Below are 53,974 nucleotides of genomic sequence, written 5' to 3'. Positions count from 1 at the left end.
CCAGCGCCGAAGATGCCCCTGAAGTCATCAGGCAACTGACCCGTGTCGCCCGCCAAGGGCTGATTACCCGTCGCTGAGGCCCGCAGCGCCATGGCTCATGGCGCTGCGGCTCAAAGATACTCAATCGCCACGATGTACACACATTGCTCGCCAGTAGGTGTCTGGACCCGAACTTCGGCGTCCAGTGCCTTGCCGATCAACGCGCGGGCCAGCGGTGAGTCGATGCTGATCAGGCCCTGTTTCAAATCCAGTTCGTCCGGCCCGACGATGCGATAGCGTGACTCTTTGCCGTCCTCGTCTTCAATGGTGACCCAGGCACCGAAATAGACTTTGTTCGGATCGCTGGGCTTCTCGCTGACGACCTTGAGGGCTTCCAGGCGTTTGGTGAGAAAACGCACACGGCTGTCGATTTCGCGCAGCATCTTTTTGCCGTAGGTGTATTCGGCGTTTTCCGAGCGATCGCCCTGTGCCGCGGCTTCGCTGACAGACTGCGTCACTTGCGGTCGCCGTACGTGCCAGAGCTCATGAAACTCGGCGCGCATCCGCGCTTCACCCTCGGGGGTGATCAGCGCGGTGCCTGCGGTGCGGGGAGGGCGATAACGGCTCATGGTGATTTCTTTGAAGAGTGAAGGGCTGAGTCTATCAACCCTCGCGCAGGACTGTCAGGGGGCTGGCATTCAAGGCGCGGCGGGTGCCAAATACACCGGCGCCACCAATCAATACCGCACCGATCAGCGGCAGTACCAGCAGCCATGGATGCGGATGCCAGGGCAGGTCGAACGCGTAGCGGTACAACACCAGGCTCACGACTTCCGAACCCAGCGCGGCCAGTAAACCGCTGACGGCACCGAGCAAACCGAACTCGATCCGCCGCGCCTTGACCAGCAATTGCCGCTCCGCCCCCAGCGCTCGCAACAGCGCCCCCTGGCGGATGCGTTCATCCAGCGTTGCCTGCAAGCCGGAAAACAGCACCGCCATCCCCGCCGCCAATACAAACAACAGCACATATTCCACCGCCAGGGTGACCTGGGCGAGGATGCTGCGCAGCTGCGCCAACAAGGCTTCGACTTGCAAAATGGTGACCGCCGGAAAACTGCGGGACAGATCGACGATCTGTTGGTCATGGCCCGGCGCCAGATAGAAACTGGTCAGGTAAGTCGCCGGCAGGTCCTTCAAGGTACCGGGCTGGAAAATCATGAAGAAGTTCGGCTGGAAATTGTCCCAGTTGATCTCCCGCAGACTGGTGACTTTCGCCTCGCGATTGACCCCGCCCACGGTAAAGACCATGTGATCACCGAGCTTGAGTTTCAGGCTTTCGGCGACTTTGCCCTCCACCGACACACCGGGAATGTCGTCTGGCGGTTGCTCAGGCCACCAGTTGCCGGCGGTGATCCTGTTACCCGCCGGCAGGTCGGCGGCCCAGGTCAGGCTCAGGTCGCGCTGGACCGCACGATCACCGGCCGAATCCTTGCTGACGATTTGCTGCACCGGTTCGCCGTTGATGCTGATCAGCCGACCCGGCACCACCGGGTACAACGGTGCCGATTGCGCCGACACTGAGATCAGGCGATCGGTAAACGCCTGCTTGTCCGCGGGCAGGATGTTCAGGGCAAAATAGTTCGGTGCATTTTTCGGCAGCTGGTTCTGCCAGGTGTCCAGCAGTTCGCCGCGCAGCAAGGCGATCAATGCCATCGACAGCAGGATCAGGCCGAATGCCAGGGATTGTCCCGCGGCTGCCAGCGGATGACGGAGCAACTGGCCGAGACCGAGGCGCCACGGCAGGGAGGCCCGGGCGAGCAGGCGCCGCAGGCTTTTCAACAGCAGCAACAGCAAGCCGCCCAGTACGAGTGCCGCAATCACGCCACCGCCGAGCAGGGCAAAGGTCAACACCAGGTCCAGGCTCAGGCGCCACATGATCAACCCGAGGGCGCCCAGCGCTGCGCCGTAGACCATCCAGGTACTGGAAGGAATCGGCAGCAGGTCGCGGCGCAACACGCGCAACGGTGGAACCCTGCCCAGCGCCGCCAGCGGCGGCAAGGCAAAACCGGCCAGCGCCACCAGCCCGGTGCCGATCCCGGCGATGGCTGGAAACAGGCCGCCCGGTGGTACATCGCTCGGCAGCAAGTCGTGCAGCAAGGCAAACAGCCCCAGTTGTGCCAGCCAACCGATAAAGGCACCGCTGATACTGGCGAGCAGTCCGAGGACGGTCAGTTGCAGGCTGAACAACACCATGGTTTCCCGACGGGACAAGCCCAGGCAACGCAACAATGCACTGGCATCGAAGCGGCGAGTGGCGAATCGTGTCGCCGACAGCGCCACCGCCACACCGGCCAGCAACACGGCCACCAGACTGGCCATGTTCAAGTAACGTTCAGCCTTGCCCAGGGCACCGCCGATCTGCCGGTTGCCATCGCGGGCATCCTGGATGCGTTGGTTGGCGGCGAGGCCGGGTTTGATCAGTTGGCGATAGGTTTCCAGCGCCTGGGCCTTGCCGCGCCAGAGCTCCCGGTAACTGACCCGGCTGCCGGGCTGCACTACGCCAGTGGCGGCGAGGTCGTCGAGGTTGATCAGTACCCGTGGCGTCAGGCTGTAGAAATTGCCGGCGCGGTCGGGTTCGTAGGTCAATACCCGTGCCAGTGTCAGTGTTTTCATGCCGACATCGATGCTGTCGCCCATCTTCAGATCGAGCGCGGTCAGCAACCGGGCTTCAACCCAGGCTTCACCGGGTTTTGGCCCGCCACCGGACGCCTCCGGGGCGAAAGGGGCAGGGGCGCTCTTCAGTTCGCCGCGCAACGGGTAGGCGTCATCGGCAGCCTTGATGCTGGACAACTGGATCCCGTTGTCGGTGGCGATGACGCTGGAGAACTCCACCACCTGCGCATGTTCGAGACCCAGCTCGGTGCCGCTTTTTATCTGTTCGGGGCGCGCCGGCGAGCTGCCTTCGAGCAGCAGGTCTGCACCCAGGAACTCGGTGGCGCGCAGCATCATGGCACCGTTGAGGCGGGCACCGAAGTAACCGATGGCGGTGCTTGCCGCCACGGCCACCAGCAAGGCGAAGAACAACACGCGCAGCTCACCGGCGCGAGCGTCACGCAGCAACTGGCGGATGGCGAGACTGAACAGGCGCAACAGCGGCAGGCGTGCCATCAAGGCTCCAGTGGGGCGACCAGCAGGCCGGCTTCAAGGCGGATCAGGCGCCGGCAGCGATGCGCCAGGCGTTCATCGTGAGTCACCAGCACCAGGGTCGTGCCGCGCTCCTTGTTGAGTTCGAACAACAGGTCGCTGATGCGCTCGCCGGTGTGACTGTCGAGGTTGCCGGTGGGCTCGTCGGCGAACAGCACGTCGGGTTCGGCGGCAAATGCCCGGGCAATCGCCACGCGCTGCTGTTCGCCGCCGGAGAGCTGACGTGGCGAGTGGGTCAGGCGCTGGCCAAGGCCGACCCGTTGCAGCAGCTCGGTGGCGCGACCACGGGCATCTTTGCGGCCATCGAGCTCCAGGGGCAGCATGACGTTTTCCAGCGCATTGAGGCTATCGAGCAGTTGAAACGACTGGAAGACAAATCCCACGTGCTCGGCGCGGATGCGAGCACGCTGGTCTTCGTCGAGGTTGCTCAGGCCCTGCCCGGCGAGGGTGACTTCGCCGCTGCTCGGCAGGTCGAGGCCGGCGAGCAGGCCCAGAAGGGTGGATTTGCCGGAGCCGGATGCGCCGACGATGGCCAGGCTGTCGCCCTTGTTCAGTTCCAGGCTGAGTTCGTGCAGGATGGTCAGTTCACCTTCCGCGCTGGGAACCACTTTGCTAAGGTTCTTCGCGGTGAGAATGCTTGCGCCCATGGAGAATCCGATGCGTGTGTGGTTTTTGAGTGCTGGCCTGGCCTTGATGTGCATGGCCCAGAACGCAGCGGCGGGTACTGTCCTGATCGTTGGCGATAGTATCAGCGCCGGTTTCGGACTGGATACCCGGCTGGGGTGGGTGTCGTTGCTCGAACAACGGCTCAAGCGCGAAGGTTTTGACGATACGGTGGTCAATGCATCCATCAGCGGGGACACCAGTGCCGGAGGCCAGGCGCGGCTGCCGGCGCTGCTTGCAGAGCATAAGCCGGAGCTGGTCATCCTCGAACTGGGCGGCAATGACGGGCTGCGCGGATTGCTGCCAACGCAATTGCAACAAAATCTTGCCTCGATGATCGACAGTTCCCGCGCCAGCGGTGCCAAGGTGCTGTTGCTTGGCATGCAGTTGCCTCCCAACTATGGCGCGCGCTACACCAAGGCTTTCGCCGAGGCCTACAGCAACGTTGCCGAAGAAAAGAAAATTCCCCTGGTGCCGTTTTTCCTCGACGGTGTAGGCGGTCATCCCGACCTGATGCAGGCCGACGGCATCCACCCGGCGGCCGGGGCTCAGGACAAGTTGCTGGAAAATGTCTGGCCTACGCTAAAACCGCTGTTATGACACTTTTCTACGCGCAGGCTTTCGGCTAAGGTGGCGCCCCCGATTTGGAGCCCCCGATGCCGCGTCCTGCCTGGTCCCTGTTTGCCTACCAACTGATCGAGCCTGACGAACAGCTGGATCTGTTCGCCTGCCAGGAAGTGCGGGTACACCTGGTGACCCGTCAGCTGGAGCTGGGCGGTTCGGCTGACCGGACTTTGTGCGGCAGCCTGTTGCCGGCGCAGCCACGTTGGTCGAGTGTCGATCGCAAGGTCTTCCAGGACCAGCGCCTGTGCTCGTTGTGCCGGGCCATTCTCGAATCGCAAAAGCGCGGTACCTCGCCGATCTGGCCTGAACTGCGATTCGAGCTGTAGGAGCTGCCGCAGGCTGCGATCTTTTCCCTGCATGGCACGCTCTATCGGTGAGCTCCCCGAAATAACAGACGGCGGTGTACAATCCGATTCTTATACCTCTGTTGATCATGCGAAGGATTTTCCGGATGTTGCCGCGCTTTCCTGCCGTCACCCGCTGCCTGTCTCTTGCCGCCCTGTGTGTGGCCGGTCCCGTTGCTGCATTGGAGTTTCCCCTGCCTCCGCCCGGTGAAGACATCATCGGCCAGGTGCAGGTGATCAAGGCCAAGTACGAAGATACTTTCGCCGACCTGGGCACCGCCTACGATCTTGGCTACTCGGAAATGGTTGCGGCTAACCCGGGCGTCGATGCCTGGTTGCCGGGCGCCGGCACCGAAATCGTGTTGCCGACCCGCTTCATCCTGCCGCCGGGCCCGCGTGAAGGCATCGTCATCAACCTCGCCGAGTACCGCCTCTACTACTACCCGAAAGGCAAGAACGTGGTGTACACCTTCCCGCTGGGTATCGGCCGTGAAGGTTGGGGGTCGCCGATTGCCCACACCAGCATCACTGCCAAGACGCCAAACCCGACCTGGACGCCTCCAGCGTCGATCAAGGCCGAGCACGCCGCCGATGGTGATCCGCTGCCAAACGTAGTACCGGCAGGCCCGGATAACCCGCTGGGGCCGTTCAAGTTCACCCTGGGCACCCCGGGCTACCTGATCCATGGTTCGAACAAGAAGTTCGGCATCGGCATGCGCACCAGCCACGGCTGCTTCCGCATGTTCAACAACAACGTGCTGGAAATGGCCGGCATGGTGCCGGTGGGTACGTCGGTTCGTATCATCAATGACCCGTACAAGTTCGGGGTGAGTGGCGGCAAGGTCTACCTGGAAGCGCACACGCCGCTGGACGACAAGGGCAACCCGTCGGTGGTCGACAAGCACACCGCGGTGATCAACGCGATGCTCAAGCGTGAAGACATCACCAACAACTTGCGCATGAACTGGGATGTGGTGCGTGACGTCGTTGCTGCCGAAGACGGCTTGCCGGTGGAGATCGCCGTGCCGAACAACTCGGCGCCGATGGTCACGAGTGCACCGATCGACCCGCTGCAGTAACGCTTGAAGAGAACCCGCCGATGCTGGCTGCATCGGCGGGTTTTTTTACGCCTGCACGAAACGGCGGGCAATAAAAAAGCCGACCCAATAATGGGTCGGCTTGATAACAATCCCGAAGGACTATTACTTGCGGCTAGCTTTGTCCAGCATGCGCAGAGCACGCTCGTTAGCTTCGTCAGCAGTCTGTTGTGCTTTTTGAGCAGCAGCCAGAGCTTCATCAGCTTTACGGTAAGCTTCGTCTGCACGAGCCTGGGAGCGAGCTGCTGCGTCTTCAGTAGCGGTCAGACGTGCTTCGGTTTCTTTCGATGCGCTGCTGCAACCGGTAGCCAGAACTGCGGCCAGAGCCAGAGCAGAGAATTTCAGAACGTTGTTCATCGTGTTCCCCTTCAAGGACTTTCAATTAAGTGGCTGTCTCCTCAGATTGAGGAAATAGCCGGCGTACATACTACCCATTACTTGTCGTAAGTAAACTGACGTAAAGCAAGAAGCAAAAAAAATTGTAGGCTTTGATTCTTTTTCGAGCAACTTTTAACTGCACTGTTTAAAAAATATTCAGCTGGGAGGCCCGAGATGAGCGAGCCGACCAGGAAAAGTTCCCCTGTGCCCGCAGCTCTTTTTCCGGTCTTGGCTAAAGTGTGTCTAGATGGATTCGTCTACACTTTTGTTCGGATTTTGCGCGACGCCTCTCATATCTTTCTCCATGTTGCGGTGACTTTAACAACGGGCGTTCGTCTCAAGTCTCAACATCCGGCAATGTTCAGGCGTTCGACCCTGGGAGACCACTGGTCGAGCCGTCCCTGCGTGATCCCGGGGCAGCACCCGCCAACCAGCATGATGACGAGCGCACCTTGAGCATTTCTGCCAATGGTGCCTACTATTTGTACGTGCTCGGTTGCGCGAGATCGGTGTAGCTCTTCTCGGTGTCCATTCGGGCACGGGGTGGCGTAGATGTTCCTTCGCCGGAAAAACATCGGTAAGGTAGGGGTCGGAATTCAAGACCCGCGAGGAGTAGTGATGAGCGAGGCGTTGTCCATCCACCATGACCAGGCTGGTCATCAGTTCGAGACCAATGTGGACGGTCATCGTGCCTACCTGACTTATATGGATCTGGGGAAACAGACCCTGGATATCTATCGCACATTTGTGCCCAACGCATTGCGCGGCCGTGGCATTGCCGCGGCACTGACCGAGAAGGCGCTGGAGTACGCCGAGGAAATGGGCTACACGGTCATCCCATCGTGTTCCTACGTCGAGCGCTACATGGAGCGTCACCAGCGGCATGCGGCCAAGCTGAGCCAGTGACTTTCAGCAAAACGAACACATAAAAAAACGCCGGGCACTGCCCGGCGTTTTTTTGTCTGCGCTTTTTTACATGACGCGCCGATCAGGTGCGATCACGTTTAGGCAGCACATCCTTGAGCTTGGCATGCATGCTGCGCAAGGTGTTCTCGGTCGCGGTCCAGTCGATGCAGGCATCGGTGATCGACACGCCGTATTGCAAGTCGGCGAGGTCTTTCGGGATGGCCTGGCAGCCCCAGTTCAGGTGGCTTTCGACCATCAGGCCGATGATCGACTGGTTGCCTTCGAGGATCTGGTTGGCGACGTTTTCCATCACCAGCGGTTGCAGGGCCGGATCCTTGTTGGAGTTGGCGTGGCTGCAATCGACCATGATGTTCGGCTTGATTTTGGCCTTGTTCAGCGCCTGCTCGCACAGGGCGACGCTGACCGAATCGTAGTTTGGCTTGCCGTTGCCGCCGCGCAGCACCACGTGGCCGTAGGCATTGCCCTTGGTGGTCACGATCGACACGCCACCTTCCTGGTTGATACCCAGGAAACGGTGCGGGCTGGAAACCGATTGCAGGGCGTTGATGGCCACGGTCAGGCCGCCGTCGGTGCCGTTCTTGAAGCCGACGGCCGAGGACAGGCCGGAAGCCATTTCACGGTGAGTCTGGGATTCGGTGGTGCGCGCGCCGATGGCCGACCAGCTGATCAGGTCCTGCAAATACTGCGGGGAGATCGGGTCGAGGGCTTCGGTGGCGGTTGGCAGGCCCATTTCGGCCAGGTCCAGCAGCAATTGACGACCGATATGCAAACCGTCCTGGATCTTGAACGAGTCATCCAGGTACGGATCGTTGATCAAGCCTTTCCAGCCGACGGTGGTGCGTGGCTTCTCGAAATACACGCGCATGACCAGATACAGGGTATCGGACACTTCCGCGGCAAGCGCCTTCAGGCGCTCGGCGTATTCGTGGGCCGCCTTGATGTCGTGGATCGAGCAAGGCCCGATGACCACGAACAGACGGTGGTCGGTGCCATCCAGAATGTTGCGAATGACTTCGCGGCCCTTGGTGACGGTGCGCAGGGCGGCGTCGCTCAGGGGGATGTCACGCTTGAGCTGATCGGGGGTGATCAGCGTCTCGTTGGAGGCGACGTTTAGGTCGTTGATCGGTAAATCAGCCATCGTTTACTCGTCAGGTCACGGGTGCCGGCCGCCAGCGAACCCGCGCGGCGGAGCACAGCAAATTAAGCGCGTCGGGGAGCCGAACCTTAGCGCGTTACACTGTGGCTCGACAATGGGCATGCGCCGCTTTAGCGGGCATTCTCGATGAATTCCCGGCCTTTGGGCGCGTCCTAATCCTGCATTGACTGTGCAAATGCCCGATGGACCCTGTCGTGGGAGAACTCGTCGGCATGCTCCTGAACCCATTCGAGGGCCAGGGCCTGAATCTCCTGCAGGTCTTCGTGAGCGTCGTGCTGGCGGCAATAACGCTCTATCTGACACACCTGCTCGCCCATCCGCGCACTGAACAGCGTCTGTTCGTCGAGAAAGGCAATACCTACCAGATAGCCGTGCTTGCGTCGCAGGCACCAGGCTACATAGCCCAGAATGCGCATGTCGGGATTAAGGGTCGGCATGCGCACTTCAAGCGCTGTGCCGTAGCGCCACGCGCGGTGATAATTGCAAGCCATGCCCCCGAGGCTGCTAGTGTGCAACTGGTGCCGCGAAATACACTCAGGTTTGAACAACGTTAATTCAACGGGCACATCGTCAGGATGAGGAATGAATCGTCCCATGAACACGGACTCCATGTGTCGGCCATCTGACATTGTTTCCCCCAGTATAGTGGTCGAATTGGAGCTGACCGATTTCGACGCCGACCAACGGCTGCTGACGATGAACGGTGTATCACTGGTTATTTTCACCAGCGTCGGTTGCTCAAGCTGCCGTTTTGCCCGTGAACAGTTGCCGGCGCTCGATTTGGCCGTCGATCGACTGTGCTGGATCGATGCCGGGAACAATGGCGGGGTGGTCGAGCGTTATCAGGTCTTTCATTTGCCAGCGCTGTTTGTGGTGCGCGACGGTGAGTTCTTTGGGGCGTTGCATGCGCGCCTGACCGGCACCGAACTCAATCGGGCGATACGTCAGGCGTTGAGTCGAACAGCAGAGGAGTTGCCATGATGGGGGCAGTTGCCAAACCGACGGTCGGTATTATCGGGACCGGTGCAATCGGTGGTTTCTACGGGGTGATGCTGGCGCGTGCCGGCTTCGATGTGCATTTTCTGTTGCGTAGCGAATTTTCCGCGGTGGCAGAACGCGGATTGCAACTTCACAGCGCCGTTCATGGCGCGCTGACGTTGAACCCGGTGCAGGCCTATTCGTCGGTCGAAGACATGCCGCCCTGTGACTGGTTGCTGGTGGGGGCGAAAACCACCAGCAACGCAGACCTGGCGCCAGCCATCCTTCAGGCCGCGGCGCCGAATGCCAAGGTATTGCTGCTGCAAAACGGCCTGGACGTCGAGGACAGCCTGCGTGAACTGCTGCCCGACTCGCTGCATGTGCTGGGCGGGCTCTGCTACATCTGCGTCCATCGCGAGGGGCCTGGCATCGTCACCCATCAGGCGCTGGGTGCCGTGCATGTGGGCTACCACAGCGGTCCCGCCGTCGATGGGGCGGCACGCGCCGCAATTGTCGAGGAAGGCGTCGGGATGTTCCGTGCCGCCGGCATCGACTCCCAGGCCATGGCGAACCTGCACCAGGCGCGCTGGCAAAAACTGGTCTGGAATATCCCTTACAACGGTCTGTCGGTGTTGTTGGGGGCGAGCACCACGCCGTTGATGGCCGATACCGATACCCGCGAGCTGATCAAGGCACTGATGGCCGAAGTGGTGCAGGGGGCGATCGCCTGTGGTCATGAGGTGCCGGCGGGTTATGCCGAGCATTTGTTCAGGGTGACCGAGAAAATGCCCGACTACTGGCCGAGCATGTACCACGATTATCTGCACAAGCGACCGCTGGAGCTGGACGCCATTTACGCCCGGCCGCTGGCCGCCGCCAAGGCGGCGGGGTGTGAGATGCCGCGCATCGAGGCCCTGTATCGCAGTCTGGGTTTTATCGATCGACGCAACCGGTAAGTCGATCAACCTGAGGGGGAAGGGCATGGCAAAGACTATCGACGACAAGCTGGTGCTGGCGATTTCGTCGCGCGCACTGTTTGACCTGAGTGAAAGCCACAAGGTGTACCTGTCGAGTGGCGTCGAGGCTTACCGGCAGTATCAGATCGAGCATGAAGACGAAATTCTCGAACCCGGTGATGCCTTCCCTCTGGTGCAGAAACTCCTCAACCTCAATGCCAGCCTCGGCCGTGCCCGTGTCGAGGTGATCCTGGTGTCGCGTAACAGCGCCGACACCGGCCTGCGGGTGTTCAATTCGATCCATCACTATGGACTGGCCATTTCCCGCGCGGCGTTTGTCGGCGGGCGCAGTCCCTATCCGTACCTCAAGGCTTTTGGCTGCGACCTGTTTCTTTCCACCCATGCCGAAGACGTGCGCAGTGCACTGGACGCGGGTTTTGCCGCGGCGACCATCCTGTCGGGAGGCGCCAGCCGCGCCGCCAGCGATGAATTGCGCATTGCTTTCGACGGCGATGCGGTGCTGTTTTCCGACGAGTCGGAGCGCGTGTACCAGGCCGGTGGTCTGGAAGCGTTTCAGGCCAGCGAACGCGAGGCGGCCCGGCAACCGTTGCGCGGTGGGCCATTCAAGGGTTTCCTGGCGGCCCTCAATCTGTTGCAGCGCGAGTTCCCGGATGGCGCCTGCCCGATCCGCACGGCGCTGGTGACGGCCCGCTCGGCACCGGCCCACGAACGGGTGATCCGCACCTTGCGCGAATGGGACATCCGGCTGGATGAGTCGCTGTTTCTCGGTGGCCTGACCAAATCGGCGTTTCTCGAAGCCTTCGCCGCCGATGTGTTTTTCGATGATCAGGCCGGTCACTGCGAGTTGGCCCGGGAAGTCGTCGCCACCGGTCATGTGCCCCATGGCATAAGCAACGAACAAAAGGTTTAAGCCCGCCGATCAACGTGTTGCGCAGGACGTCGTACTCCTCAAGGCACTGCTAAGCTGAATCAATCTCCGCCATGTTGGCATTCGAGGAGGTCATATGATTCGCTCGATACTCTATGCCACTGACCTCGGTCTGTACGCCCCTTTGGTGATGCAGCATGCCTTGGCATTGGCCCGGACATTTAATGCCAACCTGTACGTGGTGCACGCGGTTGAACCCATGGGGCTGTTCGCCGAGTCGGTGCTGCAGAGCTATCTCGATGAGCAGGCGTTGAACGAGTTCCACAATCAGGGGTTGAACACCGTCATTGCCAGTATCGAGCAGCGGGTGCTCGACAGTTTTCGTGAAGAACTGGGGGGAGAGGGCGAGCACGATCTGGAGCGGATCCAGGCGGTGCGGGTGCTGCAGGGCGATCCGTCGCAGGTGATTCTCGACCAGGCGCAGAAACTCTCCGTGGATTTGCTGATCGTAGGTAGTCATAGCCATGGTGCTGGTGCGGAAACGCCATTGGGCCGGACCGCCGCGCGTGTGTTGCAACTGTCTCAGGTGCCGGTTTACCTGGTGCCGCTGGTGCAGCGTCGTCGCCAGGGGGATCGCTAGAACACGAATAGTGGCATTCTGATAAAAAGTTCTAGATTTATTCTTCAAACCATTAATATAGTTATATACCGTCGCTGATGCCCGTGGCGTCTATCTGCTTTGAGGGATTCATATGAAGCTTCAACAATTGCGCTACATCTGGGAAGTGGCGCACCACGACCTCAACGTTTCCGCTACAGCCCAAAGCCTTTACACCTCGCAACCGGGCATCAGTAAACAGATCCGACTGCTGGAAGACGAATTAGGCGTCGAGGTGTTCGCCCGCAGCGGCAAGCACCTGACCCGCGTCACCCCGGCCGGCGAACGCATCATCACCACCGCCGGTGAAATCCTGCGCAAGGTTGAAAGCATCAAGCAGATCGCCCAGGAATTCTCCAACGAGAAGAAAGGCACCCTGTCGATCGCCACCACCCATACCCAGGCGCGTTATGCGTTGCCACCGGTGATCAGCAATTTCATCAAGCAGTACCCGGACGTTGCCCTGCACATGCACCAGGGCTCGCCGATGCAGATCGCCGAAATGGCGGCTGACGGCACGGTGGATTTCGCCATCGCCACTGAAGCGCTGGAACTGTTCGGCGACCTGGTGATGATGCCGTGCTATCGCTGGAACCGCTGCGTGGTCGTGCCTCAGGGGCACCCGCTGACCAAACTGTCGAAGCTGACCCTCGAGGCCCTGGCCGAATACCCGATCGTGACCTATGTATTCGGTTTTACCGGCCGCTCGAAACTCGACGAAGCCTTCAGCCATCGTGGCCTGACGCCAAAAGTGGTGTTTACCGCGGCCGACGCCGACGTGATCAAGACTTACGTGCGCCTGGGCCTGGGCGTGGGCATCGTGGCGAAAATGGCGGTCGATACCAAACTGGACAACGACCTGGTGGTGCTCGATGCCAGCGAGCTGTTCGAGTCCAGCGTGACCAAGATCGGCTTCCGTCGCGGTACTTTCCTGCGTGGCTTCATGTGCGACTTCATCGAGAAGTTCGCCCCGCACCTGACCCGCGAAGTCATGGCCAAGGCTATCCAGTGCCACAACAAGCAGGAACTGGAAGAGCTGTTCGACGGTGTCGAACTGCCGGTGCATTAAGTTTTCTTAAACAACCTCGGTGACAGCAAACTGTTGCCGAGCGCCCGCCACCAGAATCTCCACCTCATCGCCTTCGAACTTGCCCAGCAGGCCTTTGCCCAGCGGTGAGCGCGGGGTGATGACGGTAATGGTTTGCCCCACCAGATCGACCTTCAGGCCCGCCGCATCCGGTGCCAGGAACAGCCACTGTTCACGGCCCTTTTCGTCTTCCAGGCCGAGCAGCGCGCCGACTTCAATACCACGCCGTTCGTCATAAGGACGCGGGACCAGGTTTTGGCAAAGCGCCAGAGACTGACGGATCTCTTCGACCCGCCTGGCTTGCCCGGCAGCCAGGTAGGACGCCTCCAGACCCAGCGTGTCGTACTTGTTTTCGGCGATGTTTTCTTCGTGGGTCGCGGTTTCGTAGGCGGTTTGCGCAGCGCGTTCGGCGATGTCGAGGTCGATGCGCAGCTTATCGAGAATCAGTTGGTGGACACTTTGTTTATTCATGATCAATCGCAGAATTGCAGGACGTTGGCGCGACTTTTTTCGCTTGGGGCGGTCTGGTCCTGTTGCAACCAGAACTGGCATTTTGCGTTCGACAGATTGCGATTGCTACTGCGTGCCTGATCGAGTCGCTGCGCCTGTTCGTTCTTGCGCAGGTTTTCTTCGTATTGCTCGAAGATCGGGCTCTGTGGAGGAATATCCGGTACCGGTTGCGTCGCCACGGGCGGTTTGGCCAGTTGCTCTATCGTCGCCGCGACCGGCGCCAATTGTTCGTTGAAGAACAGGCGAGCGACGAGCCAGCAGGTCAGCGCGATGGCGATGAAACCCAGCCACAAACCGAAGGCGATGCTGCCGGTCAGTTGCACGACATTGAGCTGGATCGGCAATGGACGGCGCGGATTGGGACGGTAGGGCATGGCTGCCTCCTGGCAGTGGGTCGCGGGTTGTTGGCGATTGTCGCACGAAGAATAATCGTCGTCGGCTCTTCTGCGCGGGGTAATTTATGCGCAGAATCGCTGCCTTTGCCAACGGGAGCCTGGAATGCCTGAAAAGAAAACCCGCTGGGATATTTTTTGCACCGTGGTCGACAACTTCGGCGACATCGGCGTGACCTGGCGCCTGTCCCGGCAACTGGTTGCCGAGCATGGGATAGCGGTGCGGTTGTGGGTCGATGACCTGCGTGCCTTCGAGCGCATGTGCCCGGAGATCGATATCCACACCTCGCAGCAATGGCAGCAGGGTGTGGAGGTGCGTCACTGGGCGAGCGACTGGCAGCCTGTCGAAGCGGCGGATGTGGTGATCGCCGCGTTCGCCTGCCAATTGCCGGGCGCCTACATGGACGCCATGGCCGAGCGGGAAAAAACACCGCTGTGGATGAATCTCGATTACCTGAGTGCCGAGGGTTGGGTGGTCGGCTGCCACGGCTTGCCGTCGGTGAAGTACAGGCATGTGCAGAAGTTCTTCTTTTTTCCGGGGTTCCAGAAAGGCACGGGCGGCTTGTTGCGTGAAAGCGGATTGCTCGAACGGCGACGGACGTTTCAGCAAAGTCCTGAAATGCAGCGCGAGTTCCTGCAAGGTCTTGGGATAAATCCTGCGCAGGGTGCGCAATTGATCTCGCTGTTTGCCTACGAAAATACCGGGCTGGCCAGTTGGCTGGACGCGATGGCGGGCGACACGATGCCCACTCATCTGTTGGTGCCGGAAGGGCGGATTCTCGGCGATGTCGAGCGTTGGCTTGGCGTGGATGGACTGAAGGCCGGTGCGCTGCATGTGTGCGATGCGTTGACCGTGCAAGTGTTGCCGTTCGTCCGACAGGACCAGTATGACCATTTACTGTGGTGCTGCGATTTCAATGCGGTACGTGGCGAAGATTCCTTTGTCCGTGCCCAATGGGCGGGGCGGCCATTGCTCTGGCACATCTATCAACAAGAGGAAGACGTCCACCTGGATAAACTGGAAGCCTTCCTCGCGTTGTATGTGAACGGTCTGTCGGAGACCGCTCGCGAGGCGATCAGCGGTCTTTGGCGGGCGTGGAATGCCGGTGACAATATGGCAGGCCACTGGCAATCGACCCGCAAACACTGGCCGGAACTGCAAAAACACGCCGAGACATGGTGTCTGGAACAGGCCTCGCAGGCTGATCTTGCGGCAGCGCTGGTACAGTTTTATGTAAATTGGATATGATACGCGGCCTAGATTTTTGTAAATCCCATCCAAATTCGGATATTCGCAATGAAAACTGGTAAAGAACTCAAACCCGGTACAGTGATCCGTATCGACAACGACCCTTGGCTGGTTCAGAAAGCTGAATTCACCAAGTCCGGTCGTAACAGCGCGATCATGAAGACCAAGCTGAAAAACCTGCTGACCGGCTACAAGACCGAAACCGTTTACGGTGCGGACGACAAGCTGGATGACGTGATCCTGGATCGCAAAGAAGCGACCCTGTCCTTCATCAGCGGTGACTCCTACACGTTCATGGACACCACCGACTACACCATGTACGAGCTGAACGCCGAAGACATCGAAGCCGTTCTGCCGTTCGTTGAAGAAGGCATGACCGACGTTTGCGAAGCCGTATTCTTCGAAGGCCGTCTGGTTTCCGTAGAACTGCCGACCACCATCGTGCGTCAGGTTGCCTACACCGAAGGTTCCGCTCGCGGCGACACTTCCGGCAAGGTGATGAAGCCTGCCAAACTGAAGAACGGTACCGAGCTGTCGGTTGCTGACTTCATCAATATCGACGACATGATCGAGATTGATACCCGCGAAGGCGGTTCCTACAAAGGCCGTGCCAAATAAGCACTGCTTCAGGAATGAAAAAGCCCGACCAGTGAGTCGGGCTTTTTTGTGCCTGTCAGAAACACCCCAATCCCCTGTAGGAGCGAGCCTGCTCGCGATGGTCGTTAACGATAACGTGGGCTATCTGAATGCCTGCGTTGTCTGGGCGCCCATCGCGAGCAGGCTCGCTCCTACAGGGGGGAGTGTTATTTCTTCAGGTGTTGCTTGAGTTCTTCAGATGCCTGCAGCATCGCCGAACGCACCGCCGGCACCTGACTCACCACGTTGAGCAAACCGTAGTCGTGGATCATGCCGTTGTAGCGAACCGAGGTCACCGGTACGCCGGCTTCGTCCAGTTTGCGGGCGTAGGCTTCACCCTCATCGCGCAGCACGTCGGCTCCAGCGGTTTGCACCAGCGCGGGTGGCAGGCCCTTGAGTTGCGCAGGGGTTGCCCGCAATGGCGAGGCGTAGATCTCGTTACGCTGCCTGGCGTCGGTGGTGTAGTTGTCCCAGAACCACTTCATCATGTTGCGGGTGAGGAAGTGCCCTTCGGCATACTGGTTATAGGAACCGGTGTCGAAGTTGGCATCGGTCACCGGCCACAGCAGTACCTGGAACTTGATTGCCGGGGTGCCTTTGTCTTTTGCCATCAATGCGACCACGGCCGCCATGTTGCCGCCGACACTGTTGCCGGCCACGGCCAGACGCTTGCCGTCGACGTTGATCTCTTTACCGTGTTCGGCCACCCATTGGGTCGCGGCATAAGCCTGATTGATCGCCACCGGATAATGCGCTTCCGGCGACGGTGTGTAGTTGACGAAAACCGCTGCCGCCCCCGAACCCACCACCAGGTCGCGAACCAGCCGCTCGTGGGTCGGGAAGTCTCCCAGTACCCAGCCGCCGCCATGGAAGAACATGAACACCGGCAGCTCGCCTTTGACCCCGGCCGGCCTGACGATGGTCAGGCTCAGCGGTTGGCCGTCGACCTGGATGGTCTTCTCGCTGATATCGGCTTTTGGCAGCGTCAGCTTCACCCCCGACTGCGCGCCCACCAGCACGGCGCGGGCATCTTTGGGCGTCATCTGCTCCATCGGCTTGCCGGTGCCGGCGTTCAACACATCGAGAAACGCCTGGGTGTTGTGTTCAACGTCGCCGGCGAATGCACTGTGGACGGATAGGGCGAGAAGGGTACCGGTCAAGACTTTGCTGAAAGTGTTCATGTTCATTTCCTGTTCGGGCCTGAGTGGACAAAAGCGGTTAGACGGTCACGTGCAGGCGCACTTCGACGTTGCCGCGGGTGGCGTTGGAGTACGGGCAGACCTGGTGGGCAGCGTCGACCAGGGTTTGTGCATCGGCTTGTTCAAGGCCTGGCAGGCTGATGTGCAGGTCGATGTCCAGGCCGAAACCGCCAGGGATCTGGCCGATGCCGACATGGGCGGTGATCGAGGCGTCGTCCGGGATTTTGCGTTTGGTCTGGCTGGCAACGAACTTCAGTGCGCCGATGAAGCAGGCGGAATAGCCGGCGGCGAACAGTTGCTCAGGGTTGGTCGCTGCGCCGCCGGCACCGCCGAGTTCTTTCGGGGTAGCGAGTTTGACGTCGAGAACGTTGTCGCTGGAAATCGCGCGACCGTCACGGCCGCCGGTGGAGGTTGCGATTGCGGTGTAGAGAATTTGCATGGTGGAAGCCTCGTTCGGGATTTGTTTGGTTTGCGCTAAATGTTTGCGCGCTAAGTAAGTGCGAAATAAATGTATCGCGCAAATGTTTAGCGCGCAAGATAAATTTTGAAAAAAATCCCGAATGAACGCTTGGGAAATGAATGGGCTTGGCGGAAAGTGATGAGATAGAGCTTCAGAAGAGCGTTTTATCTGCCAGAAAATTTTTTGAAGGATGGCCAATGTGGGAGCGAGCCTGCTCGCGAATGCGGTGTGCCAGTCAGCATCAATGCTGAATGTGACAATGCATTCGCGAGCAGGCTCGCTCCCACAGGGGGGGTAGGCTGTAGTTAGAGGCTGGCTTGCAGATGCCGACGCAGTGCTTGCAGCTCCGCTTGCAGGTTCTGCAGTCGTTCCAGCGTCATGCCGCTGGCGCCGAGGATGCACTGGGGAATGTCCCGCGCCTTGTCGCGCAGGGCCCGGCCTTGCTCGGTGAGTTCGACGATTACTACGCGCTCGTCTTCACGGCTACGGGTGCGGCTGAGCACACCTTCGGCTTCCAGGCGCTTGAGCAAGGGGGTGAGCGAACCGGGATCGGTCAGCAGCCGGGCGCTGATTTCGCCTACGGTCAAACCGTCCTGTTCCCACAGCACCATCATCGCCAGGTACTGTGGATAAGTCAGGCCCAACGCTTGCAACAAGGGTTTGTAGACCTTGGTCATCATCAGCGAAGTGGAGTGCAGGGCGAAGCAGGCCTGGTTGTCCAGCAGCAGATCGTCGCAGTTGTCCGGGTTTTTGCGCTCGGTGGTCATTTCGCAGCCTTGATCGGTGATCGTCATGAATCTAGCGGGCAAATCTTTAATGCACCAGACAATTCTAGCCTAGTGGCGGCCCAGATGGGTTTGCAGCACCAGATCCCAGGGAGGGATCGGACTGAAACGGGTTTTCAGGTATTCCAGCAGCAGACGGCTGCGGGAGCTGGGTTGCTGCTCCAGGCGCAAGGCATAGATCCCGGCGCTTTCCGGTTTGGGCAGGCCACTTTCGCAGAACAGGGGCAACAGTTCGCCGCGCAACAAGTACTCGCTGGCCAGCCACGTCGGCAAGTGCGCGACACCCAGACCGGCCAGCGCGCCGCAGACCAGCGCTTCGGCATTGTTGGCGCTCATGCGAATGCGCGACGGGCGATGCAATTGCATCTGGCCATCCTGCTCGAAACGCCAGGCAAAGGGGGGTGCCAGACCGGCCCAATCGAGGCCATCGTGGTCAATCAGTTGGGCCGGATCATTCGGCACGCCGCGGCGTTGCAAATAATCGGGGCTGGCGCAGGCGATGCGCACCATGCTCGCCAGTGGTGTGGCCACGAGCCGAGTGTCGGCCAATTGCCCGGCGCGCAGCACCAGATCGACCTTGCCCAGGTTCAAGCCCTGCATGTCGACGAAACTGTCGATCAGTTGCAGTTGCACGTCGAGCCCGGGGTAGAGCATCAGAAAGTCGGCAATCACCGGCGCCAGATGCCGTCGACCAAACGCTGCCGGCGCATCCACCCGAATCAACCCTTCCGGGGCGCTGCTGAGGGACACGGCCTCGGCCCTGGCCAGGCGCAGTTCCGCGACAATGCGCCGCGCGCGCTCGGCAAATGCCAGGCCCGCCGGGGTGGCCCTGACGGCGTGGGTGCTGCGGATGAACAACTGGCTGCCGACGGCGCTTTCCAGGCTGTCGATACGCCGGGCCACCGCCGAGGGCGTCAGGGGGTGGCGGCGCGATGCGGCGGAAAAACTGCCGGTTTCCAGCACGTCGAGGAACAGGCCGAGCTGGTCGGTCAGTTGATTGGGATTCATGGTGCGCCCATTGCTTTTGCGAATTTGGCACAGCCATTGTGCGTTGCTGTGCGTTTCCGCGCCAGAATCAACTGCGTAGGATCGAAGGCCTGATGTGACTGGGATAAAACGCTCGTGATTGAGTTTCTGATGTATCTGGTGTTCGGCGCGGCCTTGGGCACACTCGGCGGGTTGTTCGGAATTGGCGGCGGTCTGATTGCCATTCCGCTGTTGGGTGTGCTGTTCGGTCTCGACCAACAGATTGCACAAGGCACGGCACTGGTGATGGTGGTGCCGAATGTGATGCTGGCACTGTGGCGTTATCAACAGCGCAACCGGATTGAATTGCGCCACGCGTTGCCACTCGCCACGATGGGATTCAGCTTCGCCTGGCTCGGTTCCCTGTGGGCGGTGGGCATTGATGCACAAACCATGCGTCTGGGGTTTGTCGGGTTCCTGATCGCGCTGTCGGCGCTCAACCTGGCACGTATGTTTACCGCCAGTGCACCAGCAGCCTCGGAGATGAATTACCCGTGGCCGTGGCTGGGTGTACTCGGTGCGGCATCCGGCACCATGGGCGGCGTATTTGGCGTGGGTGGTGCCGTGGTGGCGACGCCGGTACTGACCAGTGTGTTTGGCACCAGTCAGGTGGTGGCGCAAGGTTTGTCGCTGGCGTTGGCATTACCCAGCACGGGTGTCACGCTGGTCACGTATGCCGTGCATCACCAGGTGGACTGGATGATCGGCATTCCATTGGCAATCGGCGGGTTGATGAGCATCAGTTGGGGCGTGAAAATTGCCCATGCGCTACCGGAGCGGCTGTTGCGCGGACTGTTCTGTGGCTATCTGGTGTGCTGCGCGGTGACACTCGCCCTTAAAGTTTGAAGCCTTCGATGATGTGTTCGGCCAGGCACTCGGTGATTGGCGACGGGTTGTGCAGGTTGCGCACCAGCATGATGCTGGCTTCGGGCAACAGGGGCAAACCTTCATCCTCGCCGAGGATGCGCATGTCGGGCGTTATCAGGCTTTCCAGTTGCGCGGTCACCGCCAGGCCGGCGCTGACCACCGCCATGATCGCCGACAGGCTGTCACTGTTGTAGGCCACCCGGTAATCGCGGCCTATGGCATCGAGCGCATTGCAGGCCCATAAGCGGCAGAAACAATCGCTGTTGAACATCGCCAGCGGCAACGGTGTCTGCTCGTGGGCGCTGTAGCATTGCGCTTCGGCCCAGACGAATCGTTCCTTGCGCAACAACTGGCCGATTTCACTGCCCGGTTCGCGGGTGACGATGGACAGGTCCAGATCCTGACGCACCAGCAGTTGTTTGGATGATTCGCAGTGCACCTCGATCTGGATCAGCGGGTAGGACTGGGCAAACCGGCGCAGAATCCCCGGCAGGAAACGCATCACATAGTCATCCGGCGTACCGATGCGCACCATGCCGACCATGTGCGGTTCGCGCAGGGTATTGAACACCTCGCTGTGCAGCTTGAGGATGCGCCGCGCATAGCCAAGCAACACCTGGCCTTCCGCCGTCAGCCTCACCTGGCGGCCGTCGCGCTGGAACAATTGCCGTTGCAACACGTCTTCTTCCAGCCGTTTCATCTGCATGCTGACGGCGGACTGTGTGCGATTGACCAATTCACCGGCGCGGGTAAACCCACCCTGGTCGGCGATGGCAACGAAGGTGCGCAGCACTTCGGTATCGATACTCGGGTAGGCCGACATTCATCAATCTCCGAGATATGTGACATCAGAAACATTCGTTGGATTGATCTTAAGCCTGGGGCGAGACTGAAGCCATCCAAACGGAGGGCAACAAGATGAAAGGTCAACATGAATATCCAGCCGTAGAAAAACACTCTCACCACCTGGTATCGGATCTGTTGCACAAGTTCAGCCGCTGGTATGAACTTCACCGGGAACGCGAGTTGTTGGCAAGCCTGAGTGATGAAGCGCTGAAAGACATCGGTATGAGCCGCGCGGATGTGGAGTTCGAGTCGGTCAAACCGTTCTGGAGCGACCCGATGCACAAATGAGTAAAACCCAACTACACAAACCGACTTTCGGTGAGGTAGGTTGCGAGCAGACAAGGAGATGCTCATGCCCGCAACACAGTCCTTTTCCCTCAAACAGGCTCGGCGTCTGGCGCTGGCTGCCCAAGGATTCAACGGGCGCCAGCCGCCGGCGACGATCAAACCGGTTCAACTCAACCGTCTGATCGAACGGCTGGGCATTCTGCAGATCGATTCCGTCAATGCAGTGGTGCGTTCGCACTACCTTCCGCTGTTTTCCCGTCTCGGCAATTACTCATCCGACTTGCTCGACCAGGCCGCCTGGAGTCAGGGCCGGCATCGCACCTTGTTCGAATACTGGGGGCATGAGGCCTCGTTGCTGCCCTTGTCCATGTACCCGTTGATGCGCTGGCGCATGCAACGTGCGACCCGGGGCGAAGACATCTATCAGCAACTGGCGAAATTCGGTCGTGAACAGCAGGACACGGTTCACCGGGTGCTGGCTTGCGTTCAGGAACAGGGCGCGCTGGGCGCGGGTAGTTTGTCGACGCGCCAGGAGCGGGCAGGGCCGTGGTGGGACTGGAGCGCGGAAAAGCATGCGCTGGAATGGTTGTTCGCCGCAGGTGAAGTGACCGTCGCCAGCCGGCGCGGATTCGAGCGGCTTTATGACCTGCCTGAGCGGGTGATTCCTGCGGCGATTCTTGCGCAACCGCAATTGAGCGAGGCCCAAGCCCAGCGTGGTCTATTACTGCACGCCGCGACAGCTTTGGGGGTGGGTACCGAGAAGGACTTGCGCGACTATTTTCGCTTGAGTCCCGCTGACAGTCGCCCACGCCTTGATGAATTGGTCGAGGCGGGTGAGTTGCTCATTTGCGAGGTCCAGAGCTGGCGGCAACCGGCGTATTGCCTGCCCGAGCCCAAGATGCCACGCAGGGTCGAGGCCAGTGCGCTGCTTTCACCCTTCGACTCGCTGATCTGGGAGCGCAGCCGTACCGAGCGCCTGTTCGATTTTCGCTATCGGCTGGAGATTTACACGCCGCAGGACAAACGGGTCTATGGCTATTACGTCCTGCCGTTCTTGCACAACGAACGGATCGCCGCACGGGTTGATCTGCGCGCCGAACGGGCGGCGGGGCGATTGGCAGTGCATGCGGTGCATGAGGAAGAGCCGGGGCTGGATGATGAAGGGATGCTGGCGTTGGCGGTCAATCTGCGGCGGATGGCGGATTGGTTGGGGTTGGAGTGGATTCAGTTGAATTGTCCGCGGGCGAGTGCGGCAAGGTTGAGGGTGGCATTGGCCGGGATTGATGGTGTCTGAGCTGGCCCTTTCGCGAGCAGGCTCGCTCCCACAGAAGTGCGCTGTACCTGTGGGAGCGAGCCTGCTCGCGAAGGGAGCGACGCTATTTAACGCCGAACCTGTTTCAGGGTCTCGGCAATCAAGAATGCCAACTCCAGCGACTGGTCGGCATTCATCCGCGGGTCGCAATGGGTGTGGTAACGATCCGACAGACCGTCCTCGGTTATCGGCCGCGCGCCACCAATGCACTCGGTGACGTTCTGCCCGGTCATCTCGATGTGAATGCCACCGGCATAACTGCCTTCGGCTTCGTGCACCTGGAAGAACTGCTTCACTTCACCGAGGATCTGCGCGAAGTCGCGGGTCTTGTAGCCGCTGCTGGCCTTGATGGTGTTGCCGTGCATCGGGTCCGAACTCCACAGCACTTGCCTGCCTTCACGCTGCACGGCGCGAATGAGCTGCGGCAAGTGATCGCCGACCTTGTTCGCGCCCATCCGCGCAATCAGGTTAAGACGGCCCGGATCGTTGTCCGGGTTCAGCACGTCGATCAGGCGAATCAGGTCTTCGGGGTTCATACTCGGGCCGACCTTGACGCCGATCGGGTTATTCACCCCGCGCAGGAATTCGACGTGGGCGCCGTCGAGCTGACGGGTGCGGTCGCCGATCCACAGCATATGGGCCGAGCAGTCGTAATAATCGTTGGTCAGGCTGTCGCGGCGCACGAAGGCTTCTTCGTAGTTCAGCAGCAGCGCTTCGTGGGCGGTGAAGAAACTGGTCTCGCGCAGTTGCGGCGAGCTGTCCATGCCACAGGCACGCATGAAGGCCAGGGTTTCATCGATGCGGTCGGCCAGGTGGCTGTATTTTTCCGCCAGGGCCGAGTTGGCGATGAAGTCCAGGTTCCACTTGTGCACCTGATGCAGGTCGGCAAACCCGCCCTGGGCGAATGCGCGCAACAGATTCAGGGTGGCGGTGGATTGGTGATAGGACTGCAGCAGGCGCTCCGGGTCCGGCACGCGGCTTTTTTCGTCGAAACCGATACCGTTGACGATATCGCCACGGTAGGCCGGCAGGGTCACGCCGTCGATCGTCTCATCGTTGGCCGAGCGGGGCTTGGCGAATTGCCCGGCCATGCGCCCGACCTTGACCACCGGGCAACCGGCCGCGAAGGTCATGACAATCGCCATTTGCAGCAGCACCTTGAAGGTGTCGCGGATTTTCGCGGCGGAGAACTCGGCGAAGCTTTCCGCGCAGTCGCCGCCTTGTAACAGAAACGCGCGGCCCTGGGTCACCTCGGCAAACTGACGGCGCAATTCCCGGGCTTCACCGGCAAACACCAGCGGTGGATAGCTGGCCAGGGTTTGCTCGACATGCTGCAAATGCGCCACGTCGGGATATCGGGGTTGTTGCTGGATCGGCAAGGCGCGCCAGCTGTCAGGGCTCCAGGGTTGGCTCATCGCGGTCTCTAATGTTTTACGCTCGGACAACCATGTTATCAGCAATTAGTGCGTGACCTGTTCCCGAAGCTTGGCGGACAATCGCGCCTTTGCCGCCCCCTGTTCGCGGTGTTATTGCGTTGCCGCTTTTTATATTGAAGGCATGGCGACGATCGGGAGACGAAATGACTGAGGAGCGCGTCGAGCATTTGCTCGCCGAGGTGCAGGACGAATTTGGCGTGATTCGTGTGCTGGAAGTGGCTGATTACCGTTTTCTCGAATTCGGTGATGCCATCGAGCAAAGCTGTGTGTTTACAGCCGACCCGAGTTGGCTCGAATACGATTACACCCGGGCGATGCTGATCGGTGCGCTATGCCACGAACAGCCCGAATCCGCGCTGTTCCTGGGTCTCGGCGCCGGCACGCTAACCCAGGCCTGCCTCAAGTTCCTGCCGCTGGAAGATGTCGAGGCCATCGAACTGCGCCCGGATGTGCCGCGCCTGGCCATCGAATACCTTGGGCTGGATGACGATCCGCGCCTGTATATCCGCGTGGGCGATGCGCTGGAACTGCTCGACACCGCCGAGCCGGCGGACCTGATTTTTGTCGACCTCTATACCGACGTGGGTCCGGGCGTTGGGCATCTGGCGTGGACCTTCCTGGAGAACTGCCAGAAACGCCTGAATCCCGGAGGCTGGCTGGTGATCAATCAGTGGGCAACCGATGACGGCAAGCCGTTGGGCGCTGCATTGCTGCGCGGGCTCTATCACCGGCATTACTGGGAGTTGCCGGTGAAGGAGGGCAACGTGATCCTGATCGTGCCTTCGGAGCTGGATCAGGAGCTCGATATGGAAGGGTTGACCGCCCGGGCTGAAGCACTGGCGCCGCGGTTGGGGTATTCGTTGCAGTCGTTGATCAAGGCGATTCGCCCGGCGACTTGAGTGCTGTCTGGTTGGGCCTCATCGCGGGCAAGCCTTGCTCCCACAGGTTTTGTGTCGTTCACATTCTCGGTGGACGACGCAAAACCTGTGGGAGCAAGGCTTGCCCGCGATTGCGATATCAATGCCGACACAACTCTCAACAGCCTTTGAATACGCCGGGCCGCCGCTCCACCAGCGAACGCACCCCCTCCTGGGCATCCTCACTGCCCAACAACTTCTTCACCAGCACCGGCAACCCTTGGGCAGCAGCCGTTTCCCCTTCATAACGCGCCTGTCGCGCCGACATCAATGTGGCCTGAACCCCCAGCGGTGCCTGACGGGCAATGCGCTCGGCCAGCTCGATTGCCCTGGGCAGCAAATCCTCGCTGGCCATGACTTCCTGCACCAAACCCAAGTGCAACGCATCATGGGCATCGAACTCATCCCCGGTCAGCATCCAGCGCATGGCATTGCCCCAGCCGGCCACTTGATGCAGGCGTAGCGTGGCACCGCCAAAGGGGAAGATGCCGCGCTGCACTTCCATTTGCGCGAAGCGGGTATTGCTGGCGCACAGGTTGATATCGGCGGCCAGCATCAACTCGATGCCGATGGTCAGGCAGTAACCCTGGGCCGCGACGATCACCGGTTTGCTGACTCGGGGACCGGCAAATACCCCCCATGGATCGCAGCCGCCGGGCGGAGCCTGCCAGCCTTCGGTCAGCGCGGCGCTGGCATTCACCAGATCCAGACCGGCGGTGAAATGCTCGCCATGACCAAATACCACCGCCACCCGCGCTTCGCTGTCGGCCTCGAACTCGCCATAAGCCAGGCTTAGCTCGTTGAGCAGGTCGAGATCGAAGGCGTTGCGTTTGGCGACCCGATCCAGGCCGATCAACAGGACATGACCGCGCTTTTCACGGCTCACACGGTGGGTGTCGAGCTCTTTCATGAGGGCATTTCCTCGAGCGGGAAGGGGAGTCGGACCGACGGTCCGCGTGTTCAAGGTGAACCGTTTTAGCGCCATGACCCGCAGGGCCGGGCCTTTGCAAAATAGACGCTTGCACGATTATCCGCAAAGCCTGTGACAGAACGCTGTACGCGGCAGTTTTACGTTAAAAAAAGGCTCCCTTTTTCGGCAAATTCCGGTATAGTGCGCGCCGGCCTTTAGCCGGGCCGCGTTTAGGTAGCGCAATTCCCCGAAGTCAGCTTCGGTTGCACGTCCGTACAGCGGACTCTTCCTTAACGATTCTTTTCATTCATTCGTTTTCGCAAATCCCCGCCGACAAAGCTGCCAGGGCGACTCTTGAGTCTCAACACGGCATGCGCAGCTTTGGAGCATGGGTCTTTGCGGATGCACTTAGAGGCAGACCCATGACCCAGGAAATCGGCGGCTTCGCCGCTCTTGAACTTCATCCCAATATTGTCGCTGCAGTAGTCGCTACCGGCTATGAAGAGCCTTCGGCCATTCAGCAGCAGTCGATCCCGATCATTCTCGCCGGTCACGATATGATTGGTCAGGCGCAAACCGGTACCGGTAAAACCGCTGCCTTTGCCCTGCCTATCCTGCACCGCATTGATCCGTCCAAGCGCGAGCCGCAAGCTCTGATCCTGGCCCCAACTCGTGAGTTGGCGCTACAAGTTGCAACCGCTTTCGAAACCTACGCCAAGCAAATGCCGGGCGTAACTGTTGTGGCTGTCTACGGCGGCGCGCCGATGGGCCCACAATTGAAAGCAATCCGTAATGGCGCACAGATCGTTGTCGCCACTCCGGGCCGTCTGTGCGACCACCTGCGTCGCGACGAAAAAGTGCTGGCGACCGTGAACCACCTGGTTCTCGACGAAGCAGACGAAATGCTCAAACTGGGCTTCATGGACGACCTGGAAGTTATCTTCAAGGCCATGCCGGAAACCCGTCAGACCGTATTGTTCTCGGCCACCTTGCCGCAATCGATCCGTGCCATCGCCGAACGCCATCTGCGCGATCCGAAGCACGTGAAGATCCAGAGCAAGACCCAGACCGTTACCGCGATCGAACAGGCTCACCTGTTGGTTCACGCTGACCAGAAGACTTCTGCCGTTCTCAGCTTGCTGGAAGTGGAAGATTTCGACGCGCTGATCATGTTCGTGCGCACCAAGCAAGCAACCCTGGACCTGGCCAGCGCCCTGGAAGCCAAAGGCTACAAAGCCGCTGCGCTGAACGGTGACATTGCCCAGAACCAGCGTGAGCGCGTGATCGACTCCCTCAAGGATGGCCGTCTGGACATCGTTGTGGCGACCGACGTTGCCGCTCGTGGCCTGGACGTACCGCGCATCACTCACGTGTTCAACGTTGACATGCCGTACGATCCGGAATCCTACGTTCACCGTATCGGCCGTACTGGCCGTGCCGGTCGCGAAGGCCGTGCGCTGCTGCTGGTGACTCCGCGTGAGCGCCGCATGCTGCAAGTGATCGAGCGTGTGACCGGTCAGAAGGTTGCCGAAGTTCGTCTGCCGGACGCTCAAGCGGTTCTGGATGCACGCATCAAGAAGCTGACCAACAGCCTGTCGCCGCTGGTGGCCGATGCCGAATCGACTCACGGTGATCTGCTGGATCGCCTGACCGCCGACATCGGTTGCAGCCCGCGTGCCCTGGCCGCAGCCCTGCTGCGCAAGGCTACCAACGGTCAAGCGCTGAACCTGGCCGCTATCGAGAAAGAGCGTCCACTGGTGCCGAACAACGCACCGCGTGGCGATCGTCCAGAGCGTTCCGGTGATCGTCCGGACCGTGGTGACCGTGAGCGTCGTGCTCCGATCCCATTGGCCGAAGGTCGTGCCCGTTGCCGTACCGCGCTGGGTGCGCGTGACGGTATCGCCGCCAAGAATCTGCTGGGCGCCATCCTCAATGAAGGTGGTCTGGCCCGTGAAGCCATCGGTCGCATCCAGGTGCGTGACAGCTTCAGCCTCGTCGAGCTGCCTGAAGATGGTCTGGAGCGTCTGCTGACCAAACTGAAGGACACTCGCGTTGCCGGTAAGCAGTTGAAACTGCGTCGCTATCGCGAAGATTGATCCGCTTTCGGGCTGATTGATCGAACATAAAAAATCCCCGACTGGTTCGGGGATTTTTTTTGCTTTTTTTTCCTTTGAGCCGGTGGTGCGCCCTTCGCGAGCAGGCTCGCTCCCACAGTAGATATTCTGCGCACACAAGTGGTGTAAACGACCGAGATCAAATGTGGGCGCGAGCCTGCTCGCGAAGGGCGCAACTCGGTTTAACGGTCAGCCAAAGCGGTAGATATCCATACCCAACGCGCCCATCGTGAAGCCTTTGTGGGCGACGGTGAAATTACCCCCGGCACCGCGGGCAAAGTACAGCGGAAGCAGGTGTTCATCGCTGGGATGGTTGCGCGCGGCGTTCGGTGCCTGTTGACGATAATCGTGCAAAGCCGTTTCGTCGTTGGCCTCAAGTTTCTCGATCATCCAATCGCGAAATACCTGCGCCCAGGGCTCGACGCTCTCAGGGCCGGCATGCCAGTCCAGTTCCCGCAGGTTGTGGGTAATGCTGCCGGAGCCGATCAACAGCACACCCTGTTCGCGCAAGCTGGCCAGGGCATGGCCGACGCGGGTTTGCAGGGCGGGGCCGCCACGGGTTGGCAGGGAAACCTGGACGATCGGAATATCGGCCTGCGGATACATCAATGACAAGGGCACCCAGACGCCGTGGTCAAACGGCCGCTGAGTGTCGCTGCGTGCGGGAAGGTCGGCTGCGTTCAACAGCTCGACAACCTCGGCCGCCAGCCGGGGATCGCCGGGCGCCGGATATTGCACTTCGAACAGCGCCTTTGGAAAACCACCGAAGTCATGCCAGGTTTCGGGCCGGGGATTGGCGCTGACCAAGAGTTCATGGCTTTCCCAGTGCGCCGAGACAATCACGATGGCTTTGGGCTTGGGCATGTCTGCCGCCAGGCGAGCGAGGGCCGGCCCGCTGGCGCCGGGTTCCAGGGCCAGCATCGGGGAGCCATGGGATATGTACAGGCTGGGGAACATGAATGAGCTCCTGAGAGTTAAGATGGCACCATCTTCAGTCAGATCATTGATCTAAATCTAATATAAGTTTTAGGGTGTTTTGATCGAATTTTCGGGGTTATTTATGCAGCCGGAGTTTTGGCACAAGAAGTGGGCGTCGAATCAGATCGGCTTTCATCTGCCGCAGGTGAACGGTCATCTGAAACGGTTCTGGCCACAGCTGGGTCTTGAGGAAGGTTCACGGGTGTTGGTGCCGTTGTGCGGCAAGAGCCTGGATTTGCTGTGGCTGGCACATCAGGGGCATGAGGTCCTGGGCATAGAGTTGTCGGAAAAAGCCGTGGAGGATTTCTTCGGTGAGCATGGTTTCGATCCCGCCATCAGCGAGCAGGGGCCATTCAAGGTCTATCGCGCCGGTTCGATTGAACTGTGGTGCGGTGATTTCTTCTCCCTGAGTGCCGGTGATGTGGCGGATTGCTCCGCGCTTTATGATCGCGCGGCGCTGATAGCGTTGCCGCCAGAGATGCGGGAGCGCTATGCCGAACATTTGAAACGGATACTGCCCAGGCAGTCCCTCGGGTTGTTGATCACCCTGGATTACGATCAGGCACAAATGTCCGGGCCACCATTCGCCGTACTCGACGATGAAGTGCAGCGGTTGTTCGGGGCTGCGTGGGGGTTGAAGATCCTTGAGGATCAGGATGTCTTGAGCGAGAGCGGGAAATTTCTGGAGGCGGGTGTTACGCGGCTTGAGGAACGGGTGTATCGGGTTTCCAGCCGGTAATGCTTGTTGATTGTTCCGGCCCCATCGCGAGCAGGCTCGCTCCCACAGGGGGGCGTGTTGTACGCAAGTCCAATGTGGGAGCGAGCCCGCTCGCGAAGGGGGCCGAAAGAACACCCAATATTTAAGCGCATAAAAAAGGCCCGCATCACTGCGGGCCTTCTTGTTTGCCTTGGAAGCACTCAGCCCCGACGACGAGCCAGTGCGTCGATACGCTCTTCCAGCGGTGGATGGCTCATGAACATGCGAGCGAAGCCCTGTTTGAGGCCACCGTTGATGCCAAAAGCATTCAGGGTGTCCGGCATGTGCACTGGCAGACCTTGTTCCGCACGCAGGCGTTGCAGGGCGCCAATCATCGCGGCAGTACCGGCCAGGTTTGCCCCGGCTTCGTCGGCACGGAATTCCCGTTTGCGCGAGAACCACATGACGATGGCGCTGGCGAGGATACCCAGGACCAGTTCGGCGAAAATGGTCGCCACGTAGTAGGCGATCCCTTGGCCTTCTTCGTTCTTGAAGATCACCTTGTCGACAAAGTTGCCGATGATCCGTGCGAAGAACATCACGAAGGTGTTCACCACGCCCTGGATCAGCGCCAGGGTCACCATGTCGCCATTGGCCACATGACCGATTTCGTGAGCCAGAACGGCCTTCACTTCATCCGGCGAGAAACGCTCAAGCAAGCCCTGGCTGACCGCGACGAGTGCGTCGTTCTTGTTCCAGCCGGTGGCGAACGCGTTCGCTTCGTAGGCCGGGAAAATCCCGACTTCGGGCATCTTGATCCCGGCTTCACGGGACAGTTGCTCGACGGTTTGCAGCAGCCATTGCTCGTGGCGAGTACGTGGCTGGGTAATGATCTGGGTGCTGGTGCTCATCTTCGCCATCCACTTGGAGATGAACAGCGAGAACAGGGAACCGGCGAAACCAAAGACCGCACAGAAAATCAGCAGCTGATTGAGGTTGAGATCAACCCCATTGGCCGCCATGAACCCGTTGAAGCCGAAAAGGCTTAGCGTGATGCTGGCAATCAGCACGACCGCCAGGTTAGTGGCCAAAAACAGCAGGATGCGCATCATGGTTGTAGAAATCTCCTTATGCTAAAGATGTAGCGTACTGCGGGGTATATAAGGTGCTGCACCGGGGTATTCAACCAGGTGACTATTTCAAACTGTGTCCTACGGCAATAGCTTAGCTGCTTGCAGGGTATTTCCGACGTTGTACCGGGAAGTGTTTGTAAGACTTGTGGGCATTGCAGCGCCCGCCGTTGTTAGGCGAGAACGGGCTGTGTGTGGTTGGTCGGGAAACGAGATGACTGGATTCGGCAGGGCGTAAACATGTGTTGCTGAATGAATCACCGTGCGACGCCTGTGGACGTCGCACGGTGATGGCCATTTACTGGCGATAGGTTTTGAGGAAGTTGCCGATGCGCCCGATAGCCATGTCCAGGTCATCGACCCGTGGCAGGGTCACGACGCGGAAGTGGTCCGGCCACGGCCAGTTGAAGGCCGTGCCTTGTACCACCAGCAGCTTCTCGGAGAGCAGCAGGTCGAGGACGAATTTTTCGTCGTTATGGATCGGACAGACTTTCGGATCGATGCGCGGGAACGCATACAGCGCGCCCATTGGCTTGACGCAGCTCACGCCAGGAATGTCATTGAGCAGTTCCCAGGTGCGGTTGCGTTGTTCCAGCAGGCGCCCGGGCGGCAGCACCAGATCGTTGATGCTCTGATAACCACCCAGCGCGGTCTGGATCGCATGCTGGCTCGGCACGTTGGCACACAGACGCATGTTGGCCAGCATGTCGATGCCTTCGATGTAGCTCTGGGCATGGTGTTTCGGGCCGGAAATGGCGATCCAGCCGGAGCGGAAACCGGCGACGCGATAGGACTTGGACAGGCCATTGAAGGTCAGGCACAGCAAGTCGGGAGCCAGGGAAGCGGTGCAGATGTGCACGGCATCGTCGTACAGGATCTTGTCGTAGATTTCGTCGGAGAACACCACCAGATTGTGCTGGCGGGCCAGTTCCAGCATGCCCAGCAGCACTTCTTTGGAGTACACCGCGCCAGTCGGGTTGTTCGGGTTGATGATCACCAGTGCCTTGGTGTTCGGGGTGATCTTGGCCTTGATATCCGCCAGGTCCGGCCACCAGTTGGCCTGCTCGTCGCACAGGTAGTGCACCGGATTACCACCCGACAGGCTCACTGCCGCGGTCCATAGTGGGTAGTCCGGTGCCGGCACCAGCACTTCGTCGCCGTTGTTGAGCAGGGCCTGCATCGACATCACGATCAGCTCGGAAACACCATTGCCCAGGTAGATGTCTTCTATGCCGACGCCTTCCACCTGCTTTTGCTGGTAGTACTGCATCACGGCCTTGCGCGCGCTGAACAGGCCCTTGGAATCACTGTAGCCCTGGGCGGTCGGCAAGTTGCGGATGACGTCCTGGAGGATTTCATCCGGCGCTTCGAAACCAAAGGGCGCCGGGTTGCCGATGTTCAGCTTGAGGATGCGATGGCCTTCCTCTTCCAGGCGTTTGGCGTGCTTGAGCACCGGGCCGCGAATGTCGTAGCAGACGTTGGCGAGCTTGTTCGATTTGCTGACCTGCATGGCGATGTGTTCCCGAAAATGAACGATCCAGGCGGCGTGTGAACAACCGTACTGGGAATCCTGCGCAATCGCACAGGCCTGACGCCTTGAGAGGCAGCATCCGTAAATCCGTTTGAATGCGCGTGGTCTGGCTGCCAGACTGGCGTTTGACGAGGCGCAATCATACGTGCCGCCTGATCCGTGGAAAAGGTACAGATCGGGCTTTTTCAGCCGCCGAGGTGTGATGATGGAAAAGTTGGAAAAAACCCTGGAAGAATGGAAAGCCATGCTCGATCCCGAGCAGTACAACGTGTGCCGGCTCAAGGGCACCGAACGCCCGTTCTCCGGCAAATACAACGACAGCAAGGTCGACGGCATTTTCCACTGCATCTGCTGTAACGAGCCGCTGTTCGATTCCAGAACCAAATTTGATTCCGGATGCGGCTGGCCGAGTTTCTATGCGCCGATCGGCGACAGTGCCATGGTCGAGATTCGCGACACCAGCCACGGCATGATCCGCACCGAAGTGGTCTGCGCCAAATGCGATGCGCACCTGGGGCATGTGTTCCCCGATGGCCCGCCACCTACCGGTCTGCGTTACTGCATCAACTCGGTGTGCCTGGATCTGGTACCCCGCGAATAACAGGCCCTCTGTAGGAGCGAGCTCTGCTCGCGATGGACTTGAGGGCAGCACGGGGCATCAGGCATCCCGCGTTATCGTTGACGACCATCGCGAGCAGAGCTCGCTCCTACATAATGGGGCGACGTCCGATAATTTAAATTGCACACAATTCAATTGCTCGCTATGTTTGCTGCATCTTCCCGAATCCGGAGCCTTCATCATGAGCGACAACCTGCTGAGCATCCCGTGCACCACTATCAAGGGTGAGCAAAAAACCCTGGCGGATTTCGCCGGCAAAGCCGTGCTGGTGGTCAACACCGCCAGCAAATGCGGTTTCACCCCACAGTACAAAGGGCTGGAGGAGTTGTGGCGGACCTATAAGGACAAAGGCCTGGTGGTGCTGGGCTTTCCCTGCAATCAATTCGGCAAGCAGGAACCGGGTAACGAAGGCGCGATCAGTGAGTTCTGCGAGTTGAACTACGGTGTCAGTTTCCCGCTGTTCAAAAAGATCGAGGTCAACGGCGCCGATGCCCATCCGCTGTTCGTGCAGTTGAAAAAGCGTGCACCGGGCGTGCTCGGTTCACAGGGCATCAAGTGGAACTTCACCAAGTTCCTGATCGGCAAGGACGGCAAGCTGGTCAAGCGTTTCGCCCCGGCGACCAAGCCACAGGACCTGAGCCGCGAGATCGAAGCCCTGCTCAAATGAACACCTTGTCCGTCGACTCCCTGAACCTCGACAGCCAGCTCTGCTTCAAGCTGTACGCTGCTTCCCGGGCGGTGATTCGTGCCTATAAGCCGATGCTCGATCAACTGGGCCTCACCTACCCGCAATACCTGGCGATGCTGGTGTTGTGGGAATGGCAGGAAACAGTACCGGAGCAGCCCACCGTCAAGGCCCTGGGCGAGCGCCTGGCGCTGGACTCCGGCACGCTGACGCCGTTGCTCAAGCGCCTTGAGCAACTGCAGCTGGTACAGCGTCAGCGTTCGGCCCGGGATGAGCGTGAGGTGCATTTGAGCCTGTCGCCGACCGGTCTGGCATTGCGCGATCAGGTCGGACCGCTGAAGGCTCGACTGTTGTGCGACAGCGGCGTGGATCTGGATCGCCTGAATCAGTTGCGCGACGGCCTGGATCACCTGTTGGGGCAAATCAAGGCACTGTCGTAACGGGTATCCAGATATCTAGCAGCGCGACCAACTCTTCCCGGCGGAACGGTTTGGCCAGGTAGTCGCTCATGCCCGCCGCACGGCAACGTTCGCGTTCCTCGGACATGGCGTTGGCGGTCAGGGCGACGATAGGCAATTGCGGCCAGCGTCCGCTGCGGCGGATTTGCCGGCTCGCTTCATAGCCGTCCATCACCGGCATGTTGCAGTCCATCAACACCAGATCGAACTCGCTGCCTTCCAACTGATCCAGTGCCTCGACACCATGGGCGGCGACGATCACTTCGCACCCGAGTTTGCCGAGCATGCCCTTGGCCACCAGTTGATTGACCGGATTGTCCTCGACCAGCAGCACCCGCGCGCGACGTTGTGGGGATTGCGCATCGATCCTGATGTCGCCAATGGTGGCGATTTCAGGTTGCAGGACGCGGCGCAGGTTCTGGTGCAGCGCATTGCGTGCCAAGGGGCGTGCCTGCTGCTGCAAGGGGGCGAGGGCGTTGACTTGTTCGCTGGGCATGAAATTGCCATAAGCGGTCACCAGCAAAATCGGCGCGGTGAAGGTAGGGCGCAGGTTAAACAAGCATTCCGGGCAATCGGTAATCAGCATGTCGAAATCCAGGCCGATCAACGGGTCGTCGATGGCGCGCTGCTGATAGTCCACTCCCCAGCCAGGTAACACGCTACCCAGCAGTTCCGCCAGGCCACTGCTGGCGGCGGTAATGGCGATGACCTTGCCCTTCAAAGACGGCGGTACGAGGGCCCGGGTGTGCCGGGGCAGTGGCAGTTGCGCGCAGAATTGGCTGCCGAAACCCGCTTCCGAGCTGATGGTGAGGCGCCCTTGCATGGCTTCGCAAAGGTTGTAGGTCAGCGCCAGGCCCAATCCGGTACCGCCGAATTGCCGGGTAATTCCGGCACCGGCCTGGGTAAAGGGCTGGAAGATTTTCACCTGAGCGTCCTGGGGGATGCCGATGCCCGTGTCGCAGACCTCGATTCTGACGCCATCGCCGGCGGTCGACAGGCGCACATCGACTCGCCCGAAACGGGTGAACTTGAGGGCGTTTGAAAGCAGGTTGCTGACGATCTGCCGGACCCGGGTCGGATCGCCGAGTACCAGTGCCGGAAATTGCGGATCGATCAGGCAGGTCAGCTCGACACTCGGTGCCGCGTTTTGCGACAGCAAGTTGGCGGTGTCTTCGATCAGCGAGGCCAGGTCGAACGGGATGTGTTCGAGTTCAAGCTGGCCGGCATCGAATTTCGACAGATCCAGAATGTCGTTGAGCAATTCCACCAGCACCTTGCCCGAGTCATGGGCAATGGACAGCTGTTGCTGTTGCTCGGCAGTCAGCGGGCCGTCAAGCGACAGCGCAATCATTCCCAGCAAGCCATTGAGGGGCGTGCGGATTTCGTGGCTCATGTTGGCCAGGAATACCGAACGCGCTTCGGCCATGTCCAGGGCAGTACTGCGGGCGACTTCCAGCTCTTCATTGGATTGGCTCAGGCGGGTGTTGATCGCCTTGAGTTCGGCGGTGCGCGCCGACACGATGTTTTCCAGTTGGCTGAGGTAGTCGGTGAGGCGGTTTTCCGCGTTGCGCCGCTGCTGGATTTCGGTGGCGACATTTTCGAATTGCTGGTTGGCGACTTTCACCAGCACGCCGATTTCGTCATTGGCGTGCCCGGTCGGGCATTCCAGGGAGGTGGGTTCAATGCTGCGCGAATCGCGGCCGCTGAGTTCACGGATCACCCGCACCAAGGGTTTGGTCAGCATCACATAGAACAGCGCCAGCAGCAGGCCGGTCAGGATCAGGCTGCGGGCGAAACCGTTGAGCAGGGTCACTTCGGCGCGACGCAGGAACCGATATCCGAATGAGTAGGTGTCGACGTCCAGTTGCAGCGTGCCGAGGGCTTCGCCTGGCAAGTGGTCCAGATAGAGGCGGTCCTCAAACTGCCGGTCGGCGCCGAACAGCAGATCGCTGAGCACGCGATAGCCGCTTTGCAGGCCGGGGCGCTTGACGTTGGCCAGCACGTTGCCGTTGTTGTCGGTCAGCCTGGCGCCGATGATCGCCGGCGAGCGCAGCAGGCCCAGGGTCAGTTCCTGAGCGAGTTCGGCGTCGATGTTGTAGGCGATGCGCGAGGCAGGGTTGTGGCTGATTTCCAGCAAAGACAGGATTTCACGGTTGATGGAGGCGTCTTCACTGGCATAATCGATGCCTATTTGCAGCAGACTGAGCAGCGTGCCCAGAATAAAACCGACCAGCACGGTCAGCCGGGCTTGTTTGTAAGACAGCCGGTTGGTGAACTTGATATCCATGGGGTGTTGGATCACTTTCGTTTCCCTTCGCTGCTCAAGCATAGCCGATGCATGGATGCCGATGTTCTCGCGAGTCTCTGTATCGGGGCTGATCCCGGTCATGGAGCCCTATGTGTTGTCGCTGTATCGCCATCATTACTGTGAACGTGCCCGAGGAGAAGACGTGGATTCCCGATTGAATGCTTTTCTTGAACGCGCCGATGCCGTTCTGGCCCGTATCGAACCGTTGCTGCCTACCCCTCGGCAAGCCATCGACTGGACAACCTGCCTGGCCGCGCGCTGGCAACGCGAGGGCCGTAGCGGCTTTCTGCTGCCGCTGCAGGTCAGCCTCGATATGCGTTTGTCCGACCTGATCGGCGTCGACCGCCAGGTGGAACAACTGGGGCGCAATACCCAACAGTTTCTCGATGGCATGCCGGCCAACCATGCGTTGCTCTGGGGCTCGCGCGGCACCGGTAAATCCTCGCTGGTCCGCGCCTTGCTGGCAGAGCACGCCGAGGCCGGTTTGCGCCTGATCGAGATCGAGCGCGATCACCTGGCGGATTTGCCGCGGGTGGTCGAACAGATCGCCAAACTGCCCCAGCGTTTTGTGTTGTTCTGCGATGACCTGTCGTTCGAGTCGGGCGAGGGTGACTATCGCGTGCTCAAAAGCGTACTCGACGGTTCCCTGGAACAGGCACCGGACAACGTGTTGCTGTACGCCACCTCCAACCGTCGCCACCTGGTGCCGGAAAAGGAAAGCGATAACGAAAACTGGAAACGGGTCGATGGCGAATTGCACCCCAGCGAGGCGGTGGAGGACAAGATCGCCCTGTCGGATCGTTTCGGATTGTGGCTGTCGTTCTATCCGTTCACCCAGGAACACTTTCTCAACGTCGTCGAGCACTGGATCGGTCAACTGGCCGACAAGGCCGGCCTCAAGTGGCAACGCACCGAAGAGCTGGACATCCTCGCGGTGCGCTGGGCCACGGGGCGCGGCAATCGTAACGGACGTTGCGCCTATCAATTTGCCCGTTATTGGGTCGGGCTGAAACTGTTGGAGCACAAGGCATGATCGATTTACAAAAGAGCGGCCAGGGCCTGGAAGGCTACCGCATGCTGCACGCGCAGCTTGAGTCACTCTTGGCGGATGAGCGGGATTTCATTGCCAACGCCGCGCAGTTTTCGGCGTTCCTGTTCAATCAGCTCGATGACCTGAACTGGGCCGGATTCTACCTCAATCGCAACGAAGAACTGGTCCTGGGCCCGTTCCAGGGGCAGATCGCCTGCGTGCGGATTCCGTTCGGTCGGGGTGTGTGCGGAACCGCGGCGGCCACCTTGCAGACGCAGTTGGTCGAAGATGTGCACGCATTCCCCGGGCATATCGCCTGTGACAGTGCATCGAACAGCGAACTGGTGGTGCCACTGGTCAAGGACGGTCGCCTGATCGGTGTACTGGACCTCGACAGCCCGAAACTGGCGCGTTTCACTGCGCAGGACCAGGCCGGTATCGAGCAACTGGCGGCGATTTTCCTGCGCCTGACCGACTGCTGATCACGCCGTCAGGCCTGCCTTGATCAGCAGGCCTGACGGGTCTACCACATCGATTTGCCGTGGGTCGAGGAAACGCTCGGCGTACTTCAGATAGATGCGCGCCTTGATGAATAACCCGAACAACTCAGGGTCGATGTGGGCCTCCCGGCACATAGTGGCCATGATGCCCAGCGCTTCGCTCAATGGCTTGGCCTTCTTGTACGGCCGGTCGGCAGCGGTCAGCGCTTCGAAAATATCGGCGATCGCCATCATCCGCGCCGGCAGGCTCATGTCCTCACGCTTCAAGCGTTTTGGATAGCCGGTGCCGTCCATCTTTTCGTGATGACCTCCGGCGATTTCCGCCACGTTGCGCAGGTGGCCGGGGAAGGGCAGATGGTTGAGCATCAGGATCGTCTGCACGATGTGGTGATTGATGATGTAGCGCTCTTCAATGGTCAGGGTGCCGCGGGTAATGCTCAGATTGTAGAGTTCGCCACGGTTGTACTTGTAGCGGGGTACATTAAGTTTGAACTCCCAGGGATTGTCCGGCGCAATCAGTTCGGCTTCGGCGCGTTCGAACAGATGCTCGGGCTTGTCCGCCAGCAGCGATTCGGCGACCGGCAAAGCGGGAGGCGGGGTACGGGCCTGTCGCTGATTCTCTTCCCAGGAAACCCCCAGCCGGTCATCCAGGGTTCGGGTCCAGGTGCGCTGTCCGATGCTGCGCAGGCGTTGCAGGTCGCTCTCGGCCATGGCTTCACTGCCGAGATTGCAGCGGGCTACAAAGACGAAGTCATCATCCAGCCCGGCCAGGGTGGCCTCACGCAGTTGCGTCAGGTGTTGCTCATCGCCGCCGTGGGCGAGCGCCTGCCAGTAGCTGATCCAGGCATCGCGCTTGAGCACTTCGAAACGGGTGCGGATTTCGTGGATGCGATCGTTCAGGGTTTCCAGCTTCGTGGCCTTATCCACGACGTATTCCGGGGTGGTGACCTTGCCGCAGTCGTGCAGCCAGGCCGCGATGTGCAGGGCTTCCCATTCATCATCGGTGGGTTGATAGCCGTTGAAGGCCGGATCCTTGCTGGCGGCAGCGGCTTGAGCAAGCATCAGGGTCAGGGCCGGCACACGCTGACAATGCCCGCCGGTGTAAGGGCTCTTTGCGTCAATTGCACCCGCCAGCAGCTTGATGAAGGCATCCAGCAGTTGTTTCTGTCGGGCTTGCAGGCGCTGGCTTTCGATACTCACCGCCGCTGCACCGGACACGGCCTGCAGAAACGCAATGCGATCCGGGCGAAGTTTCTCCAGGTCGCTCTGGTTGCCGCTGTCGGCCAGCAGAAACACCAGCAGACCCACGGTTTCGTTATGACGATTGTGCAAGCGGATGCCGATCAGGTGCACCCGGGGACAGTCCAGTGCCAGCAGCACTTTCTGCAAATCCCCCGCCTGTTCGAAACCGAGATTACAGACGACATTGTCGGCACTCGACAACTGCTGTAGCCAGGCGGGGCTCTGCGGGTTATGCAGTTCGTGCGCGTGGATATCGAACGACGACAGGGGCTGCGCAGTCTCGTTGATGACCAGGCCGTGGGGTTCCATGCGATCGCCGTCGCCTTCGCGCAGATAGATCAGGCCGGCCTGGGCCTGGCCGATTTTCACGGTTTCAAAAAGCACCCGTTGCAGCAACGGGGCGAACCGGGTTTCAGCACTTAGGCTGTCGGTGATCTGGAAGAAGCTCGCCAGGGTGTCTTTCATGCGCGTCATCGACACACTCAGTTGGTCGATTTCGAGCACCGGAGAGCGACGGGACAGCGGAAAATTGAAATCGAAACTGCGAATCGCATCCGCTTCCTGCACCAGTGCGCGCAGGGGCTTGACCAGGACTCTGGAGGTCAACCAGCCCAGCGGCACGCACAACAGCAGCGTCGCCAGGGTAATCAGCGCACCTTGCCAGCGCACGCGGTAAGCGTCGATCAGCAATTCATCTTCCGGCACCAAAAGTGCCAACTGCAGTCCCCGGGGGCCTCCTTCCTGCATGCTGCTGCGGGCGACGATCCATTGGCGACCGCCGACATTCAGGCGATTACCTTCGGGAGGGTTGTTGAGTAGGGCACCCAGGCTGGGGCTCAGGTCGGCGGCCTTGGCCAGGCGGACGGTCTGATCGTCGATGATCAGCCGGCTGGCGTCGGGGTAGGCAATGGCGTTGCCCTGGGCATCGAACAGGACGATTTCGGTAGCAGGGGTCACCACATGCTTGGCCAGGGTGGCACTGAGTTCGACCAGGGTCAGGTCCGCGCCCATGACCAATTGCTCGCCGCTGCGTCGGGCCAGGGTGGTGCCGACGTTGTGGGTGGAGAAAAAGACATAGGGTTCTGTGGTGATTTGATCGTTGTCGCGGGCGGCGCTGGTAAACCAGGCGCGGCTACGCGGATCGTAGGGATCGTCGGGATTATCCTGACGGCTGATGAAAGCCAGGTTCCGGTCGAAAAACAAGGATTGCGAATGTACCTGGCCGCCACTGCTTCGCTCGATGCTCCACACTTGATAGGCCGCTGTCTTCGGGGCGTTGAGCAGTGTTTTCAAGTCGTCGGTTCGCAGGGGGCGAACCATGAAAAAATCGCCATTGCCGTAGCCCAGATACAGTGACGCCAGATCGGGGTTGTCGGTGAGTGACTGGCTGAAGGGTTTGAGCAACGCCAGGCGTTGCTCCAGGTCCGGTGCCTGTACGGCGGGGTTGAGGATCTGCAGGCTCAGCAGGTGACGAATCGGTTCGTAGGTCGCTTTCAGGTCAAGGCGGACATCCTGCTCGATGCGATCGAAGAGCTTCTCGCTGCTGGACAGGATGATCTGGGTGGATTGCTGATAATTGAAAATGCCCAGCACCAGTCCGGTCAGCAACAGCAGGCAGGTAAGCATCACGCTGATATGAATGTGCAGCGGGAGCCGCCGTTGATCCGGGCGCAGTGGGCTGGACATGCAGGTCACTCCATGATGGTTAACACACTGCTCAGCGTCCAAGCATAGTTAAGCCTCTGTGATTCTGCTTTCGTCGCTCTGTCCGATTTGTTGCAACAGCGCCTGATCCAGTTCCAGCAGGGCACGTTCCACTGCGGCACAGCATTCGGCGACTTTGTCGGGGTGGAAGTCGTTGCGACAAGTTGTTTCCAGCGCTTCGCAGCTGTCGATCAAGCGAATCGCCTGGGCGATTCGCGCGGCACCCTTGATCTTGTGGGCGATATCGATAAAGGCCTGCGGGTCCAAGGAGCCGCAGAGTGCCAGCAACCCCTGGCGATCGAGACGGTTACTGTTGAGCAGTTCGGTCAACAGTCGCTGGTTCAGCACGGGATTGCCGCCGGTCAACTGCTGCAAGCCTTCCAGGCTGAAAGCCGGAACGAGGGCGGTCGGTGCTATGCCTTCGACCCATTGGCTCAGGGCGGTCAGGGTCAGGGGTTTGAACAGACAGTCATCCATTCCGGCATGCTTGCAGCGTTGAATTTCTTCCGGTTGCGCATTGGCAGTGAAACCCAGAACCGTGCAGGGTGCCTGTTGCGTTTGTTTTTCATGTCGGCGAATGGCTCGGACCAGCTCATATCCATTCGTGACCGGCATGTTGCAATCGGCGATCACCAGATCGAACGCACCGGTTTTCCACACCTCCAAGCCTTTCTGCCCATTCTCCGCGACACTGAACCGATGACCCAGAAACTCCAGTTGCTGGCAAATGAGCAAACGATTGGCGGCATGATCGTCGACCACCAGAACGTTCAACGAGGCTGTGGCGTGGTGGATCTGCGTTTCGGTTTTTTCCACCCGGGACGCCCCTGGCAGTGTCGGCAAAAGCAGCGACATCAGTACTTGCGTACCGACACCCGGCTGACTGCTCAATTGCAAGCTGCCGCCCATCCTTTCACACAGGCTGCGGCTGATCACCAGGCCAAGCCCGGTGCCACCTCGGGCCGTTTGCCCGGCGTTATCGGCCTGAGCGAAGGGTTCGAACAGGCGCCGTTGATCCTCTTCGCTGATGCCTATGCCACTGTCCTCGACCTGCAACTGCATCTGCACCTGATCGTGCTCGGCGGTGGGGTGCAGGTCGACGCTAATCCTGATCTGGCCGTGCTCGGTAAACTTGATGGCATTGCTGACCAGATTGGACAGCACCTGCTTGAAACGCAGCGGGTCCAGCAGGACATCGAAGGACGGAGTGGCCGGGCTGAAATCCAGCTGGAGTTCAAGTTCTTTCTGCCGGGCCAACCCATCGAAAATCCGCACCACCGACGCCACGATCTCTCGCGGATTGACAGGTTCCGGGCTCAGGCTCAGGTGTCCGGATTCGATGCGCGCGATGTCGAGTATGTCGCCGATCAGGTCCAGCAAATCCTTCGCCGAGTTGTACGCCACATCGATGGCCGGGCGGTCAGGGTGGTTGTGTTCGATCCGCTTGAGTGTCAGTTCGAGCATGCCGATGACCGCATTCATCGGTGTGCGGATCTCATGACTCATGGTGGCCAGAAACGTGCTTTTGGCACGGTTGGCTTCATCGGCACGCTCTTTCGCGCAACGCAGGTCATCGAACAATTGCCGGCGTTCGCTGATGTCGATCCAGCCACCGATGATGCCTTGCACTTCGCCGCTTGAGTCGCGGTAGGGGAGAATCCAGTGATAGATCGTCAACCGACGGCCGCCGATATGCAGCGCACGGTCGAGAATCAGTGGGGTGCCCTCGGCCACGACTCGCTGATAGTCCGCGTGGTATTCCTGGGCTTCGAAGGCATTGCTCAGGGTGCCGTGGATGACACTTTTGCCGATGACGTCCTCGCGTTTGGCGCTGAAGGCTTGCAAGTAACTGTCATTGCAACTTTGCAGCAGGCCCTGACGATCGCGCACATAAATCGGGTGAGGGGTGCCGTTGACCAGCGAGCGCATGAATTCGAACTGATCGTTCAATGCACGCTCCGCAGCCTTGCGTTGATTGATCTGGCGCCGCATGTAGGCATTCCAGGCCACGGAAATCAGTAACAGCACACCAGCACCGATGACGATTTGGTAGAACAGCCGCTGATAGTTGCGCCAGGTGCTTTGCGATGACGCCGAATAGCCACGCCAACGGCTGTTGATGATGCCCAGTTCCTCCGGCGCGATACTCAACAGGGCCTTGTTGAGGATGTCATGAAGTTCCTTGGCTTGCCGGCCGGTCGCCAGGGAAAAGGCTGCCTGCTCGGTGCCGATGGTGGTACTGATCTGCAGGGTGGGTTCGAACAGTCTGGATGAGATGAAGTAATTGGCGATCACCAATGAGTTCACCGTGCCCTCTGCCTGACCCTCGGCCAGCATCTCTACGGCACTGAACGTGTCCGGGGTCTCGACGAGCTTTATCTGCGGGTACTCGCTACGCAGATAAGCCATCAGCGGATGACCTTGTGCTATGGCCAGGTGTTTGCCGTTCAGCTGCGTCAGGTTGGTCGGGCTGTCCGGGGCCTTGCGCGTCAGCAGGACATAGGAATTTTGCAGGTAGGGACGGCTGAAGTTCAGCTGGGTGTCGCGTTGTGCGCTGGGAAGCAGTGCGGCAATCAGATCTGCCTGGTCATCCTTGATTCGCTGGACCATTTCGCTGTCGTTGCGACTGCGCTGGATGTCGAAGCGTAAACCGGTGCGCAATCTGATCAACTCGAGCAGGTCTGCGGCAACCCCTCGAAAGTTGCCGGCACTGTCGAAAAAGGTAAGGGGTGCGAAGGCTTCGTTGACCACCACGCGTACCACCGGGTGTTGCGCCAGCCAGCGTTCTTCGCTGTAACTGAGCTCCAGTTTGTGATCGGTGAGCAGAATGTCACTACCGGCACTCCAGCGTTTGGCAATGTTTTCTCGAACGCTGTTGGGGATGGCGACGAGCATCGCATTGATGATGCCAAGCAGTTCGGGATTGTTGCGGTGCACCGCAAAACTGAAACCGTGGGCTTCGTGTTTGCCGAAGTTGGCCATGCGGATGTTATTCAGATAGCCCTTGTTGATCATGTAGTGGGTGGAGATGGTATCGCCGAGAAACACGTCAGCCTGGTCGAAGGCAACAGCATTGATCGCATTCTGGTAGGACGGATAGGACGTGATGATCGCCTTCGGATAAAGGGTCTTGACCTCCTCCAGCGGCAAGTAGTGATACACCATGCTCAGGCGCATGCCCTCGAGGCCATCGGTCAGGGATCTGGTTTCGCCTTCACGGGTCACCAGGACCGGCTGATCCACGGCGTAGGGCGTGGACAGTACGATGTCGGCATTGCGTGCTTCGAACCCGTTGGCGGTACCGAGCAGGTCGACCTCACCCTTTTCAAGGGCTTCAATGGCGGCTCCACGGGATGCAAAGCGCTGAACCCGGATGGGTAAACCGGTGGCCTGGCCCAGTGTGCCCGCGTAATCGGCGGTGAAGCCTTCATAGTCGTGGCCACTGAGGGTCAAGTCGAAGGGCGGATAATCCGGTGCCGAGGTGCCAAGGATCAGTTCTTGCCTGGACTGGAGCCACTGTCTTTGCGATGTGTCCAATTGAATGTCCAGCTGTCCGGCCGTCGAGCGACTCAGCAAGGCGAAGTGTTCGCTGCCCTGGGCCGCGAGCGATGAGGTGCTCAGGGACAGGCCCACGGCCATCAGTATCAGGTAGTCCTTTAAATGACCGGGCATCCTGTTTCTCACACCAACGCGTTGCGTTTTGCCATTTCGATGAGTTCAACCAACGACTTGGCCTTGAGTTTTTGCATGAGACGTTTTTTATAAGTGCTGACAGTCTTGTTACTGAGAAACATGCCTTTGGCAATTTCCTTGTTGGTACGGCCTTGAGCAAAAAGTTGCAATACCATCAACTCCCGGTCGTTGACGGATTTGAATAACTCCAGTTCGGCATTACGCACCTCATCGCCACGAACCGGGTTCAACGCTTCGCTCGGGAAATAGTTGTAACCCGATAGTACTGCTTTGATGGCGCTGACCAGTTCGCTGAGATCTTCCTGTTTACAGACATATCCGGAAGCGCCGGACTGCATGCAACGAATTCCAAAAAGTGTTGGGCATTGTGCAGTGAGTACCAATGTTTTCAAGGGGGTACTCATTGCATTGAATCGGGCCAACACCTCCAGGCCATCCAGTTTGGGAATACTGATGTCGAGAATGACCAGATCGGGCATGCATTCACGAACCATCTGCATGGCATCGACCCCATTGTCAGTTTCACCGACGACTTTGTAGCCTTCGTGTTCTAGCAGCATGCGAACTGCAAGTCGGATGACGGGGTGATCGTCGACGATAAAAACGGAGTTCATAATCAAATCCCATGCGAACTGAAATAAAGCGCGCACCTTAGCTCAGATAGTTGGGGGCACGTATGAACTGACCTACCTGTAGCAGCAAAATAGGAATGTTCCTACAGGTGAAAAAGAATAGGCTTACGCGTCAACTAGGTTTTTTATATAAATGGTTAGCGGTTGGTTTAATTTGGTTGTGCTGTTAATGAATTATTTTGTATGTTTTTTATTATATGTTGATCGGGCTTTTTGGTTGGTGTTCAACGGCTTTGAAATCAACAGTTTTGTGAGTTCGGCTTGTTTCAATGGCTTGACCAAATAACCCAATAATGGAAGGTCATGAATGCTTGCCATATTTTCAAGTCCATCCAGTTCATCAGGCGTCAGGCTACTCAGTAGGATTGCCTGTTTGATCATCCCGTTGCGACTGGCGAATTTGACCAGATCAATTCCGGAAATATCGGGAAGGCATTGATCGCACAAAAGAATATCGAAAGGCTGTTCGGCACCAAGCATTTGTTGCAAAGCGCCCTGGGCGCAGTCGGTTGTGGTCAATCGGGTGAAGCCATAACTTTCGAGCAGGTATTGAGTGGCCCTTAGCTGAAACGGATGGTCTTCCACCAGCAAGATGCGCAGATTGTCTTTGATCATATTATTCACGCTTCTTTTATATAACAAAGTAGCCGTGATTGTTTCGCGTCGATACCGGGCAATCGATCAGTTCACTCGACATCAACTGTAGGGGGATTCAGCGAGTGTTGAATGCACTTGGTTTTTTAGTGGCTGATCGGCCATTACTGGCGGCGTAATGGTTGATCAGCCAGTGCTCCTCAGTGACTGGAGCGCCCCGTCATTTCCAGCGCCATGTCGCTGGCGTAGTTGTCCGTCATGCCGGCAATGAAGTCGATCATTCGCAAAAATGATGTGTGCAGCGCGCCGTTTGGATCGGGTGCGTTGTTGCCCAGCAGGTCGAGAATCCGCCGGCTCTTGAAAGATGGCGTCCGACCGTTGTGTTGCTCGAGCGCTGCGCCACAGAAGGCGTTGAGCAAGATTTCCAGGGTGGTGTAGGCGCCGATCTCGTGCAGGGTCTTGCGCTTGTCCTGGAAGATTTTCTTGCGCGCCATGTCTTTTGCGTTCAACACGCAACGTTTGGCCGGGCCGTGCATGTGCTCCACCAGATCGCCGGCCAGCGTGCCGGCCAGCAACGTGTCTTGCTGTTCGACAAAGGCGCGGGCCGCGGCATTGGTCAAGTGCTCGATGGCCTTGCCACGCAGGATGGCCAACTTGCGTCGGCGAGAATCCCCGGGACCGAGTTGCCGATAGGTTTCCGGTAGATCGTCGCCCACCAGATCCAGCAGCAGTGACTCGACTTCGGCATATTCCAGCAACGCCATTTCCAGGCCATCTTCGAGGTCGATCAGCGCGTAGCAGATGTCATCGGCGGCTTCCATCAGGTAAACCAGCGGGTGGCGTGCCCAGCGCTGTTCTTCGAGTTGCGGCAGGCCGAGTTTCTGGGCGATCTGTTCCAGAAGGGGCAGTTCGCTCTGGTAGCAGCCGAATTTGTGTTTCTTGTACCCCAGCGAGTCGGCATGCCTGGCCGTCCACGGGTACTTCAGATAAGTGCCGAGGGTGGCGTAGGTCAGCCGCGTGCCACCGTCGAACTGGTGATATTCCAATTGGGTCAGCACCCGGAAACCCTGGGCATTGCCTTCGAAATTGAGGAAGTCGTTGCGTTCGGCTTCGCTCATTGCATCGAGCCAGCCACGGCCGGCAGCTTGCTGGAACCAGTGACGAATCGCATCTTCGCCAGAGTGACCAAATGGGGGATTGCCGATGTCATGGGCCAGGCAAGCCGATTGCACCACCATCCCCAGGTCACTGGGTTCGCACCATTCAGGAAGGGCCCCGCGGATGGTTTCACCGACGCGCATGCCCAGCGAACGGCCGACGCAGCTGACTTCCAGCGAGTGAGTCAGCCGCGTGTGGATATGGTCATTGCTGGAAACCGGATGCACCTGGGTCTTGCGTCCCAGACGACGAAACGCCCCCGAGAAAATGATGCGGTCATGATCTTTGTGGAAAGGACTGCGGCCGAGTTCTTGCGGGCTGTGCAGAGGCTTTCCGAGGCGTTCGCGGGTAAGCAGGGTGTGCCAATCCAAGGCGGGTATCTCCGTCGGGTGAATTGAGTTCCTAGCTTCCCGGTTCGCACCGTGCCCTGCAAGGGGTACCAGGGGGTGTTCTCAATTAGTTTTCGCGCTGCGTCGGGGAACGCATTTCCCTTGTAGGAGCTGGCTTGCCAGCGAAAGGGGACTGTCAGCCAATATTGATATTGACTGTTCCGCCGTCTTCGCTGGCAAGCCAGTTCCTGCAAGTGCGCGTGTTATCCACAGGCTTGTGTATAGGCTCGTCCTAGAACCCGACCGCATCGATATCGATGAGCAACAAGCGCTCCCCCCTATCAAAAAACTGCCCGGCAGTAAGGCAGTACTGATTACTGGTGGCATCGCGATACGTGTTGGAGAGGGTCAACTGCCGTTCTTCCCAGCCCTGCGCGAGCAGGTGATAGAAGTACGGACGCCAGGACCAGTTATGACCCAGGTAGCGATTGTCGGCGACCCACGCGTTGTTACGCCATTCCAGGTTCGGCGTCAGTTGTGTGCCATGTCGGTCGCATTGATAGAAGCGCAACAGCCAGGGGAAGGCGTCGAGTTGAGGCAAGTCACTGAGCGGGGCGCGAGCCTGGGCCCAGGCTTGCAGGATCGCCATGAGTTCGCTGAGTTGCCGGCGCATGATCATCAGACGACCGCGCTCGGCCAGTTTCTGCTGAACATAGCGCTGACGCAGTTGTGCAAAGGGCTCAACGAAGGCATCGGTGGGAAAAAAGTCTTCTTGTGCGCCTGCGAACAAAAATCCCTGCACGTAGCGTGATCCGCACTCCAGCGCAAAATTGAGCTGCGCATCGGTTTCCACGCCCTCGGCGATAATCCAGCAACCGGTTTTCTCGGCCATTTGCGCCAGGGCCTTGACCACGTCACTGCTGGGACCGCCCAGTGCCGCTGCCTGGAATAAACGCATGTCGAGTTTGAGGATGTCCGGTTGCAGCGCCAGCACGCGATCGAGCTGGGAGTAGCCGGCACCGAAGTCATCGATGGCGATTCGCGCACCGGCTGACCGGTAACGCGTCACCACTTCGGCCAAGCGCTGGATATCGCCCCCCAGTTCGGTAATTTCGAAAACGATTCGCTGTGGATCGATACCGTACTTGCTCAGTTGACTGAGACTTGGCAGCGGCTGTTCAGGGCGTAATCGGCTGATCCAGCGCGGGGAAATATTCAGACTGAGAAACCAGTCCGAGGGCGCTTCATGCAGTCGGCTCAAGGCGTTGTCGCGCAGCTGGCGATCCAGGCGACGCAGTGCAGTGGCGTTGGTCCGTGGATCGGAAAACAGTGGTCCCACCGATGCCAATTGACCGTTGGCCTGACGCAATCGACCCAGCGCCTCGACACCTGCGATACGGCCGGTGGCGGTATCGATGAACGGCTGAAAGCAGGCGAGCGGTTGCCCATCGATCACAAATCCTCCTTGGTTGATCTTGTTTTTGGATAGGGCCTGGACACCGGGTAGGTACGCAGGATTGAACCCCTCGATCAAGAGGTTCATCCCACGGGTATTGCAAGAATGCAGCCAGATAGAAACGGCTCAGGGTTTGCGAGAGGAGCCTTGCATGACCAGCTTTATCAGTGGGCCCAGTGTGGTGCCGAGCTGAACCAGGCGGGTCAGGCTTGCGACCCCGCCATTTTTTGCGCCCTTGCCGGTCAGAAAACCCAGCAGGGTCACCGCTGCGACGCCCCAGAGTGGAGCGTGCTTGAGGCCGAGGCCTTCGTGCAGGTTTTGCGTCATGCCGCGAACACGCTGCAGGGGTTGCAGCAGTTGCGCGGATTCGTGGCGGATTTCCTGGCGATGCATTTCCATGCGCAGTCTGATCAGCGCCTTGCGCATTTCCGTGCGCGAACTGTTTTGAGGCAATTCAGGCAGATTCATGGCAACAGGCGCTCCCGATCATTTGCCAACTCTTCCAGCGTGCCGTGGAAGGGCGAGGACTCATCGAAAATCGCCGCTCTCAGGCGAATGCCGCAGAAGATCGCTGCCAGGGCGTAGAACAAGCAAAGCCCGATGATGGCCGCCAGGCGATAGGTGTCCCAAAACAGGATCAGCACCAGCGTGGACAACCCCACCAGCAACAGCAGGGCGAACACCAGCGCCAGGCCTGCAAACAGCAGCAGGCTGACGGTGCGCGCCTTTTGTTCCTGCAGTTCGATGCCGAACAGTTCGACATGGCTGTGCAGTAATCCAAGAACGGCGGCACCCAGGCGCCGCGATGAGGAACTTGCGCCTGTCGTGGACGCGCCGATTTCGTCGATCGCCATCATTAGCGCCGGGTTGCCAGCAGGCCGATCAGGAAACCCACACCGGCGGCGATCCCGACCGATTGCCATGGGTTGGCCTGGACATAATCCTCGGTGGCGGTCACGGCAGCCTTGCCGCGTTCGCGCAGGGAGTCTTCGGTCAGTTTCAAGGTTTCCCGTGCACGCAGCAGTGTGTCGTGGATCTGCTCGCGCAATTCATCGGCCTGGTCACCGGCCAGGGAAGCGGTGTGTTCCAGCAGCCTTTCGGTGTCGTTGACCAGTGTCTGAAAGTCATTCATCAGGATTTCTTGAGCAGTCTTTGCCTTGATGCTGGCCATTGGTGATCTCCATAAGTGGCGTCTGAAACGTTCGAGTATGAGCCTTGTACGAAGGTTCAGTACAAATGACTGGTACAACTTTTGCTGTGTGCTGGTGCGCCAGCCTGCGCGGATGCGCTGTTGCCGGGCATGATTTACGTAAACCATAACTCAAACAATCAAAACCCGAGCAAATGTCCCCGATCATGATCGACTTCGGCGAATGCTGTGCGCCAAAGCGGTTCATCGGGCGTGGCGCTCTCCATTGGAGGCGACACATCTTGGTGCATGGATTGCCCGCACGAACTGCTTTGGTGCCTTTTTCAGCCTTAAGGTCTGCCTAATCCATGGAAAATCTGCAAAGCGCTGTGGACAGTCTGCTCCATAGTTCCAACACGCTGTTCATCCTGATCGGTGCGGTGATGGTGCTGGCCATGCACGCCGGTTTCGCCTTTCTTGAAGTCGGTACGGTCCGACAAAAAAACCAGGTTAACGCGCTGTCGAAGATCCTCAGCGACTTCGCGGTTTCAACCCTGGCTTACTTCTTTATAGGCTATTGGATTTCGTATGGGGTCAACTTCATGCAGCCGGCTGCGGTGATCAATGCCGATCACGGTTATGGGCTGGTGAAGTTTTTCTTTTTACTGACGTTTGCCGCGGCGATCCCGGCGATCATTTCCGGTGGTATCGCAGAGCGTGCGCGATTCGTACCGCAACTGTGCGCGACGGCTCTGATCGTGGCGTTCGTCTATCCCTTCTTCGAAGGCATGGTCTGGAACGGCAACTTTGGCTTGCAAGCCCGGTTGCTGGAGCACTTTGGTGCCGGCTTCCATGATTTTGCCGGCTCCGTGGTAGTTCATGCCATGGGCGGCTGGCTGGCGCTGGCGGCGGTCCTGTTGCTCGGGCCACGCAATGGTCGTTACCGCGAAGGGCGCCTGGTGGCTTTCGCGCCATCGAGCATTCCGTTTCTGGCGTTGGGGTCGTGGATCCTGATCGTCGGCTGGTTCGGATTCAACGTGATGAGCGCGCAAACCCTGCAAGGGGTCAGCGGGCTGGTGGCGGTGAACTCGCTGATGGCCATGGTCGGTGGCACGGTGGCGGCCTTGATTGTCGGGCGCAATGACCCGGGCTTTCTGCACAACGGTCCGCTGGCCGGGCTGGTGGCGATCTGTGCCGGCTCGGACTTGATGCACCCCGTGGGCGCCTTGGCGACCGGGGCCGTTGCCGGGGCACTGTTTGTCTGGTGCTTTACCGCCGCTCAGGTCAAATGGCGGATCGACGATGTGCTGGGTGTCTGGCCGCTGCATGGACTGTGTGGCGTGTGGGGGGGAATTGCCTGCGGTATCTTCGGCCAGAGCGCGCTGGGAGGGCTGGGCGGGGTGAGCCTGATCAGCCAGTTGATCGGTACGGCACTGGGTGTGCTGGTGGCACTGGCCGGCGGCTTCGCGGTGTACGGTGCGATCAAGGCGCTCCATGGTCTGCGCCTGAGTCAGGAAGAAGAGTATTACGGGGCGGATTTGTCGGTGCACAAGATCGGCGCGGTCAGCCAGGACTGAGTGGTGGCCTGTCCCTGCTGCTCATTGCCGGTTTTGACGCGCCCGGGCGCTCGACGGTTTTTCGGGGCAGGCCTAGAATAGGCACTCAAATTTTTCGGTTGAGCGCTCATGCTTCCTGAATGTCAGCTGTTCGGCACCTTGGGGTGCCATCTGTGTGAAGTGGCCGAAGCCATGCTGATGGAATTTGTCGAGCGTGGCCTGCTGGTGGAGCTGGTGGACATCGCTGACGACGAATCATGGTTCGCAGCCTACAGCCTGCGTATTCCTGTATTGCGCCGGGTCGATACGGGCGCCGAGCTGGGCTGGCCGTTCAGCGCCGACGAAGTAGTGACCTTTCTGCGTTAAATTTTTGTGAGGGTGGGGCACCCGCCGGTCGAACTTTACGATTGATCCCTTGGCTTAAAGACGGCGATTCGGATACTGTATGCGCATACAGTTATTCGGGTTGCTGCATCGCGGTCCCTGGGAACAGGGTGGTGCAGCCATATCCGGGGTGAGAGGGATGAATCGTGGTCAATGTCGAACAATTGAAGAGCAGCGTAAACCGTATGTCGGTGGACGTGGTCCGCGAGGCTGTCCTCGAATTGCGTCTGGACGGCCTGGTAACGGAAGGCAAAACACCTTTCAACAAACTGCACTTCAATACCTGTTTCGCTGAAATCGAAGCGTTGTTTCAGCGCGCAGGCTACCACCGGCAACTGGACGTCGTGGGTTATCAAGGTTTGTTGTATGCACTGTACGACCCAGTTCGCTGGGAGGCGGTCGATGTGTTGCGCTGGCTCAAGGAGTACACCGAAGCGGCGGCGCGCACGCAGATACCGGCCTGAGGATTCTTCGCTAGGTTCGTTCCCGGTGCTGTTGGATAATGCCGCTCTGTATCGAGGGTTAGAGTTTTCGTATGTCCAGTTCACCTTTTTCCGCTGCACACAACCAGGCCAGTACGCTCTACTTGCCACCTGGTGCGTGGGCGACCGTTTTCGATTGCCTGTGCGAGCATTTCAGCGCCATCGGTCGTGAACAGTGGCTGGACCGAATCGCCCGGGGCCGCGTTCTCGATGGGCACGGCACGCCGATCGCCCTCGATTTGCCTTACAAGGAAGGCCTGCGCATTCACTATTTTCGCGAAGTGCCGGACGAAAAACCGATCCCGGTGATCGAGTCGATCCTCTACGCGGACGCGCATCTGGTGGTGGCGGACAAGCCGCACTTTCTACCCGTGACGCCAGCGGGTGAATATGTCGAGCAAACCTTGCTGAGACGGTTGATCCGTCGTCTGGACAACCCGCACCTGGTGCCGTTGCATCGTATAGACCGGCATACGGCGGGGCTGGTGTTGTTTTCCGCCAACCCTCAAAGTCGCTCGGCTTATCAATCGCTGTTTCCTTCGCGCCAGATCGAAAAACGCTACGAGGCCATTGCCCCGGCGTTGCCTGAGCTCTCGTTCCCATTGGTTCATAAAAGCCGGCTCATCGATGGCGAGCCTTTCTTCCGCATGCAGGAAGGACCGGGTGCCAGCAATACTGAAACGGCTGTCGAAGTCAGGGAAAGGAACGGTGATCTCTGGCGCTATGGCCTTTATCCGGTGACGGGCAAGAAACATCAGCTGCGGGTACATATGACCGCGTTAGGCGCGAGCATTTGCAACGACCCGTTCTATCCTCAGGTACTCAAGGATATCGAGGATGACTACGCCAATCCCTTGAAGCTGTTGGCCCAAGGCCTGAAATTTGTGGACCCGGTCACGGGGCAGGAAAGAGAGTTCGAGAGCACGATCACCCTGCAATGGTGATCAAGTGTTTTAAAATCCGATTCAGTGCGTTGATTGGAAAATTCGAATTAATGGGCGGGTTTGCAGTCATTTGAACAGGCCCCACGAACGTGGCATTCAGTGACCCTCGGTACAGCAGCCAGATCGTGCGGCCCGAAACCTTCCATGCAAGGAGATACCAATGAGACGTACCGTTTTCGCCGGGATGTTCATTTGCGCTGTAATGTTGGCCTCTCCCGTATTCGCCGCAGACCACGACCTTTGCACCATCAAGCTCCAGGAACTCAAGAACAAGGTTTCCAGCCTGCCGGCCACGTCCGAAAATACCGCCATGGAAATCAGGCGGATGCAGGCCAGCGCGGAATCGGCTCGAGCGGCCGACGATGACAGGAAGTGCATCACCGAAGCCACGCAAGCGCTGGCCCGGGTAGATCAACTGACCAATGAGCCAAACCCTTGACGAACAGGCTTGGTTTCCGGATTTAAGAAAAGCAAATGCCCCGACAAGTCGGGGCATTTCTGTATCCGGTAGTCGCCGCGTAGATTACAACTCTTTAACGGTGCGAACCTGATCCTTGTTGATGCGGGTCTGTTTGCCATCCAGCTGCTCGAATTCGTAGAAGCCCGAATCCTTGTCATAGTGTGGCGTGTCGACGGCCTGGATTTCGCGACCGTCATTCAAGGTGATCACTGTAGGCGAGGCGCAACCGGCGAGGGTCGTGAGGCCCAGAGCGAGCATGAAAGTGGCCAGGGTCCGTTGAGTCATGGGTGTGTCTCCGAAATTGAATACTTTTGGTTACTGAACTTGAGACGTATACGGCGTGTGCAAGTTCCTCGGGTGCTGTCAGTCTGACACAGTGCCGTGCGTG

General features: G+C 59.3%; 58 protein-coding genes (2 of these 58 cut by a window edge). 28 read left to right on the top strand and 30 right to left on the bottom strand.

Annotated features, from left to right (window positions below):
• A protein-coding gene (locus tag BJ917_RS29855) for a hypothetical protein (protein WP_096509751.1) crosses the window boundary here: on the top strand, positions 1-77 show its final stretch. Its footprint begins 232 nt before the window's first position; 77 of the gene's 309 nt are visible here — the last part of the coding sequence; the start codon falls outside the window, past its left edge; the stop codon is at positions 75-77.
• Positions 78-110: 33 nt separating this feature from the next.
• On the opposite strand, the gene greB is transcribed toward BJ917_RS29855, so the two are convergent.
• From greB to BJ917_RS29840, 3 genes are read right to left on the bottom strand one after another with little or no spacing between them, the layout of a single operon-like run.
• Positions 111-608, bottom strand: a complete 498-nt coding sequence (gene greB / locus BJ917_RS29850) for a transcription elongation factor GreB (RefSeq protein WP_095196793.1) — start codon at positions 606-608, stop codon at positions 111-113.
• Between the two features lie 34 nt (positions 609-642).
• Complete coding sequence (locus BJ917_RS29845) at positions 643-3,147, bottom strand: ABC transporter permease (RefSeq protein ID WP_096509752.1); 2,505 nt, start codon at positions 3,145-3,147, stop codon at positions 643-645.
• A complete protein-coding gene (locus BJ917_RS29840) occupies positions 3,147-3,830 on the bottom strand; it encodes an ABC transporter ATP-binding protein (protein WP_034150171.1) in 684 nt (227 codons plus the stop codon). The genes BJ917_RS29845 and BJ917_RS29840 overlap by 1 nt, the downstream gene beginning before the upstream one ends.
• A 10-nt stretch (positions 3,831-3,840) precedes the next feature.
• Here BJ917_RS29840 and BJ917_RS29835 point away from each other — a divergent pair, with 10 nt between their 5' ends.
• The 3 genes from BJ917_RS29835 (at position 3,841) to BJ917_RS29825 (ending at position 5,893) form a co-directional block, all read left to right on the top strand.
• On the top strand, positions 3,841-4,446 hold the full coding sequence (locus tag BJ917_RS29835) for an arylesterase (protein WP_096509754.1): 606 nt from the start codon (positions 3,841-3,843) through the stop codon (positions 4,444-4,446).
• A gap of 56 nt (positions 4,447-4,502) precedes the next feature.
• Positions 4,503-4,796 (top strand): hypothetical protein, encoded by a 294-nt coding sequence (locus BJ917_RS29830; RefSeq protein ID WP_096509755.1) that lies wholly within the window; start codon positions 4,503-4,505, stop codon positions 4,794-4,796.
• Positions 4,797-4,921: 125 nt separating this feature from the next.
• The gene (locus BJ917_RS29825) at positions 4,922-5,893 is read left to right on the top strand and encodes a L,D-transpeptidase family protein (RefSeq protein WP_096509756.1); all 972 of its coding nucleotides are present in this window, start codon (positions 4,922-4,924) and stop codon (positions 5,891-5,893) included.
• A 123-nt stretch (positions 5,894-6,016) separates the two neighbouring features.
• Here BJ917_RS29825 and oprI read toward each other — a convergent pair whose 3' ends face one another.
• Positions 6,017-6,268: an outer membrane lipoprotei OprI gene (gene oprI, locus BJ917_RS29820; protein ID WP_003199355.1), complete on the bottom strand. Its 252-nt coding sequence runs from the start codon at positions 6,266-6,268 to the stop codon at positions 6,017-6,019.
• A 639-nt stretch (positions 6,269-6,907) separates the two neighbouring features.
• On the opposite strand from oprI, the gene BJ917_RS29815 reads away from it, so the two are divergent.
• A complete protein-coding gene (locus tag BJ917_RS29815; protein ID WP_008057026.1) occupies positions 6,908-7,195 on the top strand; it encodes a GNAT family N-acetyltransferase in 288 nt (95 codons plus the stop codon).
• 82 nt (positions 7,196-7,277) lie between these two features.
• On the opposite strand, the gene BJ917_RS29810 is transcribed toward BJ917_RS29815, so the two are convergent.
• Entirely contained in the window at positions 7,278-8,354 is a 1,077-nt protein-coding gene (locus BJ917_RS29810) for a 3-deoxy-7-phosphoheptulonate synthase (protein WP_095634708.1), read from the bottom strand.
• A 170-nt stretch (positions 8,355-8,524) separates the two neighbouring features.
• Positions 8,525-8,968 carry a PilZ domain-containing protein gene (locus BJ917_RS29805; RefSeq protein WP_121105886.1) on the bottom strand — a complete coding sequence of 148 codons (444 nt, stop codon included), beginning with the start codon at positions 8,966-8,968 and terminating at the stop codon, positions 8,525-8,527.
• Between BJ917_RS29805 and BJ917_RS29800 the strand changes: the two genes are divergently transcribed.
• The 5 genes from BJ917_RS29800 to cysB all read left to right on the top strand — a co-directional run bounded on the left by BJ917_RS29800 (position 8,967) and on the right by cysB (position 12,922).
• A complete protein-coding gene (locus tag BJ917_RS29800; RefSeq protein WP_096509758.1) occupies positions 8,967-9,353 on the top strand; it encodes a co-chaperone YbbN in 387 nt (128 codons plus the stop codon). The two genes, BJ917_RS29805 and BJ917_RS29800, sit on opposite strands and share 2 nt — an antisense overlap.
• Positions 9,350-10,306, top strand: coding sequence for a putative 2-dehydropantoate 2-reductase (locus BJ917_RS29795; RefSeq protein WP_121105884.1), 957 nt, complete (start codon positions 9,350-9,352; stop codon positions 10,304-10,306). Before BJ917_RS29800 ends, BJ917_RS29795 begins: the two co-directional genes overlap by 4 nt.
• A 25-nt stretch (positions 10,307-10,331) precedes the next feature.
• Positions 10,332-11,237 carry a 5'-nucleotidase gene (locus BJ917_RS29790; protein ID WP_096509760.1) on the top strand — a complete coding sequence of 302 codons (906 nt, stop codon included), beginning with the start codon at positions 10,332-10,334 and terminating at the stop codon, positions 11,235-11,237.
• A gap of 94 nt (positions 11,238-11,331) precedes the next feature.
• The gene (locus tag BJ917_RS29785) at positions 11,332-11,835 is read left to right on the top strand and encodes a universal stress protein (protein WP_096509761.1); all 504 of its coding nucleotides are present in this window, start codon (positions 11,332-11,334) and stop codon (positions 11,833-11,835) included.
• A gap of 112 nt (positions 11,836-11,947) precedes the next feature.
• Positions 11,948-12,922 (top strand): HTH-type transcriptional regulator CysB, encoded by a 975-nt coding sequence (gene cysB, locus BJ917_RS29780; RefSeq protein WP_008057010.1) that lies wholly within the window; start codon positions 11,948-11,950, stop codon positions 12,920-12,922.
• 6 nt (positions 12,923-12,928) lie between these two features.
• On the opposite strand, the gene BJ917_RS29775 is transcribed toward cysB, so the two are convergent.
• Both BJ917_RS29775 and BJ917_RS29770 read right to left on the bottom strand, forming a co-directional pair.
• Positions 12,929-13,411, bottom strand: a complete 483-nt coding sequence (locus tag BJ917_RS29775; protein WP_121105882.1) for a GreA/GreB family elongation factor — start codon at positions 13,409-13,411, stop codon at positions 12,929-12,931.
• Between the two features lie 2 nt (positions 13,412-13,413).
• The gene (locus tag BJ917_RS29770; protein ID WP_096509763.1) at positions 13,414-13,824 is read right to left on the bottom strand and encodes a hypothetical protein; all 411 of its coding nucleotides are present in this window, start codon (positions 13,822-13,824) and stop codon (positions 13,414-13,416) included.
• Between the two features lie 124 nt (positions 13,825-13,948).
• On the opposite strand from BJ917_RS29770, the gene earP reads away from it, so the two are divergent.
• Both earP and BJ917_RS29760 read left to right on the top strand, forming a co-directional pair.
• The gene (earP, locus tag BJ917_RS29765; protein ID WP_121105880.1) at positions 13,949-15,091 is read left to right on the top strand and encodes an elongation factor P maturation arginine rhamnosyltransferase EarP; all 1,143 of its coding nucleotides are present in this window, start codon (positions 13,949-13,951) and stop codon (positions 15,089-15,091) included.
• A 48-nt stretch (positions 15,092-15,139) separates the two neighbouring features.
• Entirely contained in the window at positions 15,140-15,709 is a 570-nt protein-coding gene (locus BJ917_RS29760; RefSeq protein ID WP_007983530.1) for an elongation factor P, read from the top strand.
• 185 nt (positions 15,710-15,894) lie between these two features.
• On the opposite strand, the gene BJ917_RS29755 is transcribed toward BJ917_RS29760, so the two are convergent.
• The 4 genes from BJ917_RS29755 to BJ917_RS29740 all read right to left on the bottom strand — a co-directional run bounded on the left by BJ917_RS29755 (position 15,895) and on the right by BJ917_RS29740 (position 19,179).
• Positions 15,895-16,908 carry an alpha/beta hydrolase gene (locus BJ917_RS29755; RefSeq protein ID WP_121105878.1) on the bottom strand — a complete coding sequence of 338 codons (1,014 nt, stop codon included), beginning with the start codon at positions 16,906-16,908 and terminating at the stop codon, positions 15,895-15,897.
• A 37-nt stretch (positions 16,909-16,945) separates the two neighbouring features.
• The gene (locus tag BJ917_RS29750; RefSeq protein ID WP_121105877.1) at positions 16,946-17,365 is read right to left on the bottom strand and encodes an organic hydroperoxide resistance protein; all 420 of its coding nucleotides are present in this window, start codon (positions 17,363-17,365) and stop codon (positions 16,946-16,948) included.
• A 326-nt stretch (positions 17,366-17,691) separates the two neighbouring features.
• Positions 17,692-18,153 carry a MarR family winged helix-turn-helix transcriptional regulator gene (locus BJ917_RS29745; protein WP_121105956.1) on the bottom strand — a complete coding sequence of 154 codons (462 nt, stop codon included), beginning with the start codon at positions 18,151-18,153 and terminating at the stop codon, positions 17,692-17,694.
• Between the two features lie 69 nt (positions 18,154-18,222).
• On the bottom strand, positions 18,223-19,179 hold the full coding sequence (locus BJ917_RS29740) for a LysR family transcriptional regulator (protein ID WP_096509767.1): 957 nt from the start codon (positions 19,177-19,179) through the stop codon (positions 18,223-18,225).
• A gap of 114 nt (positions 19,180-19,293) precedes the next feature.
• Here BJ917_RS29740 and BJ917_RS29735 point away from each other — a divergent pair, with 114 nt between their 5' ends.
• Positions 19,294-20,043: a sulfite exporter TauE/SafE family protein gene (locus BJ917_RS29735; RefSeq protein WP_121105875.1), complete on the top strand. Its 750-nt coding sequence runs from the start codon at positions 19,294-19,296 to the stop codon at positions 20,041-20,043.
• Here BJ917_RS29735 and BJ917_RS29730 read toward each other — a convergent pair.
• Positions 20,033-20,887, bottom strand: coding sequence for a LysR substrate-binding domain-containing protein (locus BJ917_RS29730; protein ID WP_096509769.1), 855 nt, complete (start codon positions 20,885-20,887; stop codon positions 20,033-20,035). The genes BJ917_RS29735 and BJ917_RS29730 overlap by 11 nt on opposite strands.
• A gap of 95 nt (positions 20,888-20,982) precedes the next feature.
• On the opposite strand from BJ917_RS29730, the gene BJ917_RS29725 reads away from it, so the two are divergent.
• Both BJ917_RS29725 and BJ917_RS29720 read left to right on the top strand, forming a co-directional pair.
• The gene (locus BJ917_RS29725) at positions 20,983-21,198 is read left to right on the top strand and encodes a DUF1127 domain-containing protein (RefSeq protein ID WP_096509770.1); all 216 of its coding nucleotides are present in this window, start codon (positions 20,983-20,985) and stop codon (positions 21,196-21,198) included.
• Positions 21,199-21,262: 64 nt separating this feature from the next.
• Positions 21,263-22,492 (top strand): winged helix-turn-helix domain-containing protein, encoded by a 1,230-nt coding sequence (locus tag BJ917_RS29720; protein ID WP_121105873.1) that lies wholly within the window; start codon positions 21,263-21,265, stop codon positions 22,490-22,492.
• Positions 22,493-22,578: 86 nt separating this feature from the next.
• Here the strand turns inward: BJ917_RS29720 and BJ917_RS29715 are convergent, their stop codons facing one another.
• Entirely contained in the window at positions 22,579-23,925 is a 1,347-nt protein-coding gene (locus BJ917_RS29715) for a class II 3-deoxy-7-phosphoheptulonate synthase (RefSeq protein ID WP_096509772.1), read from the bottom strand.
• Between the two features lie 164 nt (positions 23,926-24,089).
• Between BJ917_RS29715 and BJ917_RS29710 the strand changes: the two genes are divergently transcribed.
• Complete coding sequence (locus BJ917_RS29710) at positions 24,090-24,845, top strand: spermidine synthase (RefSeq protein WP_096509773.1); 756 nt, start codon at positions 24,090-24,092, stop codon at positions 24,843-24,845.
• Between the two features lie 136 nt (positions 24,846-24,981).
• Here the strand turns inward: BJ917_RS29710 and BJ917_RS29705 are convergent, their stop codons facing one another.
• Positions 24,982-25,773, bottom strand: a complete 792-nt coding sequence (locus tag BJ917_RS29705) for a crotonase/enoyl-CoA hydratase family protein (RefSeq protein ID WP_096509774.1) — start codon at positions 25,771-25,773, stop codon at positions 24,982-24,984.
• A 422-nt stretch (positions 25,774-26,195) separates the two neighbouring features.
• On the opposite strand from BJ917_RS29705, the gene BJ917_RS29695 reads away from it, so the two are divergent.
• Positions 26,196-27,869, top strand: coding sequence for a DEAD/DEAH box helicase (locus BJ917_RS29695; protein ID WP_096509775.1), 1,674 nt, complete (start codon positions 26,196-26,198; stop codon positions 27,867-27,869).
• 207 nt (positions 27,870-28,076) lie between these two features.
• On the opposite strand, the gene BJ917_RS29690 is transcribed toward BJ917_RS29695, so the two are convergent.
• Positions 28,077-28,844: a class III extradiol ring-cleavage dioxygenase gene (locus BJ917_RS29690; RefSeq protein WP_121105871.1), complete on the bottom strand. Its 768-nt coding sequence runs from the start codon at positions 28,842-28,844 to the stop codon at positions 28,077-28,079.
• 103 nt (positions 28,845-28,947) lie between these two features.
• Here BJ917_RS29690 and BJ917_RS29685 point away from each other — a divergent pair, with 103 nt between their 5' ends.
• Positions 28,948-29,604: a thiopurine S-methyltransferase gene (locus BJ917_RS29685; RefSeq protein ID WP_096509777.1), complete on the top strand. Its 657-nt coding sequence runs from the start codon at positions 28,948-28,950 to the stop codon at positions 29,602-29,604.
• Positions 29,605-29,783: 179 nt separating this feature from the next.
• On the opposite strand, the gene htpX is transcribed toward BJ917_RS29685, so the two are convergent.
• Both htpX and BJ917_RS29675 read right to left on the bottom strand, forming a co-directional pair.
• Positions 29,784-30,674, bottom strand: a complete 891-nt coding sequence (gene htpX, locus BJ917_RS29680) for a protease HtpX (RefSeq protein ID WP_077044600.1) — start codon at positions 30,672-30,674, stop codon at positions 29,784-29,786.
• Between the two features lie 316 nt (positions 30,675-30,990).
• Positions 30,991-32,202, bottom strand: coding sequence for a pyridoxal phosphate-dependent aminotransferase (locus BJ917_RS29675; protein WP_096509778.1), 1,212 nt, complete (start codon positions 32,200-32,202; stop codon positions 30,991-30,993).
• A gap of 226 nt (positions 32,203-32,428) precedes the next feature.
• On the opposite strand from BJ917_RS29675, the gene msrB reads away from it, so the two are divergent.
• From msrB to BJ917_RS29660, 3 genes are all read left to right on the top strand, one after another.
• Positions 32,429-32,824, top strand: a complete 396-nt coding sequence (gene msrB, locus BJ917_RS29670; RefSeq protein ID WP_121105869.1) for a peptide-methionine (R)-S-oxide reductase MsrB — start codon at positions 32,429-32,431, stop codon at positions 32,822-32,824.
• A 199-nt stretch (positions 32,825-33,023) separates the two neighbouring features.
• Positions 33,024-33,509 (top strand): glutathione peroxidase, encoded by a 486-nt coding sequence (locus BJ917_RS29665; protein ID WP_121105867.1) that lies wholly within the window; start codon positions 33,024-33,026, stop codon positions 33,507-33,509.
• Entirely contained in the window at positions 33,506-33,967 is a 462-nt protein-coding gene (locus tag BJ917_RS29660) for a MarR family winged helix-turn-helix transcriptional regulator (RefSeq protein WP_096509780.1), read from the top strand. The genes BJ917_RS29665 and BJ917_RS29660 overlap by 4 nt, the downstream gene beginning before the upstream one ends.
• Here BJ917_RS29660 and BJ917_RS29655 read toward each other — a convergent pair.
• Complete coding sequence (locus BJ917_RS29655; protein ID WP_096515251.1) at positions 33,951-36,314, bottom strand: response regulator; 2,364 nt, start codon at positions 36,312-36,314, stop codon at positions 33,951-33,953. The genes BJ917_RS29660 and BJ917_RS29655 overlap by 17 nt on opposite strands.
• 121 nt (positions 36,315-36,435) lie before the next feature.
• Here BJ917_RS29655 and BJ917_RS29650 point away from each other — a divergent pair, with 121 nt between their 5' ends.
• Both BJ917_RS29650 and BJ917_RS29645 read left to right on the top strand, forming a co-directional pair.
• Positions 36,436-37,326: an ATP-binding protein gene (locus tag BJ917_RS29650; RefSeq protein WP_121105955.1), complete on the top strand. Its 891-nt coding sequence runs from the start codon at positions 36,436-36,438 to the stop codon at positions 37,324-37,326.
• A complete protein-coding gene (locus tag BJ917_RS29645; RefSeq protein ID WP_121105865.1) occupies positions 37,323-37,805 on the top strand; it encodes a GAF domain-containing protein in 483 nt (160 codons plus the stop codon). Before BJ917_RS29650 ends, BJ917_RS29645 begins: the two co-directional genes overlap by 4 nt.
• Here the strand turns inward: BJ917_RS29645 and BJ917_RS29640 are convergent, their stop codons facing one another.
• The 9 genes from BJ917_RS29640 to BJ917_RS29600 form a co-directional block, all read right to left on the bottom strand.
• Positions 37,806-40,751 (bottom strand): HD domain-containing phosphohydrolase, encoded by a 2,946-nt coding sequence (locus tag BJ917_RS29640; protein WP_121105863.1) that lies wholly within the window; start codon positions 40,749-40,751, stop codon positions 37,806-37,808. It abuts the gene before it with no gap.
• A 48-nt stretch (positions 40,752-40,799) separates the two neighbouring features.
• Positions 40,800-44,441 carry a transporter substrate-binding domain-containing protein gene (locus tag BJ917_RS29635; RefSeq protein WP_121105861.1) on the bottom strand — a complete coding sequence of 1,214 codons (3,642 nt, stop codon included), beginning with the start codon at positions 44,439-44,441 and terminating at the stop codon, positions 40,800-40,802.
• Between the two features lie 8 nt (positions 44,442-44,449).
• Positions 44,450-45,076 (bottom strand): response regulator transcription factor, encoded by a 627-nt coding sequence (locus tag BJ917_RS29630; RefSeq protein ID WP_096509784.1) that lies wholly within the window; start codon positions 45,074-45,076, stop codon positions 44,450-44,452.
• A 192-nt stretch (positions 45,077-45,268) separates the two neighbouring features.
• The gene (locus BJ917_RS29625) at positions 45,269-45,709 is read right to left on the bottom strand and encodes a response regulator (protein ID WP_096509785.1); all 441 of its coding nucleotides are present in this window, start codon (positions 45,707-45,709) and stop codon (positions 45,269-45,271) included.
• A 179-nt stretch (positions 45,710-45,888) separates the two neighbouring features.
• Positions 45,889-47,217: a deoxyguanosinetriphosphate triphosphohydrolase gene (locus BJ917_RS29620; protein WP_096509786.1), complete on the bottom strand. Its 1,329-nt coding sequence runs from the start codon at positions 47,215-47,217 to the stop codon at positions 45,889-45,891.
• A 250-nt stretch (positions 47,218-47,467) separates the two neighbouring features.
• Positions 47,468-48,631 (bottom strand): EAL domain-containing protein, encoded by a 1,164-nt coding sequence (locus BJ917_RS29615; RefSeq protein WP_096509787.1) that lies wholly within the window; start codon positions 48,629-48,631, stop codon positions 47,468-47,470.
• Positions 48,632-48,757: 126 nt separating this feature from the next.
• Positions 48,758-49,099, bottom strand: coding sequence for a hypothetical protein (locus BJ917_RS29610; RefSeq protein WP_096509788.1), 342 nt, complete (start codon positions 49,097-49,099; stop codon positions 48,758-48,760).
• A complete protein-coding gene (locus BJ917_RS29605) occupies positions 49,096-49,485 on the bottom strand; it encodes a phage holin family protein (RefSeq protein ID WP_096509789.1) in 390 nt (129 codons plus the stop codon). Before BJ917_RS29605 ends, BJ917_RS29610 begins: the two co-directional genes overlap by 4 nt.
• 2 nt (positions 49,486-49,487) lie before the next feature.
• Positions 49,488-49,802, bottom strand: coding sequence for a YqjD family protein (locus BJ917_RS29600; protein WP_121105859.1), 315 nt, complete (start codon positions 49,800-49,802; stop codon positions 49,488-49,490).
• Positions 49,803-50,128: 326 nt separating this feature from the next.
• On the opposite strand from BJ917_RS29600, the gene BJ917_RS29595 reads away from it, so the two are divergent.
• From BJ917_RS29595 to BJ917_RS29575, 5 genes are all read left to right on the top strand, one after another.
• Positions 50,129-51,337: an ammonium transporter gene (locus tag BJ917_RS29595; protein WP_121105857.1), complete on the top strand. Its 1,209-nt coding sequence runs from the start codon at positions 50,129-50,131 to the stop codon at positions 51,335-51,337.
• A gap of 108 nt (positions 51,338-51,445) precedes the next feature.
• Positions 51,446-51,682, top strand: coding sequence for a glutaredoxin family protein (locus BJ917_RS29590; RefSeq protein WP_096509792.1), 237 nt, complete (start codon positions 51,446-51,448; stop codon positions 51,680-51,682).
• A 164-nt stretch (positions 51,683-51,846) separates the two neighbouring features.
• Positions 51,847-52,164, top strand: coding sequence for a transcriptional regulator (locus tag BJ917_RS29585; protein WP_096509793.1), 318 nt, complete (start codon positions 51,847-51,849; stop codon positions 52,162-52,164).
• A gap of 71 nt (positions 52,165-52,235) precedes the next feature.
• Positions 52,236-53,126, top strand: a complete 891-nt coding sequence (locus BJ917_RS29580; RefSeq protein ID WP_121105855.1) for a pseudouridine synthase — start codon at positions 52,236-52,238, stop codon at positions 53,124-53,126.
• A gap of 160 nt (positions 53,127-53,286) precedes the next feature.
• Positions 53,287-53,565, top strand: a complete 279-nt coding sequence (locus BJ917_RS29575; RefSeq protein ID WP_096509795.1) for a hypothetical protein — start codon at positions 53,287-53,289, stop codon at positions 53,563-53,565.
• Positions 53,566-53,649: 84 nt separating this feature from the next.
• Here BJ917_RS29575 and BJ917_RS29570 read toward each other — a convergent pair whose 3' ends face one another.
• Together BJ917_RS29570 and mobA are read right to left on the bottom strand one after the other, a co-directional pair.
• The gene (locus tag BJ917_RS29570; protein WP_096509796.1) at positions 53,650-53,871 is read right to left on the bottom strand and encodes a YgdI/YgdR family lipoprotein; all 222 of its coding nucleotides are present in this window, start codon (positions 53,869-53,871) and stop codon (positions 53,650-53,652) included.
• Between the two features lie 78 nt (positions 53,872-53,949).
• Positions 53,950-53,974: the 3' end of a molybdenum cofactor guanylyltransferase MobA gene (gene mobA, locus BJ917_RS29565; protein ID WP_121105853.1), read on the bottom strand. 578 nt of this gene lie beyond the right edge of the window; the window shows 25 of its 603 coding nt (coding positions 579-603); the start codon falls outside the window, past its right edge; the stop codon is at positions 53,950-53,952.

Source organism: Pseudomonas sp. WPR_5_2, from assembly GCF_003634475.1.
GTDB classification, from domain to species: Bacteria; Pseudomonadota; Gammaproteobacteria; order Pseudomonadales; family Pseudomonadaceae; genus Aquipseudomonas; species Aquipseudomonas izuensis.
The sequence above is the reverse complement of the archived record's forward strand: the minus strand, read 5'-3'. Positions and strand labels throughout refer to the sequence as shown.

Excerpts from the sequence above, each read along its gene's own strand:
- BJ917_RS29600 (WP_121105859.1), bottom strand. The coding sequence starts at position 49,802 with ATGGCCAGCATCAAGGCAAAGACTGCTCAAGAAATCCTGATGAATGAC.
- oprI (WP_003199355.1), bottom strand. The coding sequence starts at position 6,268 with ATGAACAACGTTCTGAAATTCTCTGCTCTGGCTCTGGCCGCAGTTCTG.
- BJ917_RS29590 (WP_096509792.1), top strand. The coding sequence starts at position 51,446 with ATGCTTCCTGAATGTCAGCTGTTCGGCACCTTGGGGTGCCATCTGTGT.
- BJ917_RS29645 (WP_121105865.1), top strand. The coding sequence starts at position 37,323 with ATGATCGATTTACAAAAGAGCGGCCAGGGCCTGGAAGGCTACCGCATG.
- BJ917_RS29665 (WP_121105867.1), top strand. The coding sequence starts at position 33,024 with ATGAGCGACAACCTGCTGAGCATCCCGTGCACCACTATCAAGGGTGAG.
- earP (WP_121105880.1), top strand. The coding sequence starts at position 13,949 with ATGCCTGAAAAGAAAACCCGCTGGGATATTTTTTGCACCGTGGTCGAC.
- BJ917_RS29770 (WP_096509763.1), bottom strand. The coding sequence starts at position 13,824 with ATGCCCTACCGTCCCAATCCGCGCCGTCCATTGCCGATCCAGCTCAAT.
- BJ917_RS29685 (WP_096509777.1), top strand. The coding sequence starts at position 28,948 with ATGCAGCCGGAGTTTTGGCACAAGAAGTGGGCGTCGAATCAGATCGGC.
- BJ917_RS29705 (WP_096509774.1), bottom strand. The coding sequence starts at position 25,773 with ATGAAAGAGCTCGACACCCACCGTGTGAGCCGTGAAAAGCGCGGTCAT.
- BJ917_RS29570 (WP_096509796.1), bottom strand. The coding sequence starts at position 53,871 with ATGACTCAACGGACCCTGGCCACTTTCATGCTCGCTCTGGGCCTCACG.
- BJ917_RS29830 (WP_096509755.1), top strand. The coding sequence starts at position 4,503 with ATGCCGCGTCCTGCCTGGTCCCTGTTTGCCTACCAACTGATCGAGCCT.
- BJ917_RS29815 (WP_008057026.1), top strand. The coding sequence starts at position 6,908 with ATGAGCGAGGCGTTGTCCATCCACCATGACCAGGCTGGTCATCAGTTC.
- BJ917_RS29795 (WP_121105884.1), top strand. The coding sequence starts at position 9,350 with ATGATGGGGGCAGTTGCCAAACCGACGGTCGGTATTATCGGGACCGGT.
- BJ917_RS29800 (WP_096509758.1), top strand. The coding sequence starts at position 8,967 with ATGAACACGGACTCCATGTGTCGGCCATCTGACATTGTTTCCCCCAGT.
- BJ917_RS29575 (WP_096509795.1), top strand. The coding sequence starts at position 53,287 with ATGAGACGTACCGTTTTCGCCGGGATGTTCATTTGCGCTGTAATGTTG.
- BJ917_RS29625 (WP_096509785.1), bottom strand. The coding sequence starts at position 45,709 with ATGATCAAAGACAATCTGCGCATCTTGCTGGTGGAAGACCATCCGTTT.
- BJ917_RS29730 (WP_096509769.1), bottom strand. The coding sequence starts at position 20,887 with ATGTCGGCCTACCCGAGTATCGATACCGAAGTGCTGCGCACCTTCGTT.
- BJ917_RS29640 (WP_121105863.1), bottom strand. The coding sequence starts at position 40,751 with ATGTCCAGCCCACTGCGCCCGGATCAACGGCGGCTCCCGCTGCACATT.
- BJ917_RS29655 (WP_096515251.1), bottom strand. The coding sequence starts at position 36,314 with ATGCTTGAGCAGCGAAGGGAAACGAAAGTGATCCAACACCCCATGGAT.
- BJ917_RS29785 (WP_096509761.1), top strand. The coding sequence starts at position 11,332 with ATGATTCGCTCGATACTCTATGCCACTGACCTCGGTCTGTACGCCCCT.
- BJ917_RS29835 (WP_096509754.1), top strand. The coding sequence starts at position 3,841 with ATGCGTGTGTGGTTTTTGAGTGCTGGCCTGGCCTTGATGTGCATGGCC.
- BJ917_RS29725 (WP_096509770.1), top strand. The coding sequence starts at position 20,983 with ATGAAAGGTCAACATGAATATCCAGCCGTAGAAAAACACTCTCACCAC.
- greB (WP_095196793.1), bottom strand. The coding sequence starts at position 608 with ATGAGCCGTTATCGCCCTCCCCGCACCGCAGGCACCGCGCTGATCACC.
- BJ917_RS29775 (WP_121105882.1), bottom strand. The coding sequence starts at position 13,411 with ATGAATAAACAAAGTGTCCACCAACTGATTCTCGATAAGCTGCGCATC.
- BJ917_RS29660 (WP_096509780.1), top strand. The coding sequence starts at position 33,506 with ATGAACACCTTGTCCGTCGACTCCCTGAACCTCGACAGCCAGCTCTGC.
- BJ917_RS29675 (WP_096509778.1), bottom strand. The coding sequence starts at position 32,202 with ATGCAGGTCAGCAAATCGAACAAGCTCGCCAACGTCTGCTACGACATT.
- BJ917_RS29715 (WP_096509772.1), bottom strand. The coding sequence starts at position 23,925 with ATGAGCCAACCCTGGAGCCCTGACAGCTGGCGCGCCTTGCCGATCCAG.
- BJ917_RS29810 (WP_095634708.1), bottom strand. The coding sequence starts at position 8,354 with ATGGCTGATTTACCGATCAACGACCTAAACGTCGCCTCCAACGAGACG.
- BJ917_RS29825 (WP_096509756.1), top strand. The coding sequence starts at position 4,922 with ATGTTGCCGCGCTTTCCTGCCGTCACCCGCTGCCTGTCTCTTGCCGCC.
- BJ917_RS29805 (WP_121105886.1), bottom strand. The coding sequence starts at position 8,968 with ATGGGACGATTCATTCCTCATCCTGACGATGTGCCCGTTGAATTAACG.
- BJ917_RS29760 (WP_007983530.1), top strand. The coding sequence starts at position 15,140 with ATGAAAACTGGTAAAGAACTCAAACCCGGTACAGTGATCCGTATCGAC.
- msrB (WP_121105869.1), top strand. The coding sequence starts at position 32,429 with ATGGAAAAGTTGGAAAAAACCCTGGAAGAATGGAAAGCCATGCTCGAT.
- BJ917_RS29610 (WP_096509788.1), bottom strand. The coding sequence starts at position 49,099 with ATGAATCTGCCTGAATTGCCTCAAAACAGTTCGCGCACGGAAATGCGC.
- BJ917_RS29635 (WP_121105861.1), bottom strand. The coding sequence starts at position 44,441 with ATGCCCGGTCATTTAAAGGACTACCTGATACTGATGGCCGTGGGCCTG.
- BJ917_RS29695 (WP_096509775.1), top strand. The coding sequence starts at position 26,196 with ATGACCCAGGAAATCGGCGGCTTCGCCGCTCTTGAACTTCATCCCAAT.
- BJ917_RS29690 (WP_121105871.1), bottom strand. The coding sequence starts at position 28,844 with ATGTTCCCCAGCCTGTACATATCCCATGGCTCCCCGATGCTGGCCCTG.
- cysB (WP_008057010.1), top strand. The coding sequence starts at position 11,948 with ATGAAGCTTCAACAATTGCGCTACATCTGGGAAGTGGCGCACCACGAC.
- BJ917_RS29580 (WP_121105855.1), top strand. The coding sequence starts at position 52,236 with ATGTCCAGTTCACCTTTTTCCGCTGCACACAACCAGGCCAGTACGCTC.
- BJ917_RS29755 (WP_121105878.1), bottom strand. The coding sequence starts at position 16,908 with ATGAACACTTTCAGCAAAGTCTTGACCGGTACCCTTCTCGCCCTATCC.
- BJ917_RS29710 (WP_096509773.1), top strand. The coding sequence starts at position 24,090 with ATGACTGAGGAGCGCGTCGAGCATTTGCTCGCCGAGGTGCAGGACGAA.
- htpX (WP_077044600.1), bottom strand. The coding sequence starts at position 30,674 with ATGATGCGCATCCTGCTGTTTTTGGCCACTAACCTGGCGGTCGTGCTG.
- BJ917_RS29745 (WP_121105956.1), bottom strand. The coding sequence starts at position 18,153 with ATGACCACCGAGCGCAAAAACCCGGACAACTGCGACGATCTGCTGCTG.
- BJ917_RS29740 (WP_096509767.1), bottom strand. The coding sequence starts at position 19,179 with ATGAATCCCAATCAACTGACCGACCAGCTCGGCCTGTTCCTCGACGTG.
- BJ917_RS29720 (WP_121105873.1), top strand. The coding sequence starts at position 21,263 with ATGCCCGCAACACAGTCCTTTTCCCTCAAACAGGCTCGGCGTCTGGCG.
- BJ917_RS29630 (WP_096509784.1), bottom strand. The coding sequence starts at position 45,076 with ATGAACTCCGTTTTTATCGTCGACGATCACCCCGTCATCCGACTTGCA.
- BJ917_RS29790 (WP_096509760.1), top strand. The coding sequence starts at position 10,332 with ATGGCAAAGACTATCGACGACAAGCTGGTGCTGGCGATTTCGTCGCGC.
- BJ917_RS29845 (WP_096509752.1), bottom strand. The coding sequence starts at position 3,147 with ATGGCACGCCTGCCGCTGTTGCGCCTGTTCAGTCTCGCCATCCGCCAG.
- BJ917_RS29750 (WP_121105877.1), bottom strand. The coding sequence starts at position 17,365 with ATGCAAATTCTCTACACCGCAATCGCAACCTCCACCGGCGGCCGTGAC.
- BJ917_RS29840 (WP_034150171.1), bottom strand. The coding sequence starts at position 3,830 with ATGGGCGCAAGCATTCTCACCGCGAAGAACCTTAGCAAAGTGGTTCCC.
- BJ917_RS29595 (WP_121105857.1), top strand. The coding sequence starts at position 50,129 with ATGGAAAATCTGCAAAGCGCTGTGGACAGTCTGCTCCATAGTTCCAAC.
- BJ917_RS29605 (WP_096509789.1), bottom strand. The coding sequence starts at position 49,485 with ATGGCGATCGACGAAATCGGCGCGTCCACGACAGGCGCAAGTTCCTCA.